The 56,673-nt window shown below is 69.2% G+C and carries 48 protein-coding genes and 1 pseudogene (1 of these 49 only partly in view); 31 read left to right on the top strand and 18 right to left on the bottom strand.

The window, feature by feature from the left end:
- Together AC07PR_RS02060 and AC07PR_RS02065 are read right to left on the bottom strand one after the other, a co-directional pair.
- Positions 1-509: the beginning of an aldehyde dehydrogenase family protein gene (locus tag AC07PR_RS02060; RefSeq protein WP_495134221.1), read on the bottom strand. Its footprint begins 940 nt before the window's first position; the window shows 509 of its 1,449 coding nt (coding positions 1-509); its start codon is at positions 507-509; its stop codon lies beyond the left edge, outside the window.
- 80 nt (positions 510-589) lie between these two features.
- Positions 590-1,519: a dihydrodipicolinate synthase family protein gene (locus tag AC07PR_RS02065; protein WP_377155040.1), complete on the bottom strand. Its 930-nt coding sequence runs from the start codon at positions 1,517-1,519 to the stop codon at positions 590-592.
- 215 nt (positions 1,520-1,734) lie between these two features.
- On the opposite strand from AC07PR_RS02065, the gene AC07PR_RS02070 reads away from it, so the two are divergent.
- From AC07PR_RS02070 to AC07PR_RS02080, 3 genes are read left to right on the top strand one after another with little or no spacing between them, the layout of a single operon-like run.
- Entirely contained in the window at positions 1,735-2,487 is a 753-nt protein-coding gene (locus tag AC07PR_RS02070) for an SDR family NAD(P)-dependent oxidoreductase (RefSeq protein ID WP_495134222.1), read from the top strand.
- Positions 2,484-3,431: an SMP-30/gluconolactonase/LRE family protein gene (locus tag AC07PR_RS02075; protein ID WP_495134223.1), complete on the top strand. Its 948-nt coding sequence runs from the start codon at positions 2,484-2,486 to the stop codon at positions 3,429-3,431. Before AC07PR_RS02070 ends, AC07PR_RS02075 begins: the two co-directional genes overlap by 4 nt.
- Positions 3,428-4,522 (top strand): aldose epimerase family protein, encoded by a 1,095-nt coding sequence (locus tag AC07PR_RS02080; protein WP_495134224.1) that lies wholly within the window; start codon positions 3,428-3,430, stop codon positions 4,520-4,522. Before AC07PR_RS02075 ends, AC07PR_RS02080 begins: the two co-directional genes overlap by 4 nt.
- 75 nt (positions 4,523-4,597) lie before the next feature.
- Here the strand turns inward: AC07PR_RS02080 and AC07PR_RS02085 are convergent, their stop codons facing one another.
- Positions 4,598-5,233, bottom strand: a complete 636-nt coding sequence (locus tag AC07PR_RS02085; protein ID WP_495134225.1) for a TetR/AcrR family transcriptional regulator C-terminal domain-containing protein — start codon at positions 5,231-5,233, stop codon at positions 4,598-4,600.
- A gap of 137 nt (positions 5,234-5,370) precedes the next feature.
- Between AC07PR_RS02085 and AC07PR_RS02090 the strand changes: the two genes are divergently transcribed.
- The 5 genes from AC07PR_RS02090 to AC07PR_RS02110 all read left to right on the top strand — a co-directional run bounded on the left by AC07PR_RS02090 (position 5,371) and on the right by AC07PR_RS02110 (position 15,159).
- Positions 5,371-6,567 (top strand): efflux RND transporter periplasmic adaptor subunit, encoded by a 1,197-nt coding sequence (locus tag AC07PR_RS02090; protein WP_495134226.1) that lies wholly within the window; start codon positions 5,371-5,373, stop codon positions 6,565-6,567.
- 20 nt (positions 6,568-6,587) lie between these two features.
- Positions 6,588-9,758 carry an efflux RND transporter permease subunit gene (locus AC07PR_RS02095; RefSeq protein WP_495134227.1) on the top strand — a complete coding sequence of 1,057 codons (3,171 nt, stop codon included), beginning with the start codon at positions 6,588-6,590 and terminating at the stop codon, positions 9,756-9,758.
- 1 nt (position 9,759) lies between these two features.
- On the top strand, positions 9,760-11,184 hold the full coding sequence (adeC, locus tag AC07PR_RS02100) for an AdeC/AdeK/OprM family multidrug efflux complex outer membrane factor (RefSeq protein WP_495134228.1): 1,425 nt from the start codon (positions 9,760-9,762) through the stop codon (positions 11,182-11,184).
- Positions 11,185-11,382: 198 nt separating this feature from the next.
- Positions 11,383-12,741, top strand: coding sequence for a patatin-like phospholipase family protein (locus AC07PR_RS02105; RefSeq protein ID WP_495134229.1), 1,359 nt, complete (start codon positions 11,383-11,385; stop codon positions 12,739-12,741).
- Between the two features lie 333 nt (positions 12,742-13,074).
- Positions 13,075-15,159 carry a LamG-like jellyroll fold domain-containing protein gene (locus AC07PR_RS02110; protein WP_495134230.1) on the top strand — a complete coding sequence of 695 codons (2,085 nt, stop codon included), beginning with the start codon at positions 13,075-13,077 and terminating at the stop codon, positions 15,157-15,159.
- A gap of 78 nt (positions 15,160-15,237) precedes the next feature.
- Here the strand turns inward: AC07PR_RS02110 and AC07PR_RS02115 are convergent, their stop codons facing one another.
- From AC07PR_RS02115 to AC07PR_RS02125, 3 genes are read right to left on the bottom strand one after another with little or no spacing between them, the layout of a single operon-like run.
- Positions 15,238-15,966 carry an IclR family transcriptional regulator gene (locus AC07PR_RS02115; RefSeq protein WP_431103614.1) on the bottom strand — a complete coding sequence of 243 codons (729 nt, stop codon included), beginning with the start codon at positions 15,964-15,966 and terminating at the stop codon, positions 15,238-15,240.
- 60 nt (positions 15,967-16,026) lie between these two features.
- A complete protein-coding gene (locus AC07PR_RS02120) occupies positions 16,027-17,238 on the bottom strand; it encodes a mandelate racemase/muconate lactonizing enzyme family protein (RefSeq protein ID WP_495134231.1) in 1,212 nt (403 codons plus the stop codon).
- The gene (locus tag AC07PR_RS02125; RefSeq protein ID WP_495134232.1) at positions 17,235-18,149 is read right to left on the bottom strand and encodes a dihydrodipicolinate synthase family protein; all 915 of its coding nucleotides are present in this window, start codon (positions 18,147-18,149) and stop codon (positions 17,235-17,237) included. Before AC07PR_RS02125 ends, AC07PR_RS02120 begins: the two co-directional genes overlap by 4 nt.
- 349 nt (positions 18,150-18,498) lie before the next feature.
- Here AC07PR_RS02125 and AC07PR_RS02130 point away from each other — a divergent pair, with 349 nt between their 5' ends.
- From AC07PR_RS02130 to AC07PR_RS02160, 7 genes are all read left to right on the top strand, one after another.
- Complete coding sequence (locus tag AC07PR_RS02130) at positions 18,499-21,303, top strand: TonB-dependent receptor (RefSeq protein WP_495134233.1); 2,805 nt, start codon at positions 18,499-18,501, stop codon at positions 21,301-21,303.
- A gap of 13 nt (positions 21,304-21,316) precedes the next feature.
- Positions 21,317-22,063, top strand: coding sequence for an SDR family NAD(P)-dependent oxidoreductase (locus AC07PR_RS02135; RefSeq protein ID WP_495134234.1), 747 nt, complete (start codon positions 21,317-21,319; stop codon positions 22,061-22,063).
- Positions 22,047-23,045, top strand: coding sequence for a 2-dehydro-3-deoxygalactonokinase (locus AC07PR_RS02140; protein WP_495134235.1), 999 nt, complete (start codon positions 22,047-22,049; stop codon positions 23,043-23,045). The genes AC07PR_RS02135 and AC07PR_RS02140 overlap by 17 nt, the downstream gene beginning before the upstream one ends.
- A gap of 7 nt (positions 23,046-23,052) precedes the next feature.
- Positions 23,053-24,378, top strand: a complete 1,326-nt coding sequence (locus AC07PR_RS02145) for a mandelate racemase/muconate lactonizing enzyme family protein (RefSeq protein ID WP_495134236.1) — start codon at positions 23,053-23,055, stop codon at positions 24,376-24,378.
- Between the two features lie 5 nt (positions 24,379-24,383).
- Positions 24,384-25,649, top strand: coding sequence for an MFS transporter (locus AC07PR_RS02150; protein ID WP_495134237.1), 1,266 nt, complete (start codon positions 24,384-24,386; stop codon positions 25,647-25,649).
- A 107-nt stretch (positions 25,650-25,756) separates the two neighbouring features.
- Complete coding sequence (locus AC07PR_RS02155) at positions 25,757-27,274, top strand: 2-dehydro-3-deoxy-6-phosphogalactonate aldolase (RefSeq protein ID WP_495134238.1); 1,518 nt, start codon at positions 25,757-25,759, stop codon at positions 27,272-27,274.
- A 117-nt stretch (positions 27,275-27,391) separates the two neighbouring features.
- Positions 27,392-28,396 (top strand): alpha/beta hydrolase, encoded by a 1,005-nt coding sequence (locus tag AC07PR_RS02160; protein ID WP_495134239.1) that lies wholly within the window; start codon positions 27,392-27,394, stop codon positions 28,394-28,396.
- Here the strand turns inward: AC07PR_RS02160 and AC07PR_RS02165 are convergent.
- Entirely contained in the window at positions 28,362-28,979 is a 618-nt protein-coding gene (locus tag AC07PR_RS02165) for a mechanosensitive ion channel domain-containing protein (protein WP_483106422.1), read from the bottom strand. The genes AC07PR_RS02160 and AC07PR_RS02165 overlap by 35 nt on opposite strands.
- A gap of 232 nt (positions 28,980-29,211) precedes the next feature.
- Between AC07PR_RS02165 and AC07PR_RS02170 the strand changes: the two genes are divergently transcribed.
- Positions 29,212-29,505 carry a hypothetical protein gene (locus AC07PR_RS02170; RefSeq protein ID WP_377155051.1) on the top strand — a complete coding sequence of 98 codons (294 nt, stop codon included), beginning with the start codon at positions 29,212-29,214 and terminating at the stop codon, positions 29,503-29,505.
- 89 nt (positions 29,506-29,594) lie between these two features.
- On the opposite strand, the gene AC07PR_RS02175 is transcribed toward AC07PR_RS02170, so the two are convergent.
- The 3 genes from AC07PR_RS02175 to AC07PR_RS02185 form a co-directional block, all read right to left on the bottom strand.
- Positions 29,595-31,343, bottom strand: a complete 1,749-nt coding sequence (locus AC07PR_RS02175; protein ID WP_495134240.1) for a cyclic peptide export ABC transporter — start codon at positions 31,341-31,343, stop codon at positions 29,595-29,597.
- 104 nt (positions 31,344-31,447) lie between these two features.
- Positions 31,448-31,762, bottom strand: coding sequence for a contact-dependent growth inhibition system immunity protein (locus AC07PR_RS02180; RefSeq protein WP_495134241.1), 315 nt, complete (start codon positions 31,760-31,762; stop codon positions 31,448-31,450).
- Positions 31,763-31,764: 2 nt separating this feature from the next.
- Complete coding sequence (locus AC07PR_RS02185; RefSeq protein WP_495134242.1) at positions 31,765-32,679, bottom strand: RNase A-like domain-containing protein; 915 nt, start codon at positions 32,677-32,679, stop codon at positions 31,765-31,767.
- A gap of 281 nt (positions 32,680-32,960) precedes the next feature.
- On the opposite strand from AC07PR_RS02185, the gene AC07PR_RS02190 reads away from it, so the two are divergent.
- The 8 genes from AC07PR_RS02190 to AC07PR_RS02225 all read left to right on the top strand — a co-directional run bounded on the left by AC07PR_RS02190 (position 32,961) and on the right by AC07PR_RS02225 (position 42,598).
- A complete protein-coding gene (locus AC07PR_RS02190; protein ID WP_495134243.1) occupies positions 32,961-33,899 on the top strand; it encodes an alpha/beta hydrolase in 939 nt (312 codons plus the stop codon).
- A gap of 109 nt (positions 33,900-34,008) precedes the next feature.
- Positions 34,009-35,139: a GNAT family N-acetyltransferase gene (locus AC07PR_RS02195; RefSeq protein WP_495134244.1), complete on the top strand. Its 1,131-nt coding sequence runs from the start codon at positions 34,009-34,011 to the stop codon at positions 35,137-35,139.
- Between the two features lie 7 nt (positions 35,140-35,146).
- Entirely contained in the window at positions 35,147-36,454 is a 1,308-nt protein-coding gene (locus tag AC07PR_RS02200) for a lysine N(6)-hydroxylase/L-ornithine N(5)-oxygenase family protein (protein ID WP_377155057.1), read from the top strand.
- Positions 36,455-36,664: 210 nt separating this feature from the next.
- The gene (locus AC07PR_RS02205; protein WP_495134245.1) at positions 36,665-38,998 is read left to right on the top strand and encodes a TonB-dependent siderophore receptor; all 2,334 of its coding nucleotides are present in this window, start codon (positions 36,665-36,667) and stop codon (positions 38,996-38,998) included.
- An 85-nt stretch (positions 38,999-39,083) separates the two neighbouring features.
- Positions 39,084-39,260: a YgaP family membrane protein gene (locus AC07PR_RS02210; protein WP_495134246.1), complete on the top strand. Its 177-nt coding sequence runs from the start codon at positions 39,084-39,086 to the stop codon at positions 39,258-39,260.
- On the top strand, positions 39,257-40,696 hold the full coding sequence (locus AC07PR_RS02215; protein WP_495134247.1) for an MBL fold metallo-hydrolase RNA specificity domain-containing protein: 1,440 nt from the start codon (positions 39,257-39,259) through the stop codon (positions 40,694-40,696). Before AC07PR_RS02210 ends, AC07PR_RS02215 begins: the two co-directional genes overlap by 4 nt.
- A complete protein-coding gene (locus AC07PR_RS02220) occupies positions 40,684-41,706 on the top strand; it encodes a zinc-dependent alcohol dehydrogenase (protein WP_495134248.1) in 1,023 nt (340 codons plus the stop codon). The genes AC07PR_RS02215 and AC07PR_RS02220 overlap by 13 nt, the downstream gene beginning before the upstream one ends.
- Positions 41,707-41,761: 55 nt before the next feature.
- The gene (locus tag AC07PR_RS02225; RefSeq protein WP_495134249.1) at positions 41,762-42,598 is read left to right on the top strand and encodes a universal stress protein; all 837 of its coding nucleotides are present in this window, start codon (positions 41,762-41,764) and stop codon (positions 42,596-42,598) included.
- Between the two features lie 42 nt (positions 42,599-42,640).
- On the opposite strand, the gene AC07PR_RS02230 is transcribed toward AC07PR_RS02225, so the two are convergent.
- Both AC07PR_RS02230 and AC07PR_RS02235 read right to left on the bottom strand, forming a co-directional pair.
- Positions 42,641-43,462 (bottom strand): universal stress protein, encoded by an 822-nt coding sequence (locus AC07PR_RS02230; RefSeq protein ID WP_495134250.1) that lies wholly within the window; start codon positions 43,460-43,462, stop codon positions 42,641-42,643.
- Positions 43,459-44,016, bottom strand: coding sequence for a universal stress protein (locus AC07PR_RS02235; protein WP_495134251.1), 558 nt, complete (start codon positions 44,014-44,016; stop codon positions 43,459-43,461). Before AC07PR_RS02235 ends, AC07PR_RS02230 begins: the two co-directional genes overlap by 4 nt.
- Before the next feature lie 168 nt (positions 44,017-44,184).
- Here AC07PR_RS02235 and AC07PR_RS02240 point away from each other — a divergent pair, with 168 nt between their 5' ends.
- Entirely contained in the window at positions 44,185-44,943 is a 759-nt protein-coding gene (locus AC07PR_RS02240) for a Crp/Fnr family transcriptional regulator (protein WP_495134252.1), read from the top strand.
- Between the two features lie 40 nt (positions 44,944-44,983).
- Here AC07PR_RS02240 and AC07PR_RS02245 read toward each other — a convergent pair whose 3' ends face one another.
- Positions 44,984-45,478 carry a universal stress protein gene (locus AC07PR_RS02245; protein WP_495134253.1) on the bottom strand — a complete coding sequence of 165 codons (495 nt, stop codon included), beginning with the start codon at positions 45,476-45,478 and terminating at the stop codon, positions 44,984-44,986.
- A 307-nt stretch (positions 45,479-45,785) separates the two neighbouring features.
- On the opposite strand from AC07PR_RS02245, the gene AC07PR_RS02250 reads away from it, so the two are divergent.
- The gene (locus AC07PR_RS02250) at positions 45,786-47,684 is read left to right on the top strand and encodes a diguanylate cyclase domain-containing protein (RefSeq protein ID WP_495134254.1); all 1,899 of its coding nucleotides are present in this window, start codon (positions 45,786-45,788) and stop codon (positions 47,682-47,684) included.
- Positions 47,685-47,809: 125 nt separating this feature from the next.
- On the opposite strand, the gene AC07PR_RS02255 is transcribed toward AC07PR_RS02250, so the two are convergent.
- Positions 47,810-48,289, bottom strand: a complete 480-nt coding sequence (locus AC07PR_RS02255) for a universal stress protein (RefSeq protein ID WP_495134255.1) — start codon at positions 48,287-48,289, stop codon at positions 47,810-47,812.
- A gap of 122 nt (positions 48,290-48,411) precedes the next feature.
- Between AC07PR_RS02255 and AC07PR_RS02260 the strand changes: the two genes are divergently transcribed.
- Positions 48,412-48,777, top strand: coding sequence for a hypothetical protein (locus tag AC07PR_RS02260; protein ID WP_495134256.1), 366 nt, complete (start codon positions 48,412-48,414; stop codon positions 48,775-48,777).
- Positions 48,778-48,953: 176 nt separating this feature from the next.
- Here AC07PR_RS02260 and AC07PR_RS02265 read toward each other — a convergent pair whose 3' ends face one another.
- The 3 genes and pseudogenes from AC07PR_RS02265 to AC07PR_RS02275 form a co-directional block, all read right to left on the bottom strand.
- Positions 48,954-49,721 carry a choice-of-anchor R domain-containing protein gene (locus AC07PR_RS02265; protein ID WP_495134257.1) on the bottom strand — a complete coding sequence of 256 codons (768 nt, stop codon included), beginning with the start codon at positions 49,719-49,721 and terminating at the stop codon, positions 48,954-48,956.
- 587 nt (positions 49,722-50,308) lie between these two features.
- Positions 50,309-50,482, bottom strand: a complete 174-nt coding sequence (locus AC07PR_RS02270) for a hypothetical protein (RefSeq protein ID WP_495134859.1) — start codon at positions 50,480-50,482, stop codon at positions 50,309-50,311.
- Positions 50,483-50,649: 167 nt separating this feature from the next.
- Positions 50,650-50,814, bottom strand: a pseudogene (locus tag AC07PR_RS02275) (DUF6933 domain-containing protein); the annotation flags it as partial.
- Between the two features lie 146 nt (positions 50,815-50,960).
- Between AC07PR_RS02275 and AC07PR_RS02280 the strand changes: the two are divergent.
- A complete protein-coding gene (locus AC07PR_RS02280; RefSeq protein ID WP_495134258.1) occupies positions 50,961-51,599 on the top strand; it encodes a hypothetical protein in 639 nt (212 codons plus the stop codon).
- 69 nt (positions 51,600-51,668) lie between these two features.
- Here AC07PR_RS02280 and AC07PR_RS02285 read toward each other — a convergent pair whose 3' ends face one another.
- A complete protein-coding gene (locus AC07PR_RS02285; RefSeq protein ID WP_495134259.1) occupies positions 51,669-52,586 on the bottom strand; it encodes a LysR family transcriptional regulator in 918 nt (305 codons plus the stop codon).
- A gap of 189 nt (positions 52,587-52,775) precedes the next feature.
- Between AC07PR_RS02285 and AC07PR_RS02290 the strand changes: the two genes are divergently transcribed.
- From AC07PR_RS02290 to AC07PR_RS02300, 3 genes are all read left to right on the top strand, one after another.
- A complete protein-coding gene (locus AC07PR_RS02290) occupies positions 52,776-53,699 on the top strand; it encodes a dihydrodipicolinate synthase family protein (RefSeq protein ID WP_495134260.1) in 924 nt (307 codons plus the stop codon).
- Between the two features lie 167 nt (positions 53,700-53,866).
- Positions 53,867-54,970, top strand: a complete 1,104-nt coding sequence (locus tag AC07PR_RS02295; protein ID WP_495134261.1) for a porin — start codon at positions 53,867-53,869, stop codon at positions 54,968-54,970.
- Between the two features lie 108 nt (positions 54,971-55,078).
- The gene (locus AC07PR_RS02300; RefSeq protein ID WP_495134262.1) at positions 55,079-56,050 is read left to right on the top strand and encodes a Bug family tripartite tricarboxylate transporter substrate binding protein; all 972 of its coding nucleotides are present in this window, start codon (positions 55,079-55,081) and stop codon (positions 56,048-56,050) included.
- The last annotated feature ends 623 nt before the right edge of the window (positions 56,051-56,673 follow it).

The raw sequence follows: 56,673 nt of genomic DNA on the forward strand, positions 1-56,673 counted from the left end.
TTGCCGTAGGCCAGCGCGGGCGCGATCTTCCAGGCGGGAATCGCGATCGGGAAATTCCACGGCGCGATCAGGCCCACGACGCCGACCGGCTGGCGGAGCACGTCCACCGACACGCCGGGCCGCACCGACGGCAGCGACTCGCCGCCGCAGCGCAGCGCCTCGGCGGCGAAGAACTTGAAGATCATCGCGGCGCGGTGCGTCTCGCCCAGGCCCTCGGCCAGGGTCTTGCCTTCCTCGCGGGACAGCAGGCGGCCGATCTCGTCGCGGCGGGCGAGCAGCTCGTTGCCGACCGCGTCCAGCACGTCGAAGCGCTGCTGCGGCGTGGTGGACGCCCAGGCGGGGAACGCCGCCTGCGCGGCGGCGATCGCCGCCTCGGTCTGCGCCGCATCGGCTTGCGCGTACAGGCCGATCACGTCACCGGTATCGGACGGGTTGATGTTGGGACGCTGATCGACACCGGCGACCCATTCGCCGCCGATGTAGTTCTGGAATTGGGGGATCTGGCTCATGACGGGCCTCGGGGGTTGGAGTCGTGGCCGACTCGGGCGCGGACTCGGGGTGGGACTCGGAGCGGGACTGCGGAACGGACTCAGCGCGCCCAGCGCAGCACCAGCGGATCGAGGCGCCTGGCCGCGTCCAGCAGACCGGCGCGGACATGCGGGTTCATCGTCGGGAACGGATGACGCGGCAGGTCGCAGGCGATCACGCCGCCCTCCTTCATCAGCGCCTTCGCGGTCAGGATGCCGCCCTGGCGGTTCTCGTAATTGATCAGCGGCAGCCAGCGGCCGTATTCGGCCACGGCGGTCTCGCGATCGCCCGCGGCGTAGGCATCGACGATGCGGCGGATCCCGTCGGGGAAGGCGCCGCCGGTCATCGCGCCGGTCGCGCCGGCGTCCAGGTCGGCCAGCAGCGTGATGGCTTCCTCGCCGTCCCACGGGCCTTCGATCGTGTCGCCGCCCAGCGCGATCAGTTCGCGCAGCTTGCTGGCGGCGCCGGCGGTCTCGATCTTGAAGTAGCGGACCTGCTCGATCTCCCGGGCCATCCTCGCCAGGAAGGGCGCGGGCAGCGGCGTGCCCGACATCGGCGCGTCCTGGATCATCACCGGGATGTCGATCGCATCGGAGAGGCGCGCGTAGAACTCGTGGATGCCGGCCTCGCCCACGCGCAGCGTCGCGCCGTGGTACGGCGGCATCACCATCACCATCGCCGCGCCCATCTCCTGCGCCATCCGGCTGCGCTCGGCGCAGATCTGGGTGCTGTAGTGCGTGGTCGTGACGATGACCGGCACGCGGCCGGCCACATGCTCGAGGATGGTCCGCGCCAGCACCGCGCGCTCGTCGTCGCCGAGCACGAACTGTTCCGAGAAATTGGCCAGGATGCACAGCCCCGTCGAGCCGGCGTCGATCATGAAGTCGACGCAACGCTTCTGGCTCTCGAGGTCGAGGCCGCCCTGCTCGTTGAACGTCGTGGGCACGACCGGGAACACGCCCTTGTAAGGTCGGGGGAAGCTCAGGCTCATGTTGTCTCCAGGAGGCTTCGTGTTTCTTGTGGATCGAATTAAAGTATTACTTTATTTGGAGTCATATCCGTGCAAACCCGGATCTGCCCGAGATTGACTTGGCAAATAGTCAGACTTATAGAATTGACCCCCTTGCCGCCGGGAGGCCAGGACGGCCGACCGGCGGCACCGACACGAAGAGGCGCGACACTCGCGCCCGCACCCACGGAGACGACATGACCAGCGCCATCTATCCCAGCCTGCGCGACCAGCGCGTGCTCATCACCGGCGGGGCGACCGGCATCGGCGCGACGCTGGTGGAGCGCTTCGCCGCGCAGGGCGCGCGGGTGGGCTTCATCGACATCGCGGCGGACGCCGGCCGGGCGCTGGCGGCGAAGCTGCCGGGCAGCGCCTTCGTCGCCGCCGACCTGACCGACATCGCGCAACTGCGCGCCGCGATCGCGGCGCTGCGGGCGCAGCTCGGCGGTCCGTTCAAGGCGCTGCTGAACAACGCCGCCAACGACAAGCGCCATGCGCTGGAGGACGTCACGCCGGAGTTCTGGGACCAGGCGATCGCCGTCAACATCCGGCACCAGTTCTTCGCCGCGCAGGCGGTGGCGCCGGACATGAAGGCGCTGGGCGGCGGCTCGATCATCAATTTCGGCTCGTTCAGCTGGATGCTCATGCAGGGCGGCATGGCGGCATACACGACGTCCAAGGCCGGGGTGCAGGGGCTGACCCGCTCGCTGGCGCGCGACCTGGGGCCCTTCAACATCCGCGTCAACACGCTGGTGCCGGGCTGGGTGATGACCGAGAAGCAGCTCAAGCTGTGGGTCAATGACGAGACGAAGCAGGAGATCGACGCCAACCAGTGCCTGAAGCAGCCGCTGATGCCGGACCACGTCGCGGCGATGGCGCTGTTCCTCGCGGCGGACGACAGCGCGATGTGCAGCGCCCAGGACTACATCGTCGACGGAGGCTGGGCGTGAGCGCGCCGGGGTCCTGGACGTCCACGTCCGCGAACACGTCCGCGACCGCGACGTCCACCGCCAAGGTCCACGTCGACTGCCGGGACCGGCTCGGCGAATGCGCGCTCTGGTGCGACCGCGAGCAGGCGCTGTACTGGACCGACATCGACAGTCACCGGCTGTCGCGCTGGCAAGCGAGCGCGTCGCCGACGGGCGACGTCACGCAGTGGTCGATGCCGGAGGCGCTGGGCAGCTTCGCGCTGTGCGAGGCCCCGGGTCGGCTGCTGCTCGGGCTGGCGTCCGGCGTGGCGCTGTTCGACCTCGCCACCGGCGAGATCGGCCCGCTGACGCCGGTCGAGGTCGATGAGCCGCGCACCCGCATCAACGACGGCCGCTGCGATCCGCAGGGGCGCTTCGTGTTCGGCATGTTCAATCCGCACGGCGCCGCGGTCGGCGGGTATTACCGCGCGGAGACGGCCGGCGTCGGCATCGGGCGGGGGCTGAAGGTCGAGCGGCTGCCGTTGCCGCCGGGGATCGTCGGCAACTCGCTGAGCTTCAGCCCCGACGGCGGCACGCTGTACTACACCGACTCGCCGACGCGCACGATCTGGGCCCTGCCCTATCACGCCGACGGTCGGCTGGGCGAGCGGCGCGTCTTCGCGCAGTGGCCGATGGACGGCGGCGAACCGGACGGCGCGGCGGTCGATGCCGACGGCGGGCTGTGGTCCGCCGCCTGGGGCGACGGCGTCGTGGTCCGCTTCGATGCACAAGGGCGCGAGACGCTGCGTCTGGCCTTGCCCGCGTCGCAGCCGACCTGCCCGGTCTTCGGCGGTCCGGCGCTGGACCGGCTGTTCGTCACCACCGCGCGCAAGGACTGCGAGCATGAGCCGCTGGCCGGCGCGGTCTTCGAGCTCGATGCGCACGGCCATCGCGGCCGCGCGCCCTACCGGTTCCGCACGCCATGACACCGATGCAACGCAAGGTCTACGGTCACCTGCCCGACGGGCGGCCGGTTCACGAGTACACGATGGACAACGGCCGCGGACTGCGGCTGTCGGCGATCACCTATGGCGGGATCGTCACGCGGCTGGAGGTCCCCGATGCCCGCGGTCAACTCGCCAACGTCGTGCTGGGGCTGCCGACGCTGGAGGACTACGTCCTGCGCAATCCGCATTTCGGCGTGATCGTGGGCCGTTATGGCAACCGGATCGCGAATGCGGCCTTCCGGATCGATGGCGAACGGCATGCGCTTCCCGCCAACGACGGCGCCAATTGCCTGCACGGCGGCCCGCGCGGCTTCGGGCTGCAGTTGTGGCGCGCGGAGGCGGAGAGCGACGACTGCCTGCGTTTCGAACTGGACAGCCCGGACGGCGATCAAGGCTTTCCGGGACGGCTGCGGGCGGTGGTGCGGTACCGGCTGGTCGAGGACATGGGCTGGCAGGTCGAGTACGAGGCGACGACCGACCGGCCGACGGTGGTGAACCTGACGCACCACGACTACTTCAACCTCGCGGGTCATGGATCGGCGCTCGACCACGAGCTGCAGATCGCCGGCAGCCGCTATTGCGAGATCGACGCCGCGTCGATTCCGACGTCGATCGCGCCGGTGGCCGGCACGCCCTTCGACTTCCGGGAATCGCAGACCATTGGGTCGCGCCTGCGTGAGGGGCATCCGCAGTTGCGCCACGGCAAGGGCTACGACCACCACTGGGTACTCGATGGCCTTGTCGATGGCCTCGTCGACGCCCCTCTCGGCGCCCGTGCCGATGCCCAGCCCCACCTGGCGGCGCGACTGCGCGATCCGGTGTCGGGGCGTTGGATGGAAGTCCTGACGACGGAGCCCGGCGTGCAGTTCTATTCGGGCAACTTCCTCGACGGCAGTCTGCTCGGCAGCGGCGGGGAGTTCATCCGGCAGGGAGACGGGCTCTGCCTCGAAACCCAGCACGCCCCCGATTCGCCGAACCGCGCGGTCAGCGCGGAGTGGCCGTCGACGATATTGCGGCCGGGCGAGGTCTACCGGAGCCGGACCTTGCATCGCTTCGGCGCGACTCCGTAGTCACTCGCCGGCGCGCCGTCCCGCTTGGCGTTTCAGCCGCCGGAGCGGTCAGCGTTCCGGCCTGCCGGCCAGAGGTCAGTGCTTCGGCCTGCCGGCCAGCAGCGCTTCCGTGGCGTAGGCCCGGAGAAACGCGTCCACCGCGCGTTGGGCGGAACGCTTGATCTGCGTCCGACTCAGCGGCGGCAGATCGCGATGAAACCAGCGGTGATACTGCTCCGCGTTGACCAGCCCGCCGAACTGCTGGGCCAGGATCCCCGGATCCTCGCGGCGCAGTTCGCCGAGCGCCACCGCTTGCCGGAACATGTCCGCCACCACCGTCAGGCCGCGCTTCGGGCCGGCCTCGTAGAACAGCCGGCCGATGTCGGAGTGCCCCGCCGCGCCCAGCACCATGCGGTGCGCCGCCACCGACTCGTCGCTGGTCAGGAAGCCCACCAGCTTCTCCGCGAACCGCAACAGCGTCGCCTCAAGGTCCCCGCCGCGGTACTCGGCGATCTCGGCCAGCGCCGCGGCCATGTGCCGGTCGCCCGTCGCCGCGGTCACGGCGAGGAACAACTCCTCCTTCGACGCGAAGTAGCCGTAGATCGTCGACTTCGATCCGCCGATGCGCTTGACGATCTCCGCCATCGAGGCGCGCTCGTACCCGAACTCCAGGAACACCTGCGAGGCCGTCTCCAGGATCGCCTCGCGGCGGGCTTCTGTGCGCACTTTCACGACAACTCCTTAACCGTACCAATCGGTCTATTTTTGCTTGACACCCATGAACTGTCAAACCAATAATCCGCCCGTCAATACCGAACCGTTCGGTACATTTTCAAGAACACCGCCCCTGCTCGACCTGGAGTCCCGTCATGCGCATCCGCCCTGATCCCTTCCTGCCCACGGCGCTGCTGGCCGCCGCCGCGGCGCTGGCCCTCACCGCCTGCGGCGAGCCCCCCGGCCGGCCCGTCATGGGCGCGGGCGGCCCCCCGCAGGTCAGCGTCACGACCGTGACGACGCAGCGCCTGGCGCTGACCACCGAGCTGCCCGGCCGCGTGACGGCGGCGCTGGTCGCCGAGGTGCGGCCCCAGGTCGGCGGCCTGGTGCAGGAGCGCCGCTTCAAGGAAGGCGGCGAGGTCAAGGCCGGGGAGCTGCTCTACCAGATCGACCCGGCGACCTACCGCGCCAGCGTCGACAACGCGCAGGCCACGCTGGCCAAGGCGCAAGCCACGCTCGTGTCGGCGCGGCTGAAGGCCGGCCGCTACAAGGAGCTGTCCGTGATCAAGGCGGTCAGCCAGCAGGACGCCGACGACGCCGAAGCCAGCCTGCTGCAGGCGCAGGCCGACGTCGGCGCCGCGCAGGCGGCGCTGCAGACGCAGCGCATCAACCTCGCCTACACCCGCATCACCGCGCCGATCGGCGGCCGCATCGGCCGCTCCACGGTGACGCCGGGCGCGCTGGTCACCGCCAACCAGGCCGCCGCGATGGCCACGGTGCAGCAGCTCGATCCGATCTACGTCGACGTCACCCAGTCCAGCGGCGCGCTGCTGGCGCTCAAGCGCTCGCTCGAGAACGGCCGCCTCAAGAGCGGCACGGCCGCCGTGCGCCTGGTGCTCGAGGACGGCAGCGTCTATCCGCAGGCCGGCACGCTGCAGTTCTCCGAGGTGACGGTGGACCCGAACACCGCCGCCGTGACGCTGCGCGCGGCGTTCCCGAACCCGCGCGGCGACCTGCTGCCCGGCATGTACGCCAAGGCGGTGATCGAGGAAGGCGTGATCGACCAGGCCGTGCTGGTGCCGCAGCCGGCCGTCAGCCGCGACAGCACCGGCAAGCCGGTCGCCTTCGTCGTGGACGGCGACGGCCGGCTCGCGCAGCGCGCGCTGACGACGGAACGGGCCATCGGCGACCAGTGGCTGGTCGGCAGCGGCCTGAAGGCGGGCGACCGGCTGGTCGTCGAAGGCCAGCAGAAGGCGCGCCCCGGTGAGCCGGTCGAGGTCAGGACCGCGACCGCCCCGGTCGCCCCCGCCGTCAAGACCGCATCGGCCAGCGCCGCCGCGGGCGCGAACTGAGCATCGGACGGAGACCCTTCATGGCTCGCTTCTTCATCGACCGGCCGATCTTCGCCTGGGTCCTGGCCATCATCACGATGCTGGCCGGCACCGTGGCGGTGCTGACCCTGCCCATCGCCCAGTACCCCTCCATCGCCCCGCCCGCCATCGCCATCACGGCCAACTACCCCGGCGCCTCGTCCAGGACGCTCGAGGACACCGTGACGCAGGTCATCGAGCAGAAGATGAAGGGACTGGATCGCCTGTCCTACATCGCCTCGACCAGCGAATCCACCGGCAGCGTGACGATCACGCTGACCTTCGAGACCGGCACCGATCCCGACACCGCGCAGGTGCAGGTCCAGAACAAGCTGGCCCTGGCGACGCCGCTGCTGCCGCAGGAGGTGCAGCAGCAAGGCCTGCAGGTCGCCAAGTCGGCCAACAACTTCCTCAACGTGCTGGCCTTCATCTCCGAGGACGGCAGGCTCAACGGCTCGGACCTGTCCGACTACGTCGCCGCCAACGTGCAGGACCCGATCAGCCGGGTCGAGGGCGTCGGCGACACGACGCTGTTCGGCTCGCAATACGCGATGCGGATCTGGCTGGACCCGGACAAGCTCAACAGCTTCAAGCTGACGCCGCTGGACGTGAAGACCGCGGTGCAGGCGCAGAACGCGCAGGTCTCGGCCGGCCAGCTGGGCGGCCTGCCCGCGGTGCCCGGCCAGCAGCTCAACGCCACCATCACCGCGCAGACGCGGTTGAAGACGGCCGAGGAGTTCGAGGCCATCCTGCTGCGCACGCAGACCGACGGCTCCGCGGTGCGGCTGCGCGACGTCGCCCGCGTCGAACTCGGCAGCGAGAGTTATGCGACCGTGGCGCGCTTCAACGGCAAGCCGGCGGCCGGTCTGGCAATCAAGCTGGCCACCGGCGCCAACGCGCTGGACACCGTCAAGGGCATCGACGCGCGGCTGGAGGAACTGAGCCGGTTCTTCCCGCCCGGCGTGAAGGTCATCAAGCCCTACGACACCACGCCCTTCGTGCGCATCTCCATCGAGGAAGTGATCAAGACCCTGATCGAGGCCGTGGTGCTGGTCTTCCTGGTGATGTACCTGTTCCTGCAGAACTTCCGCGCCACGCTGATCCCCACGATCGCGGTGCCGGTGGTGCTGATGGGGACCTTCGGCGTGCTGGCGGTGTTCGGCTACTCGCTCAACACGCTGACGATGCTGGCGATGGTGCTGGCGATCGGCCTGCTGGTGGACGACGCCATCGTCGTGGTCGAGAACGTCGAGCGCGTGATGAGCGAGGAAGGCCTCTCGCCGCTGGAGGCGACGCGCAAGTCCATGGGCCAGATCACCGGCGCGCTGGTCGGCGTGGCGCTGGTGCTGGCGGCGGTGTTCGTGCCGATGGCCTTCTTCGGCGGCTCCACCGGCGTGATCTACCGCCAGTTCACGGTGACCATCGTGTCGGCGATGACGCTGTCGGTGCTGGTGGCGATGATCCTGACGCCGGCGCTGTGCGCGACGCTGCTCAAGCCCGCGGCCAAGGGCCATGCGCTGGCCACGACCGGCTTCTTCGGCGCCTTCAACCGCGCCTTCGATCGCGGCAACCGCCGCTACCAGGGCATCGTGCACCACATGCTGGGCCGTGGCTGGCGCTACATGGCGGGCTACGCGGTGCTGGTGGTCGTCGTGGGCGTCGTCTTCAGCAAGATCCCGGCCGGCTTCCTGCCCGATGAGGACCAGGGCACGCTGTTCACGCTGGTGCAGCTGCCCCCCGGCGCCACGCAGGCCAAGACCCTGGAGGTGCTGCAGCAGGTCGACCACCACTTCCTGGTCGAACAGAAGGACGCGGTCGACTCGATCTTCTCGGTGGCGGGCTTCAGCTTCGCGGGCAGCGGCCAGAACGCGGGCTTCGCCTTCGTCAAGCTCAAGCCCTGGGGCGACCGCGTCCGCCCGGAACTGAAGGCCGCGGCGGTGGCCAACCGCGCGATGGCGACGCTGTCGAGGATCCGCAATGCCACGGTCTTCGCGATCGTGCCGCCGGCGGTGTCGGAGCTCGGCAACGCCAGCGGCTTCGACCTGATGCTGCAGGACCGGGCCAACCTCGGCCATGCGGCGCTGATGCAGGCGCGCAACCAGCTGCTGGGCGCGCTGTCCAAGGAACCCGGCCTGGTGGCGGTGCGGCCCAACGGCATGGAGGACACGCCGGAGTTCCGGCTCGACATCGACGAACACAAGGTCGGCGCGCTCGGCCTGTCGATGAGCGACGTCAACGCGACCTTCTCCACCGCCTGGGGCAGCAACTACGTCAACGACTTCCTCGACCGCGGCCGCGTGAAGAAGGTCTTCCTGCAATCAGACGCGCCGTTCCGGATGCTGCCCGGCGACATCGACCACTGGTTCGTGCGCAACGCCGGCGGGACGATGGTGCCGTTCAGCGCGTTCGCCACCGCCGGCTGGACTTCCGGTTCACCGCGCCTGGAGCGCTACAACGGCGTGCCCTCGGTCGAGATCCTGGGCATGGCGCTGCCCGGCACGCTGTCCAGCGGCCAGGCGCTGGCGCTGGTCGAGCGCCACGCCGCCGAACTGCCCGCGGGCATCGGCTACGAGTGGACCGGCGTGTCGCGGCAGGAGCGCGAGGCCGGCGGCCACGCGACGCTGCTGTACGCGGTGTCGATCCTGGTGGTCTTCCTCTGCCTGGCGGCGCTGTACGAGAGCTGGTCCATCCCGTTCTCGGTGATCCTGGTCGTGCCGCTGGGCGTGCTGGGCACGCTGGTCGGCGCGGTGCTGACGTGGAAGATGAACGACGTCTACTTCCAGGTGGGCCTGCTGACCACGGTGGGCCTGGCGTCGAAGAACGCGATCCTGATCGTCGAGTTTGCCAAGGAGCTTCACGCCAAGGGCCTGTCCGCGCTCGACGCCGCGATCACCGCGGCCCGCATGCGGCTGCGTCCGATCCTGATGACCTCGCTGGCCTTCATCCTCGGCGTGCTGCCGCTGATGATCAGCAAGGGCGCCGGCGCCGGCGCGCAGAACGCGCTGGGCACCGCCGTCGTCGGCGGCATGGTGTCGGGCACGGTGCTGGCGATCTTCTTCGTGCCGCTGTTCTTCGTCGTCGTCCAAAGGCTGTCGGGGCGCGGGAAGCCCCAGGCCACCCCCGCCGCCGCGGCGACCGCGGACACCCCTCCCCTGTTGAACGAGGGCCACTGACATGACCCGCTTGATCTCTCCCTCCTCGCTGCCTTCCCTGACGAGCCTCGCGGCATTGACCGCGGCCTTGCTCCTCGCCGGCTGCGTCAACCTGGCGCCGCGCTACGAGCGGCCCGCCGCGCCGGTGCCCGATCGCTTCCCGCAGGCGCCGGCGGACGGCGCCCCGGCCGCCGACGTCGGCTGGCGGACCTTCTTCGCCGACGCGAAGCTGCGGGACCTGATCGGGCTCGCGCTCGACAACAACCGGGACCTGCGCGTCGCGGTGCTCAACATCACGCAGGCCCGCGCCCAGTACCGCATCCAGGACGCGGCCACGCTGCCCGCCGTGACCGCGAACGGCAGCGGCACGGCCACGCGCACGCCGGCCGCCCTCTCCGGCACCGGCGCGGCAGTGACCAGCCACCAGTACAGCGCGACGCTGGGCGTCAGCGCCTACGAGCTGGACCTGTTCGGCCGCGTGCGCAACCTGAGCACGCAAGCGCTGGAGCAGTACCTGTCCACCGAAGAGGCGCGGCGAAGCACGCAGATCTCGCTGGTGGCGGAGGTGGCCACCGCCTACCTGACCTGGGCCGCCGACCTGGAGCGCCTGGCGCTGGCGCAAGAGACGCTGCGCAGCCAGAGCGACACCTATGCGCTGACGCGGCGGCGCTTCGAGCTCGGCAGCGCGTCGGCGCTGACGCTGCGGCAGGTGCAGACCAGCGTCGACAGCGCCCGCGTCGACGTGGCGCGCTACGCCGGACAGATCGCCCAGGACCGCAACGCGCTGGCGCTGCTGCTGGGCACGCCGGTGCCCGACGCGCTGGCCCCGGGTGCGCTGGGGGACGCGCTCAACGCGCTGCCCGAGCTGCCCGCCGGGCTGCCGTCGGACCTGATGCTGCGCCGGCCCGACCTGCTGCAGTCCGAGCACCAGCTCAAGGCGGCCACGGCCAACATCGGCGCCGCGCGGGCCGCCTTCTATCCGCGGATCAGCCTGACGGCCTCGGCGGGCAGCGGCAGCGCCGACCTGTCGGGCCTGTTCAAGGGCGGCTCGGGCACCTGGACCTTCCTGCCGCAGATCAGCCTGCCGATCTTCGACGCGGGCAGCAACCGCGCCTCGCTCGACAGCGCCGTCGCCGGACGCGACATCGCGGTGGCGCAGTACGAGCAGGCGATTCAATCGGCCTTCCGCGAGGTCGCCGACGCGCTGGTGCAGCGCGACGCGTTGAGCGGCCAACTGGAGGCCCAGCAGTCGCTGGTCGAAGCCAGCGGCGAAGCGCTGAAGCTGTCCGACGCCCGCTTCGTCCGGGGCGTCGACAGCTACCTGGACGTGCTGGATGCGCAGCGCACCTGGTACGGCGCGCGGCAGACGCTGATCGGCACGCGGCTGTCCCGCCTGACCAACGGCGTGACGCTTTACAAGGCGCTGGGCGGCGGCTGGAACGGTTGAGCGCTCGAGGAAGCGGCGGTCTGGAAAGAGGCGCTCCGGAACATGGGAGACTGCGCCGCGTGGTTGATGCACGGGGTGGGGAGTCGACGATTGAGAAGTTTGAAGCAGCTGTTTGAGCGGTCCACGGGTCATCGGCATTCTGGCCGGTTCCGGGACCACGAGCCGGGACGGGGCCAGGCCGGTCTCCTGGCCGCCTTGATGACCGTCGCGGCGCTGGCGGGTTGTTCGACTTATCGCCCGTGGATCAACGCGGGGCTTCCCCCGGCGGCGGACGGCGCGTTGCCCGTCGCGCGGCCCTCGCCGAGTCGCCCCGTGGCGCCGGTGGTGGCCGCGGTCACGCTGTCGGGCGGCGGCGCGCGGGCGGCCGCCTTCGGCCTGGGCGTCCTGCGCGAACTGAAGGCCACGTCGTTCAACATCGACGGTGAACCGACCACGCTGCTGGACCAGGTCGCGCTGGTCAGCGGCGTCTCCGGCGGCAGCATCCTGGCCGCGCACTTCGCGGCTTTCGGCGACGAGACGCTGACGCGCTTCGAGCCCGACTTCCTGATGGTGCCCTTCGAGGCCGGGCTGATCCGCCAGGCCTTCGCGCCGACGCGGCTGTATCACCTCACCTCGCCGTGGTACGGCCGCAGCCACATCCTGGCGCAGCGGCTCGACGAGCTCTATCGCGGCCGCACCTTCGGCGACCTGAAATCGCGCCCCGGCGCGCCGGACCTGATGGTGACCGCCACCGACCTCACCACCGGCGCGCCCTTCGACTTCACGCCGGAGCAATTCGGCCTGATCTGCTCCGACCTGGATCGCACGCCGCTGTCGTTCGCGGTCGCGGCCTCGTCGGCGGTGCCCATCCTGCTTTCGCCGATCACCTTGCAGAACCACGCCGGCGAATGCGCGCCCGGGCCGCTGCCGCCGCGCGGCTCGACGATGGTCGAGAACGACTACCGCACCCGGTTGCTGGCACTCAGCGCCCAGAGCTATCGCGACGCCAAGGAGCGGCCCTTCATCCACCTGGTGGACGGCGGCGTCTCGGACAACACCGGCGCGCGGCTGATGCTGGACCGCCTGCTGGCCGGCGGCTCCATCGCGTCGTCCTTCCCGGACGCGCCGCCCGGCTCGATCCACCGGATGATCCTGGTCACGGTGAACTCGGAACGCGACCTGGCCGAGCGCATCGACGCCAGCGACCGCGTGCCGTCGACCGGGCAGGTCATCGAGACGCTGGTCTTCGGCGCCGGCGCGCGGGAGACGCAGGTCACGCTGGCCATGCTCAACGACGACGACCGCCGCTGGCGGGCCGAACTGATGCGCACGCGCGGCACGCCGGGCAGCCCCTTCGCGGCGGACGCCGAACTCCACATCATCAGCGTGAGCCTGCATGACGTGCCGGACGACAAGATCCGGCACAGCCTGCTGCGCGTGCCCACGGCGTTCACGATCGAGGGGCGCGACGTGCAGGAGCTGCAGAAGGCGGGCGCCGAGGCGCTGCGGTCGACGCCCGCGTTCAAGCGCTTGAAGGACAGCCTGGATCGACTGTCGCAGCGGGCGGCACCCGGTTGAGCCGCACGCCGCCGTCGAGGTGGATGGCGCGCGTTGGGGATGTCGAGGCGTCCTCGCGGGGACAGGTGTTGCGCCGTGCCGACGCGAACCGTCACAGAGTGAAACCGCCCGCGAGCTGACAACGATGTCAAGTCAAGATGAGGAAAGTGCCCAAAGGCACCTTCTTCGAAGCAACTTCTTGTCGACGCAGGCATTCCCATCGTGATGAATCTCGACCTTGACGCGTGGCTCGCGTCGACCAGCTCCCGCCGCCAATGGCTACAGCAGGCTCTTGTGACCGGTGGATCGGCGCTCGGTTTGAGCGCTTGCGGCTCAGGCGGTTCCGATGAGTCCATGGCGTCGACCGGCGCCAGCACCGACGGCGGCACGGTCGCGACCGGCGGTACCGGCTCGACGAGCACCGGGACGACAGCCACCGCACGCACGTTCACGCATCCGGGCCTGCTGAACACCGAGGCCGACTTCAGCCGCATGAGGACGCAGCTCGCGGCGGGGCGCGAGCCGTGGGTGGGCGGCCTTCGGGCGCTGACCTCGAGCAGCCGCGCGCAGCTGGGCCGCGACCCGCAGCCGGTCGCCACGGCCATCCGCGGCGGCGACGGCGAGAACTTCCGCGCCATGGTGGAGGATGTCCAGCGCGCCTACCAGTTGGCGCTGCGCTGGAAGGTCACGGGCGATGCCGCCTATGCCGACCAGGCCGTGCGCTACGTCAACGCGTGGGTCTCGACGATGACCTCGCTGACCGGCAACGGCGACCGCTTCCTCGCCGCCGGGATCTACGGCTACCAGTGGGCCAACGCGGCCGAGATCCTGCGCACCTACAGTGGCTGGAGCGCCGTGGACCGCGCCGCCTGCCAGCAGTGGCTGCTGACCCATTTCTATCCGCTGACCAGCAGCTTCCTGAAGGACCACAACGGCTCGAACGTCACCAACCACTGGGCCAACTGGGACCTCGTGTGCCTGGTCGGCATGCTGGCCATCGGGGTCTTCGCGGACCGCGCCGACGTCTACCAGGAGGCCCTCGACTACTTCAACCGGGGCCGCGGCAACGGCGCGTCGCAGCACATGGTCTACGCACGCCATCCCGGCCACATGGGGCAATGGCAGGAAAGCGGGCGGGACCAGGGGCATGCGACGCTGAGTCTGGGCATGGCCGGCTACCTGTGCGAGATGGCCTGGAACCAGGGCGACGATCTGTACGGCATGGACGACAACCGCCTGCTCGCCGGCGCGGAGTACGTTGCGAAGTCCAACCTGAAGGACGCCGCGGGCGCGTTCTACACGCTGCCGTTCTACGTCTACAGCAATCGCCAGGGGACGTTCACCGCCGTCTCCGACGGGGGCCGGCCGAATGGCAGGCCCTGCTGGGAACCGATCTTCAACCACTACGTCAAGCGCAAGGGTCTCGCGGCACCGTGGGTCAGCGCGCTGGCGGCGCAATTGCGCCCGGAAGGCAACACCTGGCTCGGCGACGACCTCAGCTTCGGCACGCTGACGTTCTCGCGGGACGCGGAGGTGTCGCGCGTCAAGCCCACCGGGTTGCAGGCGATCGTGCGCGGTGGCGCGGCGCAGTTGTCCTGGTGGGGCAGCGCGGACGCGGCGTCACACGCGGTCCTGCGCGCGGCCGTCGGGGCCAGCGCGTTCACGGAGCTCGGCCGCATCAATGCCGGCGACCTGAACACGTGGACCGACACCTCCGTGACCCAGGGCCGGTGGCAGTATCAGATCCGCGCGCTGGACGGCGCCGGAGCGACCTTGTCGACCTCGGCCACCTCGATCGTCGACCTGGACGCACCGCTGCTGTTGAGCCTGCCGCTGGACGACGGCCAGGGCACGGTCGCCCGCGACGTCGGCGAGCGCCAGTTGGCCGGCGCCCTCAAGGGCGGCGCGTCCTGGGGCGACGGCCGCAAGACCGGCACCCAGGCATTGGCGCTGGATGGCGCCTCCGGTCACCTGGAGCTGCCTGCGGGCGTGGTGGCCGGTGTCGGCGACCTCACGATCGCCGGCTGGGTCTGGTGGAACGGCGTGAACAAGGGGAACGCGCGCGTCTTCGACTTCGGCTCGACCGACATCACCTATCTGGCGCTCCTGGTGAGCGCCGACGCGATGCGGGTCAGCGTGACCAACACGAGCTACTTCGGCGAACAGACCGTGTCGACGGGGCCGCTCGCCAAGGGCCGCTGGGTCCACCTGGCCATGACGCTCAAGGACAGGACCTGCACGCTCTACGTCGACGGCGCCGCGGCGGCCTCGATCGCGACGATGGATCTCGCGCCCTACCAGCTCGGCAAGACGACGCAGAACTGGCTGGGCCGCGCGCAGTACGGGCAGGATCCCTACTTCAACGGACGGCTGCAGGACTTCAGGATCTTCGGCGGCGCGCTCACCGCGGAACAGGTGCGAGCGATGGCGCAGGGGTGATCCGGGCGCGCGGGCCATCCGGCGGCTGAGCCGCCGAGCTCGATCCGGCGGCTGAGCCGCCCAGCGCGGTCCGGCCGATCAGCCGCCGAGTTCGGTCGCGGCCTGCCGCAGCGCCTCGACCAGCGGCGGCGTCGAGCCGTCCGGGATCCAGCCCGACAGCGCGATGCCCACGTGCGCCGGATCCCCCGACGTGACGGCGACCACGTGGTGGTCGCGGTCGTCGGCGACATGCACGCGCGCATACCCCTGCGCACGGGTCTCGCCGATCTTCTCCATCAGCTGCGGCAGACCGCCGGGGAAGTTGGGGATCTCGGCGACCTCGGCATAGATCTCGGCGATGCGCTCGTCGTCCAGCTCGGACAACAGCACCATGCCGATGCCGCTGATCGACGCCGGCAGCAGGCCGATGCGGCCCAGCCCCCGCGAGGCCTCGATGCCGGGCGGCGCATGGAACAGGTAGCTGACGCTGTCGTTCCACAACACCCCCAGCGCCACCGTGTGGCCGAAGCGTCGCAGCCCCTCCAGCAGCGGCAGCGCGCGGCGCATCAGGCCGGATGCAAACAGGCTCTGCGCCGCCAGCACATGCATGCCGGGGCCCGACGTGTACTTGCGGTTGGACGTCTGCCGCGCGATGCCCAGGTAGGTCAGCGTCTTCAGCAGCCGGTTGACCTTGGTCGGGTCCAGCCCGATGCGGCGGGCCAGCTCGCGGCAGCCCACCGGCTCCGGCGCGGTGGCCAGCGCCTGCAGCGTGGCGATGCCGTCGATGAGGCTCTGGTTCGGCTGTGCGCCAAGTAGCGACGATTGCATACGGTGATCGGAGTTCCGGGTCGAGGACGGCAGGAGAAGCTGCGGAAAGGGCGTGCGGTGTCAGGTCACGAGCTCGGCATGCGCCATGAACGCCGGCGACGGCGACACGCCCAGCCCCGGCCCCGAAGGCGGCCGATAGCGGCCGTCATGGTAGGTCATGTCGGTCGTGAGCAGCGGCAGGCAGCGTTCGAAGATGGAGTGCTGCCATTCATGCTTCCAGAACCGTCCCGCCACGCAGGACGCGTGCAGGCTCGCCGCCAGGAAGATGCCCACGCCGATCGTGGCATGCGGTGCCAGCACCGCCCCGCCCGCCTCCCCCATCGCGGCGATGCGCAGGAACTGCGTGACGCCCGTGTGTCCCATCTCGGGCTGGAGATACCGCACCGACGCGGGCTCGAGCCGATGCCGCGCCTCATAGGCGGTGCCCCACTCCTCGCCGCCGGCCACCGGCACCGGGCTCGCGGCGCACACGGCGCGCAGGCCGGCGATGTCCTCGGGCTTCACCGGTGCCTCGATGAACCGCGGCCGGCAGGGCGCCAGACGCTCCGCGAGCGCGATCGCCTCCAGCGCGTCGAACTTCCAATGGAGATCCACCATCAGGTCCACGTCGTCGCCGAGCGCTTCGCGCAAGGCGCTGAACTCTTCGGCGATGCCCTCGTGACTGACGACCCCCGCGAACTTGAATGACCGCACGCCGCGGCGCTGCCAGTCCAGCGCCATGGCGACACGGGCCTCGATCGTCGCGCCGGGCAGTCCCGACAGGTAGCCCGGCACCTCCTCGCGCCGCACCGGACCGAGCAGCGCGCGCAGCGGCACGCCGCGCGCCTGCGCGCGCAGGTCCCACAGTGCGATGTCCAGCGCCGCGATCGCGTCGACGTAGTGCCCGCCGAAACTGCCGCGCACGCGCATCAGTCCGTAGAGCTCGTCCCACAGCGCCTCCACGTCCTCCGGGTCGCGTCCGTCGAGCACCGGCGCCAGCAGGTCGTTGACGATCTCGCAGGTCGCGCGCGGCGCGCAGATGCCGTAGGTCTCGCCCCAGCCGACGCGGCCGTTCGCGGCCGTCACCTTGACCACCACCGAACGGTCCACCGTCGGGTAGATCGTGCCGTTGCCGCGCCGCACGATGTAGCCGCGCGCGTTGACCGATTCGCCGGGGCCTGGCGGCCCGAGGTAAGGCGTCGTGCGCGGCACGGTGACGATGTAGGTCTCGATGCGCGCGACACGCCAGTCGCCGCGCGCCGCCTGCCCACGTCCTTCGACCGCGACGCTCATGCCTGCCTCGCGAAATCGATCAGCCCGGCGTCCTGCAGCCGGGCCAGCAGCGCGTCGAGCTCCTGATGGTCGTAGCGATCCATGCCCGGCCCCGGCGCCCGCACATGCGCCGATTCGATCAGGCCGCGCCGCTGCAGCACCGCCTTCGTCAGGTGCCAGCGGAAGTTGGCCTGCATGCTGAGCAGCGGCAGGGTCTGCTCGAACAGATCGCGGGCCTGGCGGACCTCGCCGGCATTGAAGTGACGGACCATGGCGACGTGCAGCTCGGTGATTTCGCAGGCGGGCATCGTGCCACGGCTGCCGCGCGCCAGCTCGTCGATCACATAGCGCGCGCCCGCGCCGCCGAAGACCGCGTCCAGCGCCTCCCCGGCCAGTTCGCCCAGCTGCGTGATGCGCTGCCCCGAAGGCGCCGCCTCCTCCTTCACGTAGCGGATGCCGTCGACCTCGCGCGCCAATTGCGCGACCTGGAACAAGGGCAGCCCGATGCCCATCGGCGCCGGCGCGTTCTGCACCATGATGTCCAGCCCCGAGGCCTCGTGCACGTCGCGGTAGAAGCGCGCCATCCCGTCGAGGTCGTCCGCGAGCGCCTTGGGCGTCAGGATCATCGCGGCCACCGCGCCCGCCTTCGCGCCGGCCTGCGCATACGCCATCGCGTCTTCCGTCGAGGCGGCGCTCGCGCCGATCACCAGCGGCCGCCGGCCGTCCATCCACTCGCCCAGCCGCGCGGTCATGTACAGCCGCTCCTCCCGGCTGAGCAGGTCGTACTCGCTGGCCAGGCCGGGGAAGACCACCGCCGCGGCGCCGGCGTCGATCACGTAGTCCAGCACCCGCCGCGTGCCGGTCTCGTCGATCGCGCCGGTGTCGGAAAAGATGGTCGGAAGAATGGGCATCACGCCCTGCAGTTCGGTCATGTCGTCTCCTGGATGCATCGTCGCCGTCCCCGCGGCCCCGCCCCCTTGGCTCGGCTGCGACGAGAACAGTTGTTGCTATATCAGCATAACAAGTGTTGCTACCAAAGCAGCATCAAGCACAACGCTTTCATGGAAATCACCAAGGGCAACCACCTAAAACGTCGCACCTGCTCCGGGTAAACGTCATCTCGTGCGCATTGCGATCGTTATTCTGTTGCTTTAATATACACAACAACAGCGACGGCGCAGCTCGATCTGCCCGCCTGTCACCGCCCCCGGATCCGCCCGCCGCCGACAGGCCGCGTGCCGCCGGGAGCGACACAACAACGGAGACATGAAAGGATCGAAGATGGCAAAGCGAGTCATTCGAGGGCTGCTGGCATCCACCGTGTTGAGCACCGGCGCCGTGCTGCCGGCGATCGCCCAGGAGAGCGCCCCGCCCGTCCCGCCGACCGCCACGGCTGCGGCGGCCGCGAAGGTTGCGGCGGCACAAGAGGCCCCCCGGAGCGCCGCGAACGAGGCGACCGACGACGCCGGGGAGCCGGCGAAGACCGACGGCAAGGACGGCGGGAAGGACGGCGGGAAGAAGCCCGCCGAGGCCGGCGTGGCGCTGGACCGTGTCGAGATCACCGGCATCCGCAAGAGCCTCGAGTCGGCACGCAACCAGAAGCGCAACGCCACGCAGTTCGTCGACTCGATCGTGGCCGACGACATCGGCAAGCTGCCCGACCGCAACCTGGCCGAATCGTTGTCGCGCGTCTCCGGCATCCAGGTGGACCGCGGCGTCGGCGAAGGCACCAACATCTCGATCCGCGGGCTGCGCCAGAACGTCACGCTGTTCAACGGCCGCGAGATCGTCGACGCCACCGGCCGCGGCGGCACCGGGCTGGACCAGCTCGGCACCACGACCTACGGGATCATGGCGCTCGTGCCCTCGGAGCTGATCGCCAACCTCGAGGTCACCAAGCTCGCCGGCGCGGACCAGGTGTCCGGCGGGCTGGGCGGCATCGTCGACATCCGCTCGCGCCTGCCGCTGGACGATGGCAACCAGCTCGTCGGCAAGGCCGGCCTGACCTACGACCAACTGCCCGGCAAGTACGGCCGCGAGTTCTTCGGCCTGATCTCGCGCAAGCTCTCGCCGGAAATCGGCGTCCTGGTCTCGATCTCGCACGACGAGCGCCGGCTGTCGCAACAGGGGCTGGACACCTTCTCCGGCTACAAGCAGTTCATCGACCCGTCGAAGTCGGCGACCGTGCCGGTCTTCGGCGACCAGGACGTGCGCGCCTCCGACATCCAGGAGCACCGCAGGAAGACCGGCTTCAATGCCGCGCTGCAATGGCGTCCGAAACCGGGCTTCGAGCTGGTGGCCGACACCTTCGCGTCCAAGCTCGACTCGGCGCGGGACCGCTACTGGATCGCGTTCAATCCCACCTCGGGCCTGAGCAACGCGACCTACTCGGACAACAACATCCTGCTGAGCGGCCACGCGGCCACGCCGGTGCTCGCCAACACCGAGTTCGCGGACGTCCACGCCACGGTCGTCTCGTCGGCGCTGCGCGGCAAGTACCTGATCTCCGACACGCTCAGCGGCACCGCCGAGGTCTCGACCGGGCGCTCGTCGTCCAGCTACCACCAGCGCTACCTGCGCCTGCAGCCGCGCGCCGGCCTGGGCAGCAGCGTCGACTTCGACCTCACGCAAGGACCCTTCGGCGCCTTCACGATCAACGGCGTCAACCTGGCCGATCCCACGCAGATGTCGCAGTCGATCCTGTTCGACAGCAACTTCTCCGCGGTGACCGAGAACCGGGCCGGCCGCCTGGACTTCAAGAAGAAGCTGGAGATGGGCTGGCTGGACTCCGCGGACGTCGGCGCGCGCGTGTCGCGCCTGGCGTCGGAACAGAACCCGCTGGTGGCCGACATCCGTCCCGCCGGCGGCGTGCCGGCGACGCAGCTGTCGGACTTCCTGACGACCTACTCGAATCCGGACTTCGCCTCGGGCTACTTCAACGGACTGCCGCGCAGCTACCTGGCGCCGTCGCGCGACGCGTTCACCGGCTGCAAGGCCTTCACCGCGATCCCGGCGATCTCGCAGAGCCGCCCCTGCCTGAATCCGCAGAACGAGCTGACCTCCATCGCCAGCACCTTCACGATCAAGGAGACGATCACCGAGGGTTACGGCAAGCTGAACTTCGACGGCGAGCTGTTCGGCCGCGGGCTGACCGGCAACGTGGGCCTGCGTGCGGTCCAGCGCAGGCTGAGCTCCATCGGCAACCTGATCAATCCCGACGGCAGCACCTCACCCAACACCGCCGACCGCACCGACAAGGCGTGGCTGCCCTCGGCGGTCGCGCGCTACGAGCTGACGCCGGACACCGTCCTGCGCCTGGGCGCGGCCAAGGTGGTGTCCTTCCCCAACACCGCCGATCTCAACAACGGCGTGCGGCTGTTCGCGCCGGTCATCACCGGCGGCGTGATCACACAGCCCGGCACCGGCAGCGGCGGGTCGCCGCAGCTGCAGGCCTTCAAGGCCACGCAGTTCGACCTGTCCATCGAGAAGTACTTCGGCAGGCAGGCGGTGGCCTCGCTCGGCGTGTTCGACAAGGACATCTCGACCTACATCATCCAGAAGCAGATCTCGGAGAACTACGGCGGCGTCGACTATCTGGTCAACCGCAAGGTCAACGGCGAGGGCGCCAAGGTGCGCGGCGCGGAGCTGCTGCTCCAGCTGCCCTTCTACTTCCTGCCCGAGCCCTTCAACGGCTTCGGCACGATGGCGACCTACTCCTACATCGATTCCAAGACCCCGGTGCGCGACGCCGCCGGCCGCCAGCTGACCTTCCCCGGCCTGTCGACCAACAACGTCAACCTGATCGGCTACTACGAGCAGGGCCCGCTGAGCGTGCGGCTGGCGATGAACTGGCGCGACAAGTACCTGGTCAGCCTGTCGGCCGCCAACACCGGCATCTACAACGACAGCTACACCGACCTGTCGGCGACGCTGCGCTACGACTTCTCCAAGCAGGTGTCGCTGGGCCTGGAAGCCAACAACCTGCGCAACAGCCGGCAGCGCACCTATGACGGATCGGTCGAGGGACTGCGCACCAACGCGATGTTCGGACGTATCTTCAAGGCCAACCTGACCATGAAGTACTGATCCAGGAGCAGCGATGAATCCCGCATCCCATGAACTCCACGGCCGGCGCGCGCTCGTCACCGGCGCCGCCAGCGGCATCGGCGCGGCGATCGTGCGGCGGCTGCAGGCCGCCGGCGCGACCGTCGCCGGCCTGGACATCGTCCCCGAGATCGCGTCGGACTGCGACCTGGTCGTCGACCTGCGCAACGGCGCGACGCTCGAGCAGGCGCTCGCCCAGATGAACCGCCGCATCGGCATGCCCGACATCGTCGTGCACGCCGCGGCGATCACGGCGATGGGCGGCGTGCTCGACGTCGACCCGGAGCGCTGGCTCGAGATCTACGACGTCAACGTGGTCGGCGCCGTGCGGCTGCTGCGCCACTGCACCGGCGCGATGAAGCAGCGCGGCGGCGGCGCGGTGGTGCTGATGTCGTCGATCAACGCCGACTTCGCCACGCCCACGCAGGCCGCCTACGCGGCCTCCAAGGGCGCGCTGAACAACCTCATGAAGACGGCCGCGCTGGAGCTCGCCCCGGCCGGCATCCGCGTCAACGCGATCGCGCCGGCCTCGGTCGACACGCCGGCGATGCGCGCCACGATGGCGCGCGCCGCCGACCCCGACAAGGCGGCGCGCGTCAACATGCAGCGGCATCCGCTCGAACGCTGGGGCACGGCCGAGGAAGTCGCCGAGCTCACGCTGTTCCTCGTGTCCGACCGCGCCGCCTGGATCACGGGCGCGGTCCATCGCATCGACGGAGGCGCCAGTGTCACGCGACGTTGAAGACCGCGCGGCCTCGCCGGCCTCATCCGCCTCATCCGCCGCGTCCGCCGCACCCTCCGTGCCCGCGCCCGGTCCGGCCGACACCGTCGGCATCAACTGGGGCTCGACCAACTTCCGCGCCTGCCGCATCGCGCCCACGGGCGAGGTGTCCGCCGAATGGTCCAGTCGGGGCGGCGTGGCGGGCCTCGGCCGTGACGGCATGGCCGCCACCATCGCCGCGCTGCGCGCGCAATGGCCCGACCTGGACACGCTGCGGGTGTACGCGTCCGGGATGATCGGCTCCAACATCGGCTGGGCCGAGGCGCCCTACGCCGCCGCCCCGGCGACCCTGGCCGACATCGCCGCCCGCCTGGTCCCGGCGCGCATCGGCACGACGGACCTGCGTATCGTGCCCGGCGTGTGCTGCCGCCGCGCCTTCGACGACGGCCCCGACGTGATGCGCGGCGAGGAGATGGAGCTGTTCGGCTTCGCCGCCGCGAACCCGCGCTGGAGCGGCCTGATCGCCCTGCCCGGCACCCACACGAAGTGGGCGCGTTTCGAGTCCGGCTGCATCGTCGATTTCTTCACCAGCATGTCGGGCGAGATGTTCGACCGGCTGACCGCCGCCGGGCTGCTGGCCTCGATCGTCGACGGTCCCGCGGTGGACGGACCGGCCTTCCACGAAGGCGTCGCCACCGGGCGGCGCCGTCAGCTGGGCCTGTCGACGGCGCTCTTCGGCGCGCGGGCCCGCGTGATGCAGGCGCGGCTGTCCAAGGCGGACGCGGCGTCCTACCTGCGCGGGCTGCTGATCGGGTCGGAGATCGCCGATGCGCTGGCGGTCCTGCCCGACCTGCGCGCCGCGGTGGTGCCGCTGGTCGGCAACGGCCCGCTGTGCCAGCTCTATGCCGCGGCGCTGCGCGCCGAGGACATCGAGAGCCGCTTCGTCGACTCCCGCCACGCCTGCGTCAGCGGGTTCCTGCATCTGCGCGCTTCCGAGGAGTGAGGTCACCGTGACACCGTCGCCCGCTTTCCCCGCTTCCGCCGCCGTGCCGACCGCCACGTCCGCCGCGTCCGCCATGGGCACCCCCGCGGGCCACCGCATCGCCCATGTCGAGGCCATCGCGATCCGCGTGGCGCGACCGTTGGCGTCCCACATGGGCCATCCGGTGCAGCCCACCGAGCGCGGCTACCTGATCGATCCGGACAACGGCACGATCTACCCGGCCGACGACCGCACGCTGCTGCTGCGCGTGACCTGCGAGGACGGCACCGTCGGCTGGGGCGAGACCTACGGCATCGTCGCGGCGGGCGCGGTGCAGGCGCTGGTCGACGACGTGATCGCGCCCTTCCTGCGCGGCCAGGATCCGCTGGACGTGCAGCTGCTGTGGCAGCGCCTCTACGACATGATGCGGGTGCGCGGCTACACCACGGGCTTCTGGCTGGACGCGCTGGCGGCGGTGGACATCGCGCTGTGGGACCTGTGCGGCAAGCGCCTCGGGTTGCCGGTGCGCAAGCTGCTGGGCGGCGGCGCGCGCGACCGCCTGCCGGCCTACATCACCCACATCCCGGGCACGGACCTGGCCGCGAAGCTGGAGGCGGTGGGGGCGTTGCGGGCCGAGGGCTACCGGGCGTTCAAGGTGCATGCGTCGTCGGCCTTCGATCCGGTGGCGCTGATCCACGCGATGCGGGCGAATTTCCCCGACATCGAGATCATGCTGGACCTGCACTGGAACCACACGGCGGGCGAGGCGATCAACATCGCCCGGGCCATCGAGTCCTGCCACATCGCCTTCCTCGAGGCGCCGGTCCACACCGAAGACATCGACGGACTGGCGCGGCTGGCGGCCGTCACGCGCATCCCGATCGCCGTCGGCGAGGAATGGCGCACCGTCTTCGACGCGCACCTGCGGCTCAAGACCGGCGCGCTGTCGGTCATCCAGCCGGAGATGGGCCGCACCGGCATCACGCAGTTCCTGCGCATCTGCCAGCTGGCGGACGTGTTTCACGTGCGGGTCGCGCCGCACGCCACGATCGGCTTCGGCGTGTTCATGGCGGCGAGCCTGCACGCCTCGGCGGCCGCGGCGATGTTCAGCGTGCACGAGGTGCAGAACCACTTCGTGCACCGCTACCTCGATCACTTCGACACGACGATGCGTTGCGAGGCCGGCCGGTACACGCTGCCGGAAGGCCCGGGGCTGGGCATCGCGCCGAAGGCGTCGCTGATGCGGTACGTCGTCGATCCGCGCGGGGGTACCGCATCCGCCGCATCCGCTGCATCCGGCACATCCGCTGCATCCGGCCTGTCCGCCTCGCGCGACCTGCCGCCGGGAGCCTGACCACCATGACCCGTTCGCGCTGGATCCCGCTGGCCGTGATGGCGCTGCTGTCCCTGTCCACCTTCCTCAACTACCTCGACCGCCAGGTGCTCGCGCTGCTGGCCCGGCCGGTGCAGCAGGCACTGGCGATGGACGACCGCGGCTACGCGGCCGTCGTCACTGCGTTCATGATCGCGTACACGCTGGGCAACCTGAGCTCGGGCTGGTTGCTGGACCGGCTCGGTCCGGTGCGCGCGATGCCCTTCTTCGTCGGCGCGTGGTCGATCGCGGGTTGCCTGAGCGGTCTGGCGCACAACACGCCGCAGCTCGCGGCGAGCCGCTTCTTCCTGGGCCTGTTCGAGACCGGCAACTTCATCGCCGCGCCGGTGGTCGTCGCCCTGTTCCTGCCGGTCCGCCACAAGGCCATGGGGATCGGCGTGTACACGGCGGCCGCGATGTTCGGCGCGGCCGTGTCGCCGCCGCTGGTCACCGCGATCGACGCCGCCGTCGGCTGGCGCATGGCCTTCCTGCTGCTCGGCGTGGTGGGGCTGTGCTGGGTCGCGCTGTGGTGGCTGCTGCCGCTGCGCGCCGCGCAGGCGGAGATCGCCGCGCTAGAGGCCGCCGACCCCGGCCACGCCCGCGTCGCCGCGCCGGTCGCCGACCCCGGCACCTGGCGCGAGGTGCTGACGGAACCCAAGGTCTGGGCCTTCGGCTTCGGGCAGATGCTGAGCTTCCCGGTCTGGTTCTTCTACCTGAACTGGTTCCCGAAGTACCTCACCGACGAACGCGGCCTGAGCACCCTCGAGATGGGCCATCGGGCCTGGGCCGTCTACCTGGCGGCGGCGCTGGGCTCGTTGTCCGCGGGCTGGGTGATCGGCGGGCTGGTGCGCCGCGGGCTGGCGCCGATTCAGGCGCGGCTGGTCACGCTCGGCGCCATCGCGGTGATCGCGCCGCTGGGCGCGGTCAACTACTTCGAACCGTCGATCGAGGTCAGCATCGCCTCGGCCTCCGCCGTCGCCTTCCTGCACCTGATCTGGCAGGTGACGATCACATCCATTCCGCTGGAGATCTTCAACCCGCGCCGCATGGGCAAGGTGCTCGCGGTGATCGGCGTGACCAGCGGCACCGGCGGCATCGTCAGCACCTGGCTGATCGGCAGCCTGGTCGGCACCGTCACCTACCGACCGATGTTCATCGTCATGGCGGGTGCCTATGCGGTCGCCCTGACGGTCGTGCTCCTGCTGCTGTCGCGCCGCGGTCGTGCGGCGGCCGCGCCGCTCCCGCAGACCTGAGTCACGACATGGCCGCCTTCATGGACGCTCCCCAGCACCGTCACGAGAACCGTCACCAGAACCGACCGTCGACCCGATCGCTCCCCGCCCTGCTCCGCCCACCACCGATGACCACCGCCACCTCCTCCGCCGCGCCGCCGCGCACTGCCTTCGAACGCCTCGACCTCGCCCTGGCGCGACTGCCCCTGATCGCGATCCTGCGCGGCCTGACGACGGACGCGGCCGAGGACGTCGTCGGCGCGCTCTTCGACGCGGGATGCCGCGTCGCCGAGGTACCGCTGAATTCACCCAGCGCCTTCGAGACCATCGAGCGGCTGGTGCGCGCCTTCGGCGACCGCATGGTCATCGGCGCGGGCACGGTGACGGACGTCGCGTCGGTGCGCCGGCTGGCCGCCACCGGCGCCGTGCTCTGCGTCGCGCCGAACACCGACACCGCGGTCATCCGCGCCGCGGTCGAGGCGGGCCTGGTCCCGGTGCCCGGCTACATGACGCCGACGGAGGCCTTCGCCGCGATCGATGCCGGCGCGCGGCACCTGAAGCTCTTCCCCGCCGCGGGCCGCGAATCGGACCTCGCCGCGCTGCGGGCGGTGCTGCCGCGCGGCGTGAAGCTGCTCGCCGTCGGCGGCGCGACGCCGGTCGAGCTCGACGCGCTGCTCGCGGCCGGTGCCGACGGCGTGGGGATCGGGTCGAGCCTGTACCGGCCGGGCGACGACGTGGCGCGGGTCGCGCAGCGCGCGCGGGCCTGGCGCGAGGCGTACGAGGCCACGCGTCAAGCGCCCGCGGTCGAGCGCTGCTGGAATCCCTTGGCCGTCATCGGCGAAGGCCCGGCCGCGCGCGCCGACGGCGGCGTCTGCTGGGTCGATCCGGTGCGGCATCGGCTGCTGCGCTGGAACGGCCGTATCGACGAGGGGCAGGCGTTGACGCTCGACAGCCCGGTGTATGCGCTGGCGACGATGCCAGGCGGCCTGGGCGCGTTGTCCAACGCGTTGGCCGGCGTGCTGGACGACGGCCTGTGCCTCGTCGACGAACACACCGGCGCCGTCGAGCGCCATGCCCGCGTTCGGCTGGATGCGGGTTGCCGCTTCAACGACTTGACGGTCGACTCGCACGGCGGCCTCTGGATCGGCGCGATGCACAAGGGCCTGCTGGCCACGCGTGGCGCGCTGTACCACGCGCCCGCCCTGGACGGGCCGATCCGTCGCGTGGCCGACGGCCTGGGCGTGCCCAACGGCATGGCCTTCGATGCGGACGAGCACACGCTGTTCGTCATCGACACGCTGTCGCGGCATCTGCTGGCATTCCCGGTGGACGTGGTCCTCGGGCAGCTCGGCCAGCCGACGATCGTGACCGACTTCCTCGACGTGCCCGGCAAACCCGACGGCATGACGATCACGCCCGACGGCGCCCTGTGGGTCGCGATGTGGGGCGGCGGCTGCGTGCTGCGGGTCGGCCGCAACGGCGCGATCGAGCAGACGGTGCGCCTGCCCGCGTTGCACGTGAGCAGCGTGTGCATCGACGCGCCCGGCACGGGGCTCTGGGTCACGACCTCGCGCGCGCGCCAGACCGAGGCGCAACTCGCCGAGACGCCGCATGCCGGCGCGCTGTTCCGGATCGCCTGGCGCTGAGCCGTCGGCCACGCGCGTCTGACCTGGCGGGTCGTTGGTCCCCCACAGGATCGCAACGCCCGGCGTGATTCAATCGGGGCATCATTCCCCGCGAAACACCGCGAGCCCTGGAGCCCCATGCACCGACATCCCGACACGCCCGCCGGTTCCGTCCATCGCCTGATGCTCGACAGCGAGGTGCTCGCCGGCAACCTGGTCGGCGCCCCCACCCGACGCCTCGTGGACGTGTACATCCCGCACGGGCATGACGGCCGAGGCCTGCCGCTGCTCGTGGACATCGTGGGCTTCACCGCTGGCGGCCCGGTGCACACGAACTGGAAGAATTTCGGCGAGAACGTGCCCGAGCGGCTGGACCGCTTGATCGCCGCCGGCGAGATGCCGCCGGTCGTCGTCGCCTTCCCCGACTGCTTCACCCGGCTGGGCGGCAACCAGTACGTCAACTCGGTCGCCATGGGCCGCTGGGACGACTTCCTCCGTGACGAGGTCGTGCCCTTCGTCGAGGGACGTTTCGACTGCGGCGGCAATGGCCGTCGCGGCCTGTTCGGCAAGTCCAGCGGCGGCTACGGCGCCATGGTCCATGCCTTGCTGCATCCGGACTTCTGGTCCGCGGCGGCCGTGCATTCCGGCGACATGGGTTTCGAACTGCTCTATCGCCACGAGTTCGTCCCGGTGCTGCGCGCGCTGTCCAAGGAGCCGGACGTCGGCCGATGGGTGGACGCCTTCTGGACTGCGAAGAAACCCAAGGACAGCGACGTCCACATCCTGATGATGCTCGCGCAGGCCGCGAGCTTCGACCCCGATCCCTCGGCGCCCTACGGCGTGCGGCTGCCGGTGACCGCCGACACCTGCGAGCTGATCCCCGACCGCTGGGCCAACTGGCTGGCCTGGGACCCGCTGACGCTGGTCGAATCGCATGGCCGCGGGCTGAGCGCGCTCAAGGCGCTCTACATCGACTGCGGGGACGTCGACCAGTACAACCTGGTCTATGGCGCCCGTCGCATGCACAAGCGGCTGAGCGCGATGGGCGTGACCCACGTCTATGAGGAGTTCGCCGACGATCACACGGCCGTCGACTACCGGATGGACCTCAGCCTGCCGATTCTGGCGACGGCCCTTTCATGAGGGCGACTTCCGCCGACGTCCCATTCCAGCGCCTCAGCGCCCGCTGGAAGAACAGGCTGTTCGGCAGCTGCAGCATCGTGCCGTTCTGCGCGTCGCCGCTCTCCAGGAGCGTGGTGTAGACCAGGTTGATGTCCACCACCCGGCCCTTGACGCCGGGCCGGTCGCCCGCTTCCAGCAGCTCCACGACGTCGCCGATCCGGAACGCATGCGTGATGTAGATCAGCAGCGTGCAGAACAGGTTCGAGAGCACGCTCCAGGCCGCGAAGAACGCGACCGCGCCCACCGCGGCGAAGCCGGTGAACGCCGTCCACAGCACCGATCCCGACACGCCCAGGCGCTCCAGCGACCACAGCACGGCGCCGCCGTAGACCAGCACGCCGATGCTGCGCAGGAACAGAGACGCGACCTTGACGGGGAAGCCATAGCGGGTTGTCAGCCGGCGGGAGATGAGCCCCGCCACGCGCATCAGCAGCCACGCGCCGAAGCCGATGATCACCACCTCGATCACCGGGACGAAGATGTCCAGCCATTCGGCCAGCCACAGGGGAAGACGGTCGTGCAGGGATTGGTAGAGCTTGTTCATGGCGCAGCAGATTACACGTCGATGGCGTCGCCACCGCTTCCGGGTGAGTGGTCGTTGCAGCTCATGATCGAAGCGACCGGCGGTTACAAACTTTGATCCCCGCCCCTTCGCCTTGCGCGCGGGGTCTTTACGCGGTTTCGCCGCTACAGGATCGCTTTTTGCTGTAACCCCTTGCTCGCAGGCCGGCGACGCTCGTCGCCGTTCACATTCTTTTCAAGACAAGGAGATTCCCATGAAGCGTTCCCTGTTGATGGTGGCCACGGCCACGGTGCTCTCCCTGGGTGTTGCGGCCGGTCCGGCCATGGCCCAGGCTTCCAGCCCGACCTCGGGCAGCGTCGATCAGGCCAAGGCGCTGAAGAAGCAGGCCGATGCCGATTACAAGGCCGCCAAGAAGGCGTGCAACGCCATGAAGGGCGATGCCGAGAAGCAATGCGAAAAGGACGCCAAGGCCACGCACGAGAAGGCCGAGGCGGACGCCAAGGCCATGAAGGAAAAGGCTGAGGCCGACAAGAAGGCGATGAAGTAAGCGGCGGCGCCTGCCGCGGCGCTTCGGCGCGGCGGCAGGCGTTCGGCCTCGGCCCGCGATTGCGCGACCCGTGAAAGCGCGGGCCGGGCTCAGCTCACCGTCAGTTCCCGCTCAGCCCGCTCGTCGTCGACCGCGGGCTGATCTGCCGTGCCGGCGTCGCCGAGGATCTTCCCGTTGCCCATCCGGATCACGCGATCCGCCAGATGGAAGTAGCGGTCATCGTGCGACACCACGATCACCAGGTGGCCCTTGTCGCGCAACTCCGGCAGCAACTCCGTGTAGAAGAGATGCCGGAAGGTCGGATCCTGATCCGCCGCCCATTCGTCGAAGACCAGCACGGGCCGGCCCTCGAGGTAGGCGTGCACCAGCGCCAGCCGCTTGCGCTGCCCGGTCGACAGGTCCACGGTGCTGAAGGAGCCGTCCTTCACCGACACCTTGTGCGCGATCTCCAGCCGCTGCAGGTAGGGCAGCGCCCGCTCGGGGAGGCTGCCGCCCTGCCCGGCTTCGGCGGCCAGGTCCTCGAACAGGTAGAAGTCCGAGAACACCGTCGTGTAGAGCTGACGGTAGTGGTCCCGCGTCTCGTCGGTCACCGGCGCGCCGTCTGCCAAGACCTGACCCTGCTGCGGCGCATACAGCCCGAGCAGCAACTTCACCAGCGTCGTCTTGCCCGAGCCGTTGTCGCCGACGATGAACACCATCTCCCCGCGCTTGAGCCTCAGGTCCACCGGCCCGAGCACGAAGGCCTCGCCGCCGTCCGGTTTCGCGAAACCGTAGCGCACGCCGCGCAGCTCGATCGCGTCGGCCAGCGCGGCGGGCTCGCCCGGCTTGTCGAGGTCGAGGAAGGGTTCCGGCGTCGCGAAGCGCGCCGACATGTCCGCGATCCGCTGGAACGCCACCCGCGCCCGGCCGATGCCCGGCACCGCCGCGGCGATCTGGTCCAGCGGCCCCTTGAGGAACAGCAGCACCAGCACGAAGCCGCTCAGCACGGCCGGCTCCATGGTCCGGAACGCCGCCCAGCCCAGGATCAGCGCGATCAGCAGGAAGAACAGCGCCGAGCCGAAGGCCGTCGCCAACACGTAGGTGTTGATCGCGCGCCAGTTGATCTCGCGGATGCGGTCGACGGTGCCTTCGATCTGGCCGCCATACATGCCTGCACGACGAGCGCGGTGCATGCGCAGTTCCTTGGCGCCATCGCTGATCGCGCGGTAGGCCTTGTGCAACTGCTCCTCGGCGTCGCGCGCCTTGTGGAAGCCGCGGATGCCGCGGGCCTGCGCCCAGGTCTGCACGCCCACGCCGATCACCAGCGCCACCAGCAGCAGCCCGAACAGCGGCGGCGACAGCCACGCCAGGTAGCCGAGGCAGCCCAGCGTGATCGCCAGCGCGATCACCGCCGAGGACAGCACGAAGGCAGCGTCGCTGATCATGTCCACGTCGCCGGTCAGCACCGGCATCAGCCGGTGCGTGCGGTAGCGCTCCAGCGCGTCGATCGGCGCGGCGAGGATCTTGCGCGCCAGGCTCTTGCGTACCTGGGCCACCAGCCGCTGGCCGACCAGGTTCGTGCACATGCTCGAGGCCGCGCGTCCCACCAGCGCCACCGCGCACAGTGCGACGAAGGTCAGCAGCAGCCCGCCGGCCATGCCGCCCGGGCGGTTCAGCACCTCGTTGATCGTGCCCAGCAGCGCCACCGTCGCCGCGCCGGCGGCGATGCCGGTCACCGCCGACACGAGCAGCCACGGCAGGAAGGGCTTCAGGAGCGTGGAGACTTCGCCGGCCTTGCCGGGAGCGGCGATATCGGAGCGGGGCGCGGCGCCCGCCGGGGTGCCAGGAGCAGTGTTCATCAGCGTGGTCTTTCAGCCGCCGGCGCGAGGGCGCGGCGGACGGGGTGAGGTCCTACCCCGTAGACGTTCCAGCGGCGCGGATGTTCACGGCGCCAGTGGCAGCGTCATGGACTGTTGCCCAGCGAGGATCGGAGGGTCAGGAGAAAGTCCCGCGTCGTCGGGCAGAACGCCGACGGAATGATGTCGGGCTCGAAATACGCCTGAAACCGCTCGTCCATGCCGTCGTCTCCGGTCTCGAGAAATCTGTCGATGTCGGCGACCAGCAGTTGCACAAGCTGTGTTGTCGCCTCTTTGCGGAAGGCGCCCACGATGTCCTCGATCGAGTCGCCCTCGATGTCGAAGTCCTGGTGGAACCATCCCCCCATGAAGGAAGCCAGATCTGGGAACTGCTGCTGACCCTTGAGTGTGTAGCTGGGCATGGTCAAGGCACCGGGTAGGCTGTGAGAACGAAATAGACCCGATTCTGCTGCTGCACGCGTCGAAGCACGACCACCATTCGATTCATCTGTTGCATCGCGCCTGTTGCCCGCACAACCCCCTCTCCCACCGACGAACTCGCCTGGTAGCGGAAAACCTCTCTGCCGCTTGCCGACGAGGACTTCGCCCAGGTTTCGATGGCGGATCGATTCGCTCGCAGCGCGGCTGCCACATGGCGCTCGGCATCCGCGAGGCTGCGGAAAGTGGTGGCCGCCGGAATGCGTGGCTCGCGCAGCAGGCGCGCCCGCAACTGCGGTTCGGTCTGGCCGACATGCTTCAGGATGGTGTGACCGCCAGCGGCCTCCTCGGCCGCAAGACTGATGGCCCCGCGCCTGACCGCGATAACGCGTAAAGCGCCGACACCGCCCGCCAGGAGCGGGATGGCAATGTCAGCCCCGAGGCCGATCATCTCCGCGGTTGCCGGATCCGCGCCGAGCGCTGTGGATGCGGACCTGGCCGCTTCGGCGGTGAGCGTTCGCGTGTCCCGACCCGACGTGATCTGCCGAATTGCAGCTGCCGAGGTATCGGCGCCGTGGACACCAAGCGCACCGCCGGCGACCTTGGTCAGCGCTGTGGGCTCGGGAACGAGCAGCAGGCCTGCCGCGCCGACCAGCTCGAGCGCCCCTGCGACCAGTTTGCCAACACCCCAGAGTCGATTAGCCAGCGTGGGCCCTTCGTCCAGGCTCTCGCCCGCGAGCACGGCGGCCAACTGAATGGGCGTGAGGACGACTTGCAGCCCGTCCATGGAGTCAACATCGCATTGAACCGACGTGACGTGATCATCGAGACCGTGCGCTCCTGGCGGCAAGGAGCGATGCAGGCAAAGCGTTCCGTCGTCGATTGGCTCGGCGTAGGTCATACCGAGCGGGCCGGGAGGTCTGGAGCTTGCCATGTTCTCGTTTGGCAGATGAGGGCGTTGGCCAGACCGCTCCGATGAGTGCTCTTCAGCGCGGTCGAATCAGCGGGGATTCTGAACTCGCAGGAGCCATTGCACGTGATCACCAAAGTCACGGAACTTTTCCGCGACACCAGCTTCGAGTCATCCCGGACTTCAGCCATGCCGTGAACAAACGCGGCCCCAGGACGTCTCTCTTCGGACACCACCGAACCGGCATCGCCCCGATGCCGCACCCCGCGCCCATGCCTTTGCATCCCGACCTGGAAGCCTTCCTCGAGCTGGTCAACGACGCCAATGCCGACGGCCCGGCGCTCCATGAGATGACGCCCGCGCAGGCCCGCGCGGCCTACGACCGCTCGACGCTGGCGCTGGACGAGCCCGGCCCCGACCTGCCCTGGGAGGCGCTCGCGCTGCCGGCCCGCGACGGCCACGCGCTGCCCGCGCGCCTGTACAGCGGCGGCACGGAACCGCGCTCGCCGGTGCTGCTGTTCTTCCACGGCGGCGGCTATGTGCTGGGTGGACTGGACTCGCACGACTCGCTGTGCCGCGACCTCGCGGCACGCGCCGCCTGCGCGGTGCTGGCCGTCGACTACCGGCGCGCGCCGGAGCACCGCTTCCCCACCGCCTTCGAAGACGCCGAGGACGCCGCCGCCTGGCTGCGCGGCCACGCCGGCTCGCTGGGACTGGATCCGGCGCGCATCGCCGTCGGCGGTGACAGCGTCGGCGGCACGCTCGCCACCGCGCTGACCCTCGCGGCGCGCGATGCCGGGCTGCCGCAGCCCGTCCTGCAGCTGCTGCTCTACCCCTGCACCAGCGCTCGCCAGGACACGCCGTCGCACAAGCGGCTGGCCAGCGGCTTCCTCCTCGAAGAGCGCAACCTGCAATGGATGTTCGGCCAGTACCTGCGCGACGACGCGGACCGTCTCGACTGGCGCTTCGCGCCGCTGCAGGCGGCGACCCTGCAAGACCTGGCCCCCGCCCACCTGGCGCTGGCGGAATTCGATCCCCTGCTGGACGAGGGCCTCGCCTACGCCGAGGCCTTGCGGACCGCCCGCGTCCGCGTCACGGCCAAGGTCTACGCGGGCATGGTCCATGACTTCGCGCGGCTCGGCAACGTCGTCGAGGAGGCGGCCACGCTGCGCGCCGAGCTCGCCGCCGTGCTGGCCCAGGCCTTCCGCTGAGCGCCTCCGCGCTGCCCCCACCTGCCGCCGTGAACAAATCGGCGCGGCCAACGTCTTTACCGGAGACGGCGGCGCGTTGAGCGCCGCCCCCACCTTCAAGGCAGTCCCCATGTCCATCGCTTCGCCGGCGCAGGTCGCCGGCTCCGACCGCCAGGATTCCGCCGCCGGTGCGACCGGCCGGATCCTGGGCCTCATCGCCGGCCAGCCCTTCGAGACAGTCATGGACGGCGCCCAGATCACGGTGAAGCCGCTGGACGGCGGCCCCGCGAGCGCCTGGATGCTGGAGGCCCGTTCGCCGCTGCCCTCCCTGCATGCCCGCCACGGCCTCGGTCAGGGCGTCACGGCTCTGGCGGACGGCCACCTGCCGGCGGCGCTCGAAGCCCTCTTTGCGCTGCGCCCCGGGCTGCCTGCGGTCGTGCTCGGCGACGCGCTACCGGCCAACGCTGCGCTGATCGCTGGTGGGATCGCCGTCCCTGCCGGCTCGCCGACAACGACGCTCACGGTCTCGCGGGAGCTGTTCTGGCAATGGGACCGTCTCTGGTTGGCCGACCGCCGCGAGCCCGCGCCGATCCAGCAGGTCTTCAGCAAGGACGGCCGTCGCCATCCGCGCCGCCCGGCCAAGCCCACGGGCACCGTCTACCGCCGCCACATCCCGTGGTTGGACAAAACCTTCAGCCTGCGCGCGCTGGACGTCGAACGCGACCTGCCGACCGTCAACCGCTGGATGAACGAACCCGCCGTCGCGCACTTCTGGCAGGAAACCGGCGATCTGGCGCACCACCGGCGCTATCTCTCCGGCATCGCCGCGGACCCGCACACCCTCGGCCTGATCGGCTGCTTCGACGACCAGCCCTTCAGCTACTTCGAGGCCTACTGGGCCAAGGAGGACCGCATCGCGCCCTTCTACGACGCCGCCGACCATGACCGCGGCTGGCACGTGCTGGTCGGCGAACCGGCGCTGCGTGGCCGCGAGTTCCTGACCGCGTGGATGCCGGGCATCTCCCATTACCTGTTCCTCGACGACTGCCGCACGCAGCGCCTCGTCATCGAGCCGCGCATCGACAACCGCCGGATGGTCCACAGCCTGAACCGCTGCGGCTACGCCTCGCTCAAGGAGATCCAGTTCCCGCACAAGCGCGCCGTGCTCGGCGTGCTGATGCGCGAGCGCTTCTTCGACGACGCGCTCTGGATCCCGCGCGGCGATTCCCCCTTCGACCTCCCCGCAGTCCCGCAATCCTGAGGCACCCATGCACATCCATGACCTGATCGGCATCGGCTTCGGCCCGTCCAACATCGCCCTGGCCATCGCCCTTGAGGAAGGCCGCGAGGCGCGTCCCCAGGACCGGCCGCTGGACGCGCTGTTCGTGGAACGCCAGCCCGGCTTCGTCTGGCACAAGAACATGCTGCTGGACCACGCGCACATGCAGATCTCCTTCCTGAAGGACCTGGCGACGCTGCGCAACCCGTCCAGCCGCTTCACCTTCCTGAACTACCTGCACGAGAAGGAGCGGCTGCAGGACTTCATCAACCTGAAGACCTTCTTCCCCAGCCGCCACGAGTTCAACGACTACCTGGGCTGGGCGGCGGCCCAGTTCGAGGACCGCTGTGCCTACGGCGAAGACGTCTTCGAGGTGCTGCCCGAGCCGCGCGCCGGCGAGGTGAAGCTGCTGCGCGTGCGCTCGCGCGACGCCGCGGGCGCCGTGCACGAGCGCCTGACGCGCCACCTGGTCGTCGGCGTGGGCGGCATGCCGCGCATCCCGGCCGAGTTCAAGGCGTTCAAGGACGATCCGCGCGTCTTCCACTCCAGCAACTACCTGCAGGCGATCGCCGGCAACGGCGCGGCCCAGCGCATCGCCGTCGTCGGCGCCGGCCAGAGCGCGGCGGAGATCTTCATGGACCTGCACGGCCGGCCGCAACGCCCGCACGTGGACCTGGTCATGCGGGCACGCTCGATCAAGCCCTCGGACGACAGCCCCTTCGTCAACGAGATCTTCAACGCCGACTTCACCGACTTCGTCTTCAGCCGCACCGGCAGCGAGCGCGAGGAGCTGCTCAACGAGTACTGGCACACCAACTACGCCGCGCCCGACCTGGCGCTGATCCAGCAGATCTTCGACGTGTTCTATCGCCAGCGCGTCAGCGGCGAGGAGCGTCACCGCTTCCTCCGCCGCCACGAGGTCGCCGGCGCGCAGGCCGCCGACGACGGCCTGCGGCTGACGCTGCGCGACCTGAACCACGACCGCACGACGACGCAGCGCTACGACGCGATCGTGCTGGCAACCGGCTACGAGCGCGACCGGCATCGCACGCTGCTGTCGTCGCTGGCGCCCTACCTGGGCAACTTCGAGGTCGACCGCCACTACCGCCTGCGCGGCAGCCCCAACTTCCATCCGAGCGTCTTCCTGCAGGGCGCCTGCGAGCTGACCCACGGCCTGAGCGACACGCTGCTGTCGGTCACCGCGATCCGCTCCGGCGAGATCCGCAGCGCGCTGCACGGTGCTGCCGGCATCGATCACGCGACGGTCCGGCAGGAAAGCTCGCGTCAGGCCGCATGACGACCTCGATGCCTCGCGACCGGCCGCCCCGGAGGCAGCCGGGCCCGCGCTCAGTGCCTCCGGATCGCTGAGCGAGGAGCCGCCGACGACCCCCGCTTCGTTCTCCGCGACGCGCGCCGCCACACGGGATCCGTGGCGGCGCGCTTTTTCACGTTCCGGGCTCCCTCTTACCTCTCCACCACAACCATGAGTCCTCAGAAGGATCGCGCCATGTTCCCGTCCTCCTCGTTCACGTCGTTCACCTCGTCCCCGTCGGTTTCGTCGCAATCGCAAGCGCAATTGCCGTCGCCTTCGTCACCGCTGCCGCCTCGGCCCCGCCGGCTCTCGCTGGCCCTGGCCTCCGCCTTCGGCACCGTCGCGCTGGCGGCCGTCCCGTCCGTCTGGGCACAGGCCGCCGCTGACGCGACCGCCGCCGAGGCGGCCGCGGCCCCCGGTGCCGCCGCCTCGGGCGCGGCCGGCTCCGCGCTGCCCACCGTGTCCGTGAGCGGCCGTTCCGCGCCGAGCGAGGGCACCGGCTCCTACACCGTGCGCAGCACCGGCGCGGGCACGCGCATGCCGCTGTCGCCGCGCGAGACGCCGCAGTCGCTGACGGTGATCGGCCGCCAGCAGATGGACGAGCAGAACCTGGACACGCTCAACGAGGTGATGCGCCAGACGCCCGGCATCGTCGTCAACCGCCGCGACGAGCGCGTCGACTTCACCTCGCGCGGTTTCTCGATGAGCCAGATGGTCGACGGCATCCCGACGCTGGCCTTCAACAACGTCTCGGCCGAGGCGAGCATGACCAGCATGGCCATGTACGACCGCGTCGAGGTCATCCGCGGTCCGGCGGGCCTGCTCAACGGCGTCGGCCAGCCGGGCGGCTCGATCAACCTGGTGCGCAAGCGCCCGACAAAGAACTTCGAAGGCAGCCTCACCGTCGGCGCCGGCAACTGGAGCCGATACCTCACGCAGGCCGACGTGGGCGGCAGCCTGACGGCGGGGGGCGGCGTGCGCGGTCGCGTGGTCGCGTCGTACTCGGGCGGGGACACCTTCATCGACAACAAGAGCCGCAAGGACAGCCTGCTGTACGCGATCGTCGAGACCGACCTCGGCGCCCGGACCGTGCTGGCCGGCGGCTTCGAGTACCAGAAGAACGACATCGACGGCGCCAACTTCGGCAACATCCCGCCGTACTACGGCAACGGCACGCGGCTGGTGGTGCCGCGCTCCTACTCGTTCAGCACGCCGTGGAGCGTCTGGAACATGGAGACTAAGCGCGCCTTCGTCAACCTGCAGCACGACTTCGACAACGGCTGGCTGGTGAAGGCCGAGCTGGCGCAGGTCAAGAACAAGCGCGAGCGCTACAGCGGCGACCTGCAGAGCACGCTGCCGACTTTCCCGATCAACGCGGCCACCAACGTCGGCGTGGTCTCGCTGAGCGACAACCCGGCGGAGGGCACGAACAAGTCGCTGGACGTGTACGCGTCGGGGCCGTTCCGGCTGTTCGGCCGCACGCACCAGGCGGTGATCGGTTTCAACGTCAACAAGCTCGAGAACGAGATCGCCAACAACAGCGCGCTCAACACCGGCACGCGACTGGACCGCCGTCCGGGGTCGGTCTTCGACCTCGGCGCGATCGCCAAGCCGGACTTCCAGTACCCGCGCCTGCGCCAGTACGGCGACACGCAGGAGCGCGCGATCTACGGGTCCACGCGGCTGCAGGCGACGGACGCGCTGTCGGTGATCGTGGGATCGCGCGTGACCTGGTACGAGAACACGGCCTACCAGCGCTCCTGGGCCGGCACGGCCAACGGCGCGCGCGTCGACGGCGCGCCGGTGAAGGAGGACGGCGTGTTCACGCCCTACGCCGGCGTGGTCTACGACCTGACTCCGCAGTTCTCCGTCTACAGCAGCTTCACGCAGATCTTCCAGCCCAACACGTCCAAGGACGTGAACGGCAACGTGATCGATCCGCAGCGCGGCAGCAACGTCGAATTCGGCGTGAAGGGCGAGCACTTCGGCGGCCGACTCACGACCGCGGTCGCCGTGTACCGGACCAAGCAGGACCATGTGCCGGTCGCGACGGGCACGCTGCAGCCGGACGGCACGGCGGCCTTCCGCGGCGAGCGCGGCACGGTGACCGAGGGCTATGAGTTCAGCCTCGCCGGCGAGGTGCTGACCGGCTGGCAGCTGCAGGCCGGCTATGCCTACGGCACGCCGACCAAGGCGGACGGCTCGGCGCTGTCGCCACACCTGGCCACGCGCACGTTCAACCTCGCGACCAGCTATCGCCTGCCGGGCGTGCTGAACAAGCTGACGGTGGGCGGCAACGTGAGCTACCAGAACCGCACGTCGATGGACGTGATCTCCAAGCCGACGCTGACGCAGGGCGGCTACACGCTGCTGGGCCTGCTGGCGCGGTATGACGTGACGCGGCAGCTGAACGTGTCGCTCAACGTCGAGAACGTGACCGACAAGACCTACATCTGGATGAGCGGGCAGTCGGGCTACATGTTCGGGACGCCGCGGAGCACGTGGGTCAGGGCGAACTACAAGTTCTGATATTGATCGAACGCAATCGGCCGTCGCGGGGCGCCTTCTAAGCTGAAGGTATCCCGGAATCCCCGGGGCTTGGCAGGAGATGGCGATGGCGATGAACGTCGGAACCACGGAACGGTTGATGCGCGTGACGGCGGGCGCGGTACTGACCCTGGCCGCGGCGCTGGGTTGGGTCGGCGCATGGGGCTTCGTCGGCCTGGTGCCCCTGCTGACCGGCCTGGCAGGGTATTGCCCGCTCTACGCGCTTCTTGGGCGAGGCGCATGAGGACGCCCCCCTCGGGTCTGCGCTTTCTCGGCGCGGCCGGCACGGTGACCGGGTCCCGCTATCTGATCCAGCACCGGGGCCGGCGCCTGCTGGTCGACTGCGGACTGTTCCAGGGACTCAAGCAATTGCGCCTGCGCAATTGGGCGCCATTTCCCGTCGCGCCGGACAGCATCGACGCGATCCTGCTGACCCACGCCCACCTCGACCACAGTGGCTACCTGCCGAGGCTGGTGGAGGAAGGTTTCCGCGGCACGGTGTACACGACGCCCGGCACCGCCGACCTGCTGCCGATCCTGCTCAGGGATTCGGGCCGGCTGCAGGAAGAGGACGCCCGCTACGCCAACCGGCACGGATTCAGCAGGCATGCACCGGCCCTGCCCCTCTATACCGAAGCGCAGGCGGTGCGCGCGCTGACGCTCGTCCAGCCCCGTCCGTTCAGCGAGCCGTTCGACCCCCTGCCCGGACTGACCGCCCGCTTCAGCCACGCCGGCCACATCATCGGCGCCGCCTCCATCCATCTCGCGAGCGAGGCCGGCAGCCTGCTGTTTTCCGGCGATCTCGGACGCGTCGACGATCCCGTCATGCGCGCTCCGGAGGCGCCGGACGGTGCGGACCTCGTGGTCGTGGAGTCCACCTATGGGGACCGTCGGCATTCGGACACGCCTGTCGACACCGCGCTGGCGGACGTGATCTCGCGCACCGCGGCGCGCGGCGGCACGACATTGATCCCCGCCTTCGCGGTCGGTCGGGCCCAGGCAGTGCTGCACGCGCTCCTTCGCCTCAAGGCCGCCCGTCGCATTCCCGATCTGCCGCTGTACCTCAACAGCCCGATGGCCACCCAGGCGTGCCGGCTGATGGAGCCCCACGCGGACGAGCATCGCCTGACGCCTGCGGAACTGCGCGACCTGGCGGAGAAGGTCCGCTACGTGCGCACCGAGGAAGAGTCCCGCGCGCTCAACACGCCCGGCTTTCCTTCGGTCATCGTCGCCGCCAGCGGCATGGCCACGGGCGGTCGGGTGCTCCACCACCTGAAGGCGCTGGCCCCCCACGCGCAGCACGCGATCGTGTTCGTGGGACACCAGGCGGCGGGCACGCGGGGTGCGAGCCTGGTCGCCGGTACCGATCGCGTCCGTCTGCATGGCCAATGGATACCGGTCCGGGCCGAGGTGCGGTCACTGCCCGGCATGTCATCCCACGCCGACCAGCCGCAACTGCTGGACTGGCTGTCGGCGCTGCCCCGCCCTCCCGCCCACGTGTTCGTCACCCACGGCGAGCCCGAGGCCGCCGATGCGTTGCGGCAGGCGATCCAGGAGCGGTTCGGCTGGGCCGCTTCAGTGCCGGAGCAGCTCGGCGAAGTCGCCTGTCTCCCGGCGTCGACGGGGCGAACGCCCGGCCCTCCCGTTCATCGAGACAAGGAGATCCCATGCGCACCATGAAAGCAGCGGTGGTCCACGCGTTCCGCGAACCGCTCGTGCTGGAAGAAGTGGCCATTCCCGAGGTCGGGGCCGGCCAGATCCTGGTGAAGCTGGCCGCCTGCGGCGTCTGCCATACCGACCTGCATGCGGCCGACGGCGACTGGCCGGTGAAGCCGCGCCTGCCGTTCATCCCCGGTCACGAAGGGGTCGGCACGGTGGCCGCCGTCGGTGCCGGCGTAAAGCACGTGCGCGAAGGCGACCGCGTGGGCGTACCGTGGCTGCACACGGCATGCGGCCATTGCGAACACTGCCTGACCGGCTGGGAGACGCTCTGCGACCACCAGGAAATGACGGGCTACACCGTCGACGGCAGCTTCGCGGAATACGTGTTGGCCGATCCGGGGTATGTCGGCCACCTGCCGGCCAATGGCTCCTTCGAAGCGCTGGCGCCCATCCTCTGCGCAGGGCTCACGGTCTACAAGGGCCTGAAGGTGCTGGAGGCGCGGGCCGGCCAGTGGGTGGCGGTGGTCGGCGCGGGGGGGCTGGGGCACCTGGCCATCCAGTACGCACGGGCGATGGGATTCCATGTGGCCGCGGTGGACGTCGACGAAGTCAAGCTGGCGCTGGCGGCCAGGCTCGGCGCCGAACTCTGCGTCAACGCAGCCGTCGACGATCCGGCGGCGGTGCTGCAGCGGGAACTCCAGGGCGTGCACGGCGCGCTCGTGACGGCGGTGTCCCGCAAGTCGTTCGCCCAGTCGCTGGGGATGCTGCGCAAGCGCGGCACGATGTCCATGGTGGGACTGCCGCCGGGGGACTTCGCCTTGCCGATCTTCGACGTCGTGCTCAACGCGAAGACGGTGCGCGGCTCCATCGTCGGCACACGCCAGGACCTGCGCGAAGCGCTGGAGTTCGCGGCGCAAGGCCAGGTGCACGCCGAGACCACGCGACACTCGCTCCACGGCATCAACGACGTCTTCGATGCGTTGCGGCGGGGCCGCGTCGACGGACGCGCGGTGCTGACCTTCGACTGAACACCGACCACGAACGGGGACGGAAGACCCAGTCCTCCGCCCCGAGGAGATGCCCATGACCTACAGGACCCTGATGGTGGCGCTGGACGGCCTGCCGACCTGCGCCGCGCGCGTGGAACTCGCGATGGCATTGGCGCGCGACTTCGACGCTCACCTCATCGGCATCGCGCCGACCGGCATGGTCGACCTGCCGGCGTCAGCCGAAGCCGCGGCAGTCCTGGGGGACTACGCCTCGTCGGCGTGGGAGTTGCTGATCGACGGGGCCGAGGCGGTCGCCGCCGATTTCCGGCTGCGCTGCAAGGCGGGGCATCTGCCCTCGTTCGAGGCCATCACGGATCGGGCGCCGATCGCCTCCTCGCTGGCCCGGCATGCGCACTGCGCGGACCTGCTGGTGATGAGCCAGCCCGATCCCGACCATGGCGGGCATCGCCAGGAACGGGCGACGCTGGAACAGGTGCTGCTGCATTGCGCCCGCCCGACCTTGCTGGTGCCCTATACGCATCGGGGACCGCTCCGGATGCAGCGCATGCTCATCGGATGGGATGAAAGCCGCGAGGCCGTGCGCGCCACCACCGACGCGCTGCCGCTGCTGCGCCGGGCCCGGCAGGTGCTGCTCGCCCATTGGCGGCACGAGGCCGACGGGGGCCGCGTGCTGCAACGTCTGCACAACATCCATCAATGGCTCGCCTTCCAGGGCGTGGAGGCGCAGCCGCAGGATCTGGTCACGACGATGTCCATCGGCGAAGCGATGCTGTCGGCCGCGTCGGATGCCGGCACGGATCTCATCGTCATGGGCGCGTACAGCCATCCGCGCTGGGCGGAAACGCTCTTCGGCGGCGCCTCCAGGACGCTCCTCGACGCGATGACGGTGCCGGTGCTGATGTCCCATTGACGCCTGGCGTGCCCGGGACCGGCCGGTCCTGCTGGCCGGGCCTCAGTGCGACACCAGCAGCGGCACGGGCGTGGTCTCGAGCATCGCGCGCGTGGTGCGCCCGATCCAGGGCGCCTGCCAGGTCTCGTGGCCGTAGGCGCCCATGACGATCAGATCGGGCTCAAGCAGTTCCGCCACGCGCCTGAGCTGGTGCACCGCCGGCGTCCCCAGGTGGACGGGACGCCCCTCGGCGATGACGTCATGGCGTCGCAGCCAGTCCCGCAACGGCGGCCACCAGCCCACCTCCCGAGGGTCCGTCAACCGGATCACCTGGACGTCGTCCGCCCGTCTCAGCAAGGGCATCGCATCGGCCACTGCACGCGCGCAGGCGCTGCTGCCATCCCATCCGACGAGCACCCGCCGCGTCGACAAGGCCTCGTCCCACGCGGCGGGGAGCATCAGCACCGGGCGCGCCGCCAGGCGCAGGACCACCTCCAGGTCGCCGGGTCGCAGAGCGCCGTTCCGGTGATCGGGATCCGGCTGCGTCACCACGAGAAGATCGGCGGCATGGCCGGCCAACACGAGCGCCGCCGCCGCCGGTCCTGTCTGCAGCGCCCCCTCGCCGGCGACCCCGAAGGACCGGCACCGCGACAGGAACCGCTCCTGGGTGGCGGCATGCTCGACGGCCGATGGCACCGCCGCACGCCCCCATCGCGCGGTCGGCACCACGTCGGTGTCGGCGCCGGGCGCCTCGAAGCTGACGCCGTGCAGCCGGGCGTCGAACCACCGGGCCAGCAGGATGGCGGTGTCGACGCGGCGGTCCGCGGCGCGGCCTGGCCCGACATGCACGGCGATGGATCGCCAACGCGGACCGGTCTCGATCACGGGGCACTCCCGGCTTCCTTGACGAACATCACCGGCATCGGCGACAGCCGGGCCACCAGTTCGGCGTCGCTGCCCAGCAGCGCGCGGCTGACGCCGCGGCGACCGTGGGAACCGATCACGATGAGGCCGGCATGCTCGCGCGTCGCATAGCCGACCAGCACCTCCGCCGCGCGCCTGCCTTCCGCATCCAAGATGACGCAGCGTGCAGTCATGTCCGCGGCCTCGGCCCGTTGGCGGGCGTTCAGCAGGATCCGTTCGGCGGCGGCGCGCTGCGCGTGGCGCGCCGCGTCCAGCATCGCGCCTTCGGAAAGCTCGACGCTGATCGGCAGATCGGAGAGGACGCAGACGATCTCGAAATCGGTGGGCTGTCCACGCATCAGGTCGAGCGCCGCATCCAGCGCCGCAGTCGCTGGCGCGCTGCCGTCGAAGGCGACAAGGACTTTTCGGTACATGGCGGTTCCCTTGGAGTGTGCCGCCAGTCTTGCGTCGCGTCGCCCACGTCGATTGCGTTGGCGCAACTTGCGCTGCCGGAAGACGCAGGTCGGGATGGTCATGTCCCCTTCGGACGTCGAGTGTCCGCTGCGTTGATCAATGTCAAGCCAGCGGCTTGCCTGCGAAATCGGCGAACACTACTGTTCGGCTGTGCCCGTTCAGGCACGGGTCAACGATGCAGGAGTCACCATGGGGTCGCTCGCGTCGTCAGCCCACCCAGGAGTGACGTGATGACAACGACACGGATGGCCGGCGGCCACGACAGCGACGAGGCGCGCTGCTCCGGTGCCGACCTGCTGCGCTGGTGCGGCCTGCCCGTCGCGGACGAAGGCGGGCTGGCGGACATGCACTTTCCGATGAAGAGCCTGGCTGCGGGCCAGATCCTCGCGCTGGAGGGCGCGCCGATGGAAAGCCTGTACCTCGTGCGTCTGGGAACGCTGAAGGTGTTCAAGACGGAACAGGACGGCTATGAACAGGTGCACGCCTTCGCCCTGAAAGGCGACATGCTGGGGCTCGACGGCCTGCACGACGAGCGCCACGCCACTGGCGCGACCGCGCTCGAGCCTTCCACGGTCGTGGTGCTGCCCCTGAGGGATTGGCACCGCGCCACGCGCGAGCACGCCGCGCTGTCGCGGCTCCAGGCACGGGCAGCCAGCCTCGAGCTGGCGCGCCGCGGCGCCACGCTGCACAGCATGGCGGCGGTCGCGGCGGAGGTGCGACTGGCGCGGTTCCTCCTTCAGCTGTCGGAGCGGCAGGTTCAGCTCGCCTTCGCGCCGCGCAAGCTCCAGCTGCGGATGAGCCGGCGCGAGATTGCCAGCCTGCTGGGCGTCTCGCACGAGTCGGTCAGCCGCTCCCTGGGCCTGCTGGCGACGGAGGGCCTGATCCGCGTGCACCACAAGGACGTCGACCTGATCGACGAGCAGGGCCTGATCGCCAGGCAATCCATGACCCGTCCGGAGCGCGACGCGCACGCGCTGTCCACGCGTTGATCCCGATGCCGACGGTGCTCCACCGCCGGCCTGCGACCGTTCATTGCGTGGCCGATGGCGACGCGGCGGGGCCGGCGACCGGCTTGGGAGCCGGCGTCGAGCGCACCAGCATCACCGGCACGGGTGACTCACGGACGACGAGCTCCGCGTCGCTGCCCAGCACCAGGCGCGACAGGCCCCGACGACCATGGGTGCCCATCACCACGAGATCGCAGTCGCATCGCACGGTCTCGCGAACGATGGCATCGGCCACGCGCCCCGCCGTCAGTTCCTTGATCACGGACTCGCTGGTCAGGCCCGCATCAAGCGCGCGCAGGCTGGCGGCGCCCACGAGCGTGTCGCCGTCCTTGAGCATCTGACGGCGCTGTTCGTCGTAGGCCATCGCGGAGGGGGTCTGCATCAGCAGCGGCTGCTCATTGACCACATGCAGCAGCACCAGCCCGGCCCGCAGGCTGCCAGCAAGCCGGAGCGCCTCTTCCAGTCCCTTGTCCGACGTGGCGCTGCCGTCGATGGGCACCATGATCCTCTTGTACATGCCGAAACCCCTGCGGCCAGCAAGCACCGGCTCATGCCAGGCCGCCGGCGATGAGCCTGCCCATTGTCGGGACCAGGGTGCGAGCCGGATTGCGTCAACGCACTTCGCGCTGGGATGTCCGCGACCTTGCGCCGCACCGCGGCCGCGAAGGTGGGCGGCACGGATGCGCTCGCCACTTCTTGCGCCATGTCAGAGACGCGCCGGGTCGCGCTCGATACATTTCGTGCCAGCGCGGCAGTCCCACGGGAACGCTGCGTGTCGTATCAGGGAGGCACGAGGCGCGCAGACGCCGTTGCCGGACCCGTCCATGGAACGTCTGACACGGCATCCCGCCACGCCGCTGCGTCGATTCGCCGGCTGGCTGCTCGCGGCCAACCTGGTGGTCGATGCCGCCCTGCTCGGCGCCGTCTGGCAGAACCTCGTCCTGACGCGCGCGGCCAATCAGCGTCTGGCCGAACAGACCGCGCAGAACCTCGTCCACAGCATCAGCTGGGACATCGCTTCGGATCTGCAGATGGTGGATCGAGTGCTCCTGGCCATCGCCAGGGCAACGGCAACCCCGTCGGACGATGCGCTCGTCAATGCCCGATCCGAGGCGGCAAGGCTGGAGCCGCTCCTCGGCGGTCTTGCAGCGCTATCCCTGCGTCCCACGGCGGCGCGGAATGAACCCGCATTCGCCGACGCCGATGCGGCGCCGTGCGCGGCGCTGCTGCGCGACGCCACCGCCAGCGACGCGCTCACGCTGTCTGCGCCGATCCAGTGCGGCCCGTCCGGTGCGTGGTCAATCGCCATGGCGCGTCGTCTGAAGGATGGACAGGGCCGTCCCGTCGGCGTCGTCATCGCCGAGTTGCCGACCGACCAGTTCCGGACCGCGTTCCAGGCCCTGGACCTCGGGGTCGACGGCGCGGTCTCCCTTCGCGGCGATGACATGCGCCTGATCGCCCGACATACGCCCAACGAGCCGTCGTCGCCGCAAGGGATCGGATCGACCGCGGTATCGGACACACTGCGCCGCCAATTGGCGCTGGCCAAAGACCAGGGCAGCTATCGATCCAGGACGGCGCTGGACGGGATCGAGCGCATCAATGCCTATCGGCGCGTCGGGCGCTATCCGCTGACGGTGATTGTCGGTCTGGGTGCGGAAGAACTCCTCTCGACATCGTTCGACGAGTTGCGTCGCGATCTGGCGGTATCCACGCTGGTCATGCTGGCGATGGCTGTGCTGTCCCTGCATCTGTACCGTCGCCACCGGGCCGAGCGCGAGGCACGCGACGCGACGGCCCGTGTGGCACGCGAGCAGGACCTCCTGCTTCGCAACGAGCTGGTGGGCATGGCGAGACTCAGGAACCGCCGCACGACCTGGACCAACGATGCGCTGGCGCGCATGTTCGGCTATGAGCCGTCGGAACTGCGGGACGCCCCGATGCGGCGCCTGTATCTGGACGACACGTCCTATCGCGAGGTGGGTGATGCCGGCTACGCGGCGCTGCGGGCGGGGGAACGCTTCCGCACCCAGTTGCGCATGCGACGCAAGGACGGCCGACCCGTGTGGGTGGATCTCAGCGGGACGTCCGTGGGCGACGACGAGAGCCTGTGGATGCTCGTCGACATCGACGCGCTCAAGCAGAGCGAGGAAGACGCGCGCCGCCTGTCACGCCTGGACGCGTTGACCGGCCTGCCGAATCGGCGCGGCTTGGAGGCCTGGCTCGCGGACGTCACGTCGCGATGCGAACCTTCGACCGTCATGGCGGTGGCATACATGGATCTGGACGGCTTCAAGCCGATCAATGACGCACTCGGTCACGACGCTGGCGACGAAGTGCTCCGGATCGTGGGATCGCGGCTGTCCAGCGCCTTGCGCGAGGGAGACGTCGCGGTGCGCCTGGGGGGTGATGAGTTTGCACTGGCGCTGACGAGCGTTCACGGCGAGCTGGAGGCCATGACCGTCCTGGACCGTCTGCAGGCGGTGATAAGACGGCCGATGCGCTTGCGCGGCGGCCAGTCGGTGTGCATCGATGCGAGTGTCGGGCTGGCGATGGGAGAGATCGGCGAGGTCCTGTCGCTGCTGATGCACCGCGCGGATGAGGCGCTGTACGCCGCCAAGCGCGCCGGAAAGGGTCAGGTGGTGACGTGGATGCTTGAAGTCCCGCACCTTGCGCAGATCCATTCGCTTGACGCGTCAGGAGAAGCCTCCGCTCGACCCTGATGGCGTCCTCTCCGCGCCCGCGGGCGGCGTACCTCAATCCCGCGTGATCAGGAACAGGACGATGCGGGTCGCCAGGCCCAGGGCGAGGACCAGCGCCAGCGTGAGGGCCAGGATGGCGCGCCAGCTCATGGCTGCTCCCCGGGCAAGCGGACGTCCTGCTTCTCGGGCGGTCCGACGAGCAGTACCGGCAAGGTACTGTCACGAAGGACGATCATCGCATCGCTGCCCACCAGCATCCGCGACAGGCCGCGGCGCCCGTGCGTCCCCATCACGATGAGATCGCACTGGCGCTCGAGCGCCTGCTTGACGATCTCTGCGCCGGCATGCGGCTCCAGGCACTCCCTGAGCACGATGGAGACTGGAATGTGGGCTTCCTGGACCTGCAGGGCCGCTGAAGCTAGCAGATCGTTGGCGACAAGTCGTCGCGGCTGCAGTTCCCGTTCGAGCTCGCCGCTCCATCCGGAATGGCCGAAGAACGGATAGACGTCCAGCACATGCAACAACGTGATGCGGGCATCCAGTGATGTCGCCAGGCCGATGGCTTCGCGCAAGCCGCGAGCGGAGGTTGCGCTGCCATCGATGGGCACAAGCAGGGATCGATACATGGAGATCTCCAGCGGCTTGAGGACACTTCGCGCCGCCGCCGCCGGGCAGGGCCAGACAGTTGGCGGATCCGAGCCCGGGGACCGGATGTCCTGAAGCATGCATCGAAGGCGCCGCGGGGGAATTGATCTGCCGCAAACCTGAGGCGGGCGGCTCGGCACAGTCGCCGCACCGGGCCACGCGCACCTTCATCCTCGCGACCAGCCATCGCCTGCCGGGCGTGCCGAGAAAGCTGAGAGTCGGCGGCAACGTCAGCTACCAGAACCGCACGTCGATGGACGTGATCTCCAAGCCGGTGCTGACGCAAGGCGGCTGCACGCTGCCGGGCCCGCTGGGCCTGCTGGCGCGGTATGACGTGACGCGGCAGCTGAACGTGTCGCTCAACGTCGAGAACGTGACCGACAAGACCTACATCTGGATGAGCGGGCAGTCGGGGTACATGTTCGGAACGCCGCGGAGCACGTGGGTCAGGGCGAACTACAAGTTCTGACGGGCAAGGACTGACCCTCGGGTGGCGATCGACACGAGGCGCCGGACACAGGCACCAAACCGTGTCCAAGGCGCGCTCTAGGCTGGGTTCGGTCTTTCACTGAGCGCCAATAAGCATCGGCGATCGACCCTGAGCGGTTTTCGGGCTCCTTGAACTCACCGCCTGGAATCGGGCGCTCAGCGTTTGAATGCTGCGGTCACCGGAGGCGGACCGCTGGCATGAACGGTCGCCCATTCATTGGGTCGGCACAGCCTTGGTAACGTGTTCCTCTTGCGCAAACCAACCAGCACCATAAGACCGACCAATAAGAGTGCCGATGTTGAAGGTTCGGGCACCGGCACCAATGTGCCTTGAACCTCGATCCGATTGATCGCGGAATGGCCGGACCAATCTTCCCCCAGTACCCCAGGAAGTCCATAGCGACGCGGGGAACTGGCGCCCCAACCAATTGCTGAAGCGCCGGTTTCCGAAGAAAAGTAGTACGGTGGATTCGGAGCACGCACCTCAAAATACTGCACAGGCTCAGGTCCAATCGCTCGAAAGACGATCCAGTAGGTGGTGCTCGGGTGCATGAACAGACCAACAGAAGCCTTAAACGTGTAGTCACCCTTTTCGAGAACGTCACGAGTGGCAAGGCTTCCGATCTCCTCGCCTGGGAGGAGCGTCCCGGTCTCGTTGTTGAAAAGGCTGACCTCGACTTGGCTCGGGCTCGAACTGGCCAGTCGCATCGTCACCGAATCCAGCTCATACACGCTTTTCGAACCCGTCGTGAACGAGAAAGCCTCCCAGTTGGAACTGGTAATCCCGTAAGTCCCAGGCAGCGCGGAGTCCCCACCACCTACCGCGTAACTCGAAAGCACAACCGCGCAATGAGCAATTCCCGTCAGTCCTAACGAACCAACCAATAACAGCGGTGCATAACAAGAACGCGGCGATAGAGACATGGCTAACGACCCAAGGCGACAGAATCATGGCGTCGCGAGTATCCCCAGAAGGGGATGAGTCGTGACCCCTCATCTAAGTGCTTTGAGTCTCGGCATCGTCCAGGAGCGATCGGCCCGACTCACCTCCTATGATTCGCTGGCAGAGATTCGTTAACTGTTAAGCAGAAGCCGCCGTTGGCGTTCTTCTCCTCTTGGCCGATTCATGTCCTTCACGCGTTGCCTGCCATGTCCGCTCCCGCATGCAGGTCCTAATCAGCTGTAGCGCCGCCGCCGCGATGCCTCAAGGCGATGGGGCTCGTCCCAGGACCTCTGACAATTGAGCGCCCTCGCCCTCCCCCTCTGGCGGATAGTGGTACCACGCCTCATGCGGCGACAACTTGCCGCAGGCGATGCACTGCGTCTTCTCCCACTGATGACCGCAGCCGGGACAGAGTCCACGCGTCCAGAACGTGTTCCAGACCGTGCCGCATGAAGGCACGCACTCCCACTGATCCTCCGGCCGTGGCCGCCACTGGCACTCCGGGCAAAAGATCTCGGCTTTGTCCTTCATGCGTCGCTCCGATTCAGGTTGCTTGTTGTCTCAGTGATCATCGGCTGCTTGCCGCAAGGAGCACGCGATGGGCGGCGAACGCCGCGACCGTCGCCCGATCCGGGACTTCGTACTCGATGAGTTTCAAGGGCGTACGTGCCAGCGCGAGAGAGTGCTCCAGCAGCGATCGATCTGCAAAGTCGGCCTTCTCGAATTGAAGCTGATACGCCAAGTCGTTGATCGACCCCAGGATGCGCCGGCTTGCCGACGACCGATTGCTGCATGGCGTCGAGCTCGGCGACCACTGCGTCGGCGGGCACCCCCACGGACACGAGCACGGGTTCCAGCGCCTCGATGAACCTCTGAACGATGGACCGTCCCTCCCGTGGGCAACACGACGGGCAGCAAGGTTCGCTCGCTGACGGCGAGCACGGTCTGGACCTGCCCGACGTGGACCAGGTGGGCGTACCAATCGCCGAGAATCCTCTGTGGCGAAACAGGCTCCGGCTTGGGCTCAACCTTGATCCTGTCGAGAAGCTTCCGGGTGCAGCGGAATGTGAACACGGCGCTGAAGCGGCGGTTGAAGCGGTCGGAGCGTATCGGGCATCAATCGAGTGAGCACGCGTCGCTCCCCGCGTGAGGGCGTACATTCCGGCGTCATGCGATCGATCCCGAATCGAGCAAGCGAATCAATAAGGGACGGAGGACTTTTGTTCGGATTCTTCAAGAAGCGGCGGCGGACTGCACCGCCCGCGCTCACGATCTCGTCGAAGCAGGTACCGCTCGACTGGGACACCTGGCGAGCCAGCTCCGCGAACCGCCCTCAACTGGGCGACCAGGTGCTGAGCGCCCGCTTGGCCGAGACCGTCGCCTGGTGCGACTCGCTCAGTTCACTCGCGGACTTCAAGTCGGCGGCACTGAGGCCCAGTCTGCTTCAAGACAGCATGGACAGCCTCGTCTGCGATCTCGGCAAGAACCGTCAATTTCAGTTGCGCCACACCAAGGTCCAGGTCAGATACGGCTCACCGGTCTTCACGACCGGAAGGTTGATGCTGTACTTTCCCGACGAGAACCTCTCGGACGGTTATGCGGAGATTGTCTCGGGCGGTTTCTTCGACGTGGACAACGTACCGGCCTTCGACACCTGGGTGTCGTTCTTTTCCGAGGAGGATCATCCTCGGACATCCGCCCGACGGTATCTGCTTTGTTATGTGCCCCCGCTGATGACTGTCGCGGCAGACGCGGGCATCGAAGGCAATCCCGAATCGTGCATCCAGTGGCTGGAGCGATCGGATGTTTCGATTCGCCAGCGCCTCAAGGCGCTGACGAGGGTCGCATCGCACGGATAGGCGATCTGAAGTTCCGAGGTCCGGGCATCGATTCGCAAGGGCGACTCGTGATGTCGGAGAGAGGCCGCCTCATCCAGGCTCGGAGAGCTGGTTCCTCCAGGACTTCACCAGCGCCTGGATGGTCTGCGCGACCACCTTGCAGGCCGGCGTGAGCTTGCCGTGCCGTGGCGTGGCCAGCGTCACGTGTCGCATGAGGTCGGGACGCACCAGCTTCGTCGCATGCACCTTCCCGGCCCGCAGGTCCTCCGCGAAAGCGTAAGGGCCGAGGATGGAGTACAGCCCCGGCTGGTTGGCCACCAGCGTCCGTTGGACGGTGAGCGAGTCGGCCTCCGCCACCGGCTCCAGCTGGAAGCCAAGGCCTCGGGCGGTTTCATCGAGCGCGTTTCGCCAGTGGCTCGGCCGTCGCGGAAGCACCAGGCGCAGCCCCTTCAGACGCGAGAAGGGCAGCGTTGGCTGCTGGGTGAGCGGGTCGCCAGGCGCGCTGACCAGGTAGGTGCTGACGCTCGACAGGAGCTTCTCATCGCGCCCGGAAGGCTTGCTGAAGCGGAACAACACGGCGAGGTCCAGTGAGCGGCTGTCCAGCAGCGCATCCAGCTCCGTTCCCTGCGCTTCCACCAGGTCCAAGGAAATGCCCGGATGCTCGCGCTGCAGCTGCTCGAACAAGCGGGTGGAAAGCGGATGAGCGGCCGTGGGGATGATGCCCAAGGTCACCCGACCCACGATGCGGCCAGCGTCGGACTTCAGCTCGAGCTCCATCTGCTCGGTCTCTTGAAGCCAGGGACGCAGCCGGGCAGCGACGCGCGCGCCGAGCTCGGTGACCGCGACGCCGCGCCCAGTCCGCCGAAACAGCGGCCCGCCGTACCCGGATTCGAAGTCCGTGATCTGGCGGCTGATGTGCGACTGGGCCGTCTGCCGATGCGCCGCCACCTTGCTCAGGCTGCCGGCCTCCACCACCTCGAGGAAGAGCCGTACCGCTGCGATGTTCATGCGCGTCTCCGTGAGATATGCCAATTCTGGCATGTCTGATTCATCTGATCTGTGGCTATGCGGATGGTCGCCGGATTTCTACATTCACTCCCACCGACCCGTACCCCGTTGCCGGCGCGAAGCCGGCGAGAGTGACAAGACGGCCAGGTTCATCACCCACCCTCGGCACTGCGACATCAGGAGACATCCATGCAAGCCCCCGACCTCCGCGGCCTCGTGCCCGCACCCGTCACCCCCTTCACCCGCGACGGCGCCGTCGACTACGCGGCCATCCAGCGCCTGGGCAGCTGGCTGGGCGGCATCGACGGCGTCAAGGGCCTGACCGTCCTCGGTCACGCCGGCGAAGGCACGTTCCTGGAGCGTGACGAGCAACTGCGCGTCATCACGGCCTTCCGCGAATCCGTGGGCGACCGCCTGCCCATCATTGCCGGCATCACGCTGGAAGGCACGAGCGTCGCGGCCGAAGAAGCCAAGCGCGCGGTCAAGGCCGGCGCCTCGGCCGGCCTGGTGTACCCGTCGCATGGCTGGCTGCGCTTCGGCTACCAGGACGGCGCTCCGCAGGACCGCTACAAGGCCATCCACGAAGCCAGCGGCCTGCCGCTGATCCTGTTCCAGTACCCGGACGCCACCAAGGCCACCTACAACCTGAAGACGCAGCTGGAAATCGCCGCGCTGCCGGGTGTCTTCGCAATGAAGAACGGCGTCCGCAACATGAAGCGCTGGGACACCGAGATCCCTGTCATCCGCAAGGAGCGCCCGGACCTGCAGATCCTGACCTGCCACGACGAGTACCTGCTGCACACCATGTTCGACGTGGACGGTGCGCTGGTCGGCTACGGCGGCCTGACGCCGGAGCCGCTGATTGAACTGATCGCCGCTGGCAAGGCCAAGGACTACGTCAAGGCGCGTGCCATCCACGACCGCCTGCTGCCCGTGACCAAGAACGTGTACCACCGCGGCAGCCACATGGAAGGCACCGTGGCGCTGAAGCACGGCCTGGTGGCCCGCGGCATCCTCGAACACGCCACGGTGCGCAGCCCGCTGCTGCCGCTGGCCGAAGGCGCCGGCGAGGAGATCGCCGCGGCCCTGCGCTCGGCCGGCCTGGTCAAGTAGGCGCAAGACCTGGCACCGCGGGGAGCGGCTACGCCCTTCCCCGCCGTGCCGTCGGTGGCTCACCACCGGCATCCGTGGCGCGCCGGCGCTCCGTGGCACGAAGAAGACTTCGGCCACCCGGCACCCCCTAGACGTCCGGCGAACAACGCCGGCAGAGGAGACAAGACATGTTCCGATTCCCCGTCGCCGCATGGGCGGCCGTGGCTGGGATCGTCGGTGGGCAGTGCCATGCGCAGACCTCGGTCGCGTTGTCTGGCACGGTCGACGTCGGCGTCCGCCACGTGAAGAATGGCCGGCTGGGCAGCATCGACTCCGAAGTGAGCGGCGCCAACACCACCAGCAAACTGGTCGTCCAGGTAAGAGAAGCGCTCGGCGACGGCTTGAGCGCCGGCATCTATCTCGACAGCACCCTCCTCGGCGACACCGGCGCCGTGAACACACCGTTCTGGGACCGGCGAGCCACCGTCAGCCTCGCGCACGACCGCCTGGGCGAGATCCGCCTGGGCCGCGACTGGGCGCCCACGCACATCCTCTGGTCCGACATGGACCCGTTCATCACCCTGGGCATCGCGGGCGCCAACAGCTTCCGCTCTGTCTTCGCGTCGCGCGCCCTCGGCCAGGCCTTCGGCGTGAGCGCCGATGCCAACCAGCTCAACCCCACTCTCCGCATCGCCAACACCGCGCAGTACTTCCTGCCGACCGGTCTTGGCGGCCTCTACGGCTCGCTGCTGGTGAGCGCTGGTGAAGGCGGTGCCGCCGGCGCCGGCTCCGCGAAGACCGATGGCGGACGCCTGGCCTGGCGCGGCGAGCAGCTGATGGTCGGTGTCGCGCAGGTCACGACCCGCAACGCCAACGCCGGCCGCGACTTCACCGACCGTGTCTGGGGCTCGTCCTACGACTTCAAGGTCATGAAGGTGAGCCTGGGCCAGCGCCAGTGGCGCTACGGAACAGACAAGACCACGAACACGCTCGTGGCCGCGCTGGTTCCCCTCGGCTTCGGCGACCTGAAGTTCTCCGTGCTTCGCGCGGACCAGAAGGGGGCGACTGCGGCACAGAGCTCCAACGATGCGACCTTGATCGGTGCCGGCTACGTGCACCATCTGTCCAAGCGCACGGCGGTGTACGCGCATGCCTCACGCATCGCCAACAAGGGCGGCGCCTCGTTCGCCGTCACCGGCGGTCCTGCGGTGAGCGGCGTCGCCACGGCAGCCAACTACTTCGGAGGCCAGAAGTCGACGGCCTTCGAAAGCGGCATCCGGCACAACTTCTGAGGTCGGCCCCATGGCGAGAACGATGATCGAGACGCCCGACCAGGCGCTCGAGGACCTCTCGCCCTGAACTGCGACGACCCCCAGAGCAGAGAAAAGCAAGGAGACACCATGAACTTCGTCAAAGTGCTGGCCACCCTGATGGCCAGCGCCGTGATCCCCCTGACGGCGCATGCACAGGCCTTTCCGGAGAAAGGCAGCACGCTGCGCATCATCGTTCCGTTTGCAGCAGGGGGCGGCGTGGACAACGCGGCCCGTCTGCTGGCCGAGCAACTGCGCAAGCAGCTCGGTACTCCCGTCGTCGTGGAGAACAAGGCCGGCGCGAGCGGCACCCTCGGCGGCAAGGCAGTTCAGACAGCGCCGGCCGACGGCTACACGATGCTGTTCTCCGCGGCCACGCATGTCCTGGCCAAGCAGGTGATGGCGACGCCGCCCTACGACCCGCAGACCGACTTCGTCCCTGTGGCGCGTGTCGGCGAAGCGCCGCTCATGCTTGTCATCGCACCGGGGCTCGAACCCAAGACGCTGGCCCAGATGATCGTCGCCGCCAAGGCCAAGCCCGACGACTGGATGGCGGCCATTCCCGCGGCCGGTGCGCCGAGCCATCTGGCGACGCTCCTCTTCGCGAAGCAGGCGGGGCTGAAGCTCACCTACGTGCCATACAAGGGAACCCAGCCGGCCCTGGTCGATGTCGGCGGCAACCACGTGAGCCTGCTGATGGACTCCATGGTGTCGCTGCTGCCGCTCGCGAAGTCCGGAAGGGTTCGGCCTCTGGCCATCACCGCGGAGAAGCGAAGCCCGCTGGCGCCGGACGTGCCGACGATGCAGGAAGGCGGCCTCAAGGCATTCAAGTACGCGTCCTGGTACGGCGTCTGGGTCCCGAAGGGAACGCCCGAGGACCGTGTCGCCAAACTGAGCGCGGCCGTGACGCAAGCGTCGACGGAGCTGGGACGCAATGGCGCTTACGCGGCGATCGGCATCGATGCGATCGCTGAAGGCAGTGCGCAGTTCAAGAAGTTCATCGCCGCCGACGTGGCGCTGGGCGCGGAGCTGCTGAAGAGCTCAGGGTTCAAGCCGGAGTGACGGGGCGGACCAGCACGGCGGTTGGCGCAACCTCCACCTGGGCAGCGCCCCCGGGCGCACATGAACCGCGACACGCCGACTGCTGCGCAAGCACAACGCCTCCGTTGCTTCCCGCCCATCACGGTGTTAGCCTCGCGGCCCTATGCAGCAGTTCCTGACCTTCCAACGCGCACAAGCCGCAGCCGAGACCCGCACATTCGCGGTGGATTCGCTGTGCGCGGCGTATGACGCAGCACTGCTTCCCTAGAGCCATTCCATCCGGAGGCTCGGCCTCATGAGTTCAACGAAACCCGGTAGGCCACAAGCCACCGGGTTTTGTTTTTTCCGTCCTCCGTTGGAGACCCAGGCCATGAGCCTCGATCGAGATTCGTCCTCATTCTTCGCCGCACGCGCTGCCAGCAGCGCCGTGCTGTGCGTCCCCTTCGTGGAGTGGTTCGTGTAGACCTCTCCGGGCCTGCGTGTGCCTGGAGGTCCATCCTTCAGGCGAGATGAAAAGCCTGCCGGGTGGCCCACACCCCGCAGGCTTTTTTGCTTTCGTCCGCGCAAGCGGGCACCCAGGTCTGGCGCGCGCGCCGACAACCCCGCCGACAGGTCCACCTGGCCAGTGGACCGAACCGGCTTTT

It is taken from the genome of Roseateles sp. GW821-FHT09H11, assembly GCF_059415845.1.

What these genes read in the sequence shown, in the direction of transcription:
- AC07PR_RS02065 (WP_377155040.1), bottom strand. Translation starts at nt 1,519, where the DNA reads ATGAGCCTGAGCTTCCCCCGACCTTACAAGGGCGTGTTCCCGGTCGTG.
- AC07PR_RS02070 (WP_495134222.1), top strand. Translation starts at nt 1,735, where the DNA reads ATGACCAGCGCCATCTATCCCAGCCTGCGCGACCAGCGCGTGCTCATC.
- AC07PR_RS02080 (WP_495134224.1), top strand. Translation starts at nt 3,428, where the DNA reads ATGACACCGATGCAACGCAAGGTCTACGGTCACCTGCCCGACGGGCGG.
- AC07PR_RS02090 (WP_495134226.1), top strand. Translation starts at nt 5,371, where the DNA reads ATGCGCATCCGCCCTGATCCCTTCCTGCCCACGGCGCTGCTGGCCGCC.
- AC07PR_RS02095 (WP_495134227.1), top strand. Translation starts at nt 6,588, where the DNA reads ATGGCTCGCTTCTTCATCGACCGGCCGATCTTCGCCTGGGTCCTGGCC.
- adeC (WP_495134228.1), top strand. Translation starts at nt 9,760, where the DNA reads ATGACCCGCTTGATCTCTCCCTCCTCGCTGCCTTCCCTGACGAGCCTC.
- AC07PR_RS02105 (WP_495134229.1), top strand. Translation starts at nt 11,383, where the DNA reads ATGACCGTCGCGGCGCTGGCGGGTTGTTCGACTTATCGCCCGTGGATC.
- AC07PR_RS02110 (WP_495134230.1), top strand. Translation starts at nt 13,075, where the DNA reads ATGGCGTCGACCGGCGCCAGCACCGACGGCGGCACGGTCGCGACCGGC.
- AC07PR_RS02115 (WP_431103614.1), bottom strand. Translation starts at nt 15,966, where the DNA reads ATGCAATCGTCGCTACTTGGCGCACAGCCGAACCAGAGCCTCATCGAC.
- AC07PR_RS02120 (WP_495134231.1), bottom strand. Translation starts at nt 17,238, where the DNA reads ATGAGCGTCGCGGTCGAAGGACGTGGGCAGGCGGCGCGCGGCGACTGG.
- AC07PR_RS02125 (WP_495134232.1), bottom strand. Translation starts at nt 18,149, where the DNA reads ATGACCGAACTGCAGGGCGTGATGCCCATTCTTCCGACCATCTTTTCC.
- AC07PR_RS02130 (WP_495134233.1), top strand. Translation starts at nt 18,499, where the DNA reads ATGGCAAAGCGAGTCATTCGAGGGCTGCTGGCATCCACCGTGTTGAGC.
- AC07PR_RS02135 (WP_495134234.1), top strand. Translation starts at nt 21,317, where the DNA reads ATGAATCCCGCATCCCATGAACTCCACGGCCGGCGCGCGCTCGTCACC.
- AC07PR_RS02150 (WP_495134237.1), top strand. Translation starts at nt 24,384, where the DNA reads ATGACCCGTTCGCGCTGGATCCCGCTGGCCGTGATGGCGCTGCTGTCC.
- AC07PR_RS02155 (WP_495134238.1), top strand. Translation starts at nt 25,757, where the DNA reads ATGACCACCGCCACCTCCTCCGCCGCGCCGCCGCGCACTGCCTTCGAA.
- AC07PR_RS02160 (WP_495134239.1), top strand. Translation starts at nt 27,392, where the DNA reads ATGCACCGACATCCCGACACGCCCGCCGGTTCCGTCCATCGCCTGATG.
- AC07PR_RS02165 (WP_483106422.1), bottom strand. Translation starts at nt 28,979, where the DNA reads ATGAACAAGCTCTACCAATCCCTGCACGACCGTCTTCCCCTGTGGCTG.
- AC07PR_RS02170 (WP_377155051.1), top strand. Translation starts at nt 29,212, where the DNA reads ATGAAGCGTTCCCTGTTGATGGTGGCCACGGCCACGGTGCTCTCCCTG.
- AC07PR_RS02175 (WP_495134240.1), bottom strand. Translation starts at nt 31,343, where the DNA reads ATGAACACTGCTCCTGGCACCCCGGCGGGCGCCGCGCCCCGCTCCGAT.
- AC07PR_RS02180 (WP_495134241.1), bottom strand. Translation starts at nt 31,762, where the DNA reads ATGCCCAGCTACACACTCAAGGGTCAGCAGCAGTTCCCAGATCTGGCT.
- AC07PR_RS02185 (WP_495134242.1), bottom strand. Translation starts at nt 32,679, where the DNA reads ATGACCTACGCCGAGCCAATCGACGACGGAACGCTTTGCCTGCATCGC.
- AC07PR_RS02190 (WP_495134243.1), top strand. Translation starts at nt 32,961, where the DNA reads ATGCCTTTGCATCCCGACCTGGAAGCCTTCCTCGAGCTGGTCAACGAC.
- AC07PR_RS02195 (WP_495134244.1), top strand. Translation starts at nt 34,009, where the DNA reads ATGTCCATCGCTTCGCCGGCGCAGGTCGCCGGCTCCGACCGCCAGGAT.
- AC07PR_RS02200 (WP_377155057.1), top strand. Translation starts at nt 35,147, where the DNA reads ATGCACATCCATGACCTGATCGGCATCGGCTTCGGCCCGTCCAACATC.
- AC07PR_RS02205 (WP_495134245.1), top strand. Translation starts at nt 36,665, where the DNA reads ATGTTCCCGTCCTCCTCGTTCACGTCGTTCACCTCGTCCCCGTCGGTT.
- AC07PR_RS02210 (WP_495134246.1), top strand. Translation starts at nt 39,084, where the DNA reads ATGGCGATGAACGTCGGAACCACGGAACGGTTGATGCGCGTGACGGCG.
- AC07PR_RS02215 (WP_495134247.1), top strand. Translation starts at nt 39,257, where the DNA reads ATGAGGACGCCCCCCTCGGGTCTGCGCTTTCTCGGCGCGGCCGGCACG.
- AC07PR_RS02220 (WP_495134248.1), top strand. Translation starts at nt 40,684, where the DNA reads ATGCGCACCATGAAAGCAGCGGTGGTCCACGCGTTCCGCGAACCGCTC.
- AC07PR_RS02225 (WP_495134249.1), top strand. Translation starts at nt 41,762, where the DNA reads ATGACCTACAGGACCCTGATGGTGGCGCTGGACGGCCTGCCGACCTGC.
- AC07PR_RS02235 (WP_495134251.1), bottom strand. Translation starts at nt 44,016, where the DNA reads ATGACCATCCCGACCTGCGTCTTCCGGCAGCGCAAGTTGCGCCAACGC.
- AC07PR_RS02240 (WP_495134252.1), top strand. Translation starts at nt 44,185, where the DNA reads ATGACAACGACACGGATGGCCGGCGGCCACGACAGCGACGAGGCGCGC.
- AC07PR_RS02245 (WP_495134253.1), bottom strand. Translation starts at nt 45,478, where the DNA reads ATGTACAAGAGGATCATGGTGCCCATCGACGGCAGCGCCACGTCGGAC.
- AC07PR_RS02250 (WP_495134254.1), top strand. Translation starts at nt 45,786, where the DNA reads ATGGAACGTCTGACACGGCATCCCGCCACGCCGCTGCGTCGATTCGCC.
- AC07PR_RS02255 (WP_495134255.1), bottom strand. Translation starts at nt 48,289, where the DNA reads ATGTATCGATCCCTGCTTGTGCCCATCGATGGCAGCGCAACCTCCGCT.
- AC07PR_RS02265 (WP_495134257.1), bottom strand. Translation starts at nt 49,721, where the DNA reads ATGTCTCTATCGCCGCGTTCTTGTTATGCACCGCTGTTATTGGTTGGT.
- AC07PR_RS02285 (WP_495134259.1), bottom strand. Translation starts at nt 52,586, where the DNA reads ATGAACATCGCAGCGGTACGGCTCTTCCTCGAGGTGGTGGAGGCCGGC.
- AC07PR_RS02290 (WP_495134260.1), top strand. Translation starts at nt 52,776, where the DNA reads ATGCAAGCCCCCGACCTCCGCGGCCTCGTGCCCGCACCCGTCACCCCC.
- AC07PR_RS02295 (WP_495134261.1), top strand. Translation starts at nt 53,867, where the DNA reads ATGTTCCGATTCCCCGTCGCCGCATGGGCGGCCGTGGCTGGGATCGTC.
- AC07PR_RS02300 (WP_495134262.1), top strand. Translation starts at nt 55,079, where the DNA reads ATGAACTTCGTCAAAGTGCTGGCCACCCTGATGGCCAGCGCCGTGATC.